Source organism: Streptomyces sp. NPDC059009 (assembly GCF_042740175.1).
In the GTDB taxonomy this organism is placed as follows: domain Bacteria; phylum Actinomycetota; class Actinomycetes; order Streptomycetales; family Streptomycetaceae; genus Streptomyces.
Window position 1 is genome coordinate 1 of sequence record NZ_JBHYJB010000016.1, and the last position, 56,675, is coordinate 56,675.

Annotated in this window: 47 protein-coding genes (1 of these 47 running past the window's edge); 33 read left to right on the top strand and 14 right to left on the bottom strand. The window is 71.7% G+C overall.

The window, feature by feature from the left end; all coding sequences use genetic code 11:
* Positions 1-144 precede the first annotated feature (144 nt).
* The 3 genes from ACFWYM_RS17665 to ACFWYM_RS17675 all read left to right on the top strand — a co-directional run bounded on the left by ACFWYM_RS17665 (position 145) and on the right by ACFWYM_RS17675 (position 3,124).
* Positions 145-1,068 (top strand): DUF6891 domain-containing protein, encoded by a 924-nt coding sequence (locus ACFWYM_RS17665; RefSeq protein ID WP_384837167.1) that lies wholly within the window; start codon positions 145-147, stop codon positions 1,066-1,068.
* Between the two features lie 359 nt (positions 1,069-1,427).
* Positions 1,428-2,015 (top strand): winged helix-turn-helix domain-containing protein, encoded by a 588-nt coding sequence (locus ACFWYM_RS17670; RefSeq protein ID WP_384837170.1) that lies wholly within the window; start codon positions 1,428-1,430, stop codon positions 2,013-2,015.
* 89 nt (positions 2,016-2,104) lie between these two features.
* Positions 2,105-3,124 (top strand): NAD-dependent epimerase/dehydratase family protein, encoded by a 1,020-nt coding sequence (locus ACFWYM_RS17675; protein ID WP_384837173.1) that lies wholly within the window; start codon positions 2,105-2,107, stop codon positions 3,122-3,124.
* Here the strand turns inward: ACFWYM_RS17675 and ACFWYM_RS17680 are convergent.
* A complete protein-coding gene (locus tag ACFWYM_RS17680) occupies positions 3,121-5,532 on the bottom strand; it encodes an MMPL family transporter (RefSeq protein ID WP_384837176.1) in 2,412 nt (803 codons plus the stop codon). The two genes, ACFWYM_RS17675 and ACFWYM_RS17680, sit on opposite strands and share 4 nt — an antisense overlap.
* A 226-nt stretch (positions 5,533-5,758) precedes the next feature.
* Between ACFWYM_RS17680 and ACFWYM_RS17685 the strand changes: the two genes are divergently transcribed.
* The 3 genes from ACFWYM_RS17685 to ACFWYM_RS17695 are packed head-to-tail and all read left to right on the top strand — an operon-like array spanning position 5,759 to position 9,072.
* A complete protein-coding gene (locus ACFWYM_RS17685) occupies positions 5,759-7,039 on the top strand; it encodes a sensor histidine kinase (RefSeq protein WP_384837179.1) in 1,281 nt (426 codons plus the stop codon).
* Complete coding sequence (locus tag ACFWYM_RS17690; protein WP_384837182.1) at positions 7,024-7,677, top strand: LuxR C-terminal-related transcriptional regulator; 654 nt, start codon at positions 7,024-7,026, stop codon at positions 7,675-7,677. Before ACFWYM_RS17685 ends, ACFWYM_RS17690 begins: the two co-directional genes overlap by 16 nt.
* A 39-nt stretch (positions 7,678-7,716) precedes the next feature.
* Entirely contained in the window at positions 7,717-9,072 is a 1,356-nt protein-coding gene (locus ACFWYM_RS17695; protein ID WP_384837185.1) for a DUF1996 domain-containing protein, read from the top strand.
* Between the two features lie 63 nt (positions 9,073-9,135).
* On the opposite strand, the gene ACFWYM_RS17700 is transcribed toward ACFWYM_RS17695, so the two are convergent.
* Positions 9,136-9,516 carry a hypothetical protein gene (locus tag ACFWYM_RS17700; protein WP_384837188.1) on the bottom strand — a complete coding sequence of 127 codons (381 nt, stop codon included), beginning with the start codon at positions 9,514-9,516 and terminating at the stop codon, positions 9,136-9,138.
* A gap of 157 nt (positions 9,517-9,673) precedes the next feature.
* Between ACFWYM_RS17700 and ACFWYM_RS17705 the strand changes: the two genes are divergently transcribed.
* The 5 genes from ACFWYM_RS17705 to ACFWYM_RS17725 all read left to right on the top strand — a co-directional run bounded on the left by ACFWYM_RS17705 (position 9,674) and on the right by ACFWYM_RS17725 (position 17,987).
* Positions 9,674-12,781, top strand: coding sequence for an alpha-N-acetylglucosaminidase (locus ACFWYM_RS17705; RefSeq protein WP_384837191.1), 3,108 nt, complete (start codon positions 9,674-9,676; stop codon positions 12,779-12,781).
* 211 nt (positions 12,782-12,992) lie between these two features.
* Positions 12,993-14,954, top strand: a complete 1,962-nt coding sequence (locus ACFWYM_RS17710; protein WP_384837195.1) for a hypothetical protein — start codon at positions 12,993-12,995, stop codon at positions 14,952-14,954.
* A gap of 201 nt (positions 14,955-15,155) precedes the next feature.
* Positions 15,156-16,073, top strand: a complete 918-nt coding sequence (locus ACFWYM_RS17715; protein WP_384837197.1) for a metal-dependent hydrolase — start codon at positions 15,156-15,158, stop codon at positions 16,071-16,073.
* Position 16,074: 1 nt separating this feature from the next.
* Positions 16,075-17,202, top strand: coding sequence for a PDR/VanB family oxidoreductase (locus tag ACFWYM_RS17720; protein WP_384837200.1), 1,128 nt, complete (start codon positions 16,075-16,077; stop codon positions 17,200-17,202).
* 77 nt (positions 17,203-17,279) lie between these two features.
* Positions 17,280-17,987, top strand: coding sequence for a TetR/AcrR family transcriptional regulator (locus ACFWYM_RS17725; RefSeq protein ID WP_384837203.1), 708 nt, complete (start codon positions 17,280-17,282; stop codon positions 17,985-17,987).
* 17 nt (positions 17,988-18,004) lie between these two features.
* Here ACFWYM_RS17725 and ACFWYM_RS17730 read toward each other — a convergent pair whose 3' ends face one another.
* Entirely contained in the window at positions 18,005-18,370 is a 366-nt protein-coding gene (locus tag ACFWYM_RS17730; RefSeq protein ID WP_384837205.1) for a 5-carboxymethyl-2-hydroxymuconate Delta-isomerase, read from the bottom strand.
* 58 nt (positions 18,371-18,428) lie between these two features.
* Here ACFWYM_RS17730 and ACFWYM_RS17735 point away from each other — a divergent pair, with 58 nt between their 5' ends.
* Positions 18,429-18,941 carry a GNAT family N-acetyltransferase gene (locus ACFWYM_RS17735; protein ID WP_384837208.1) on the top strand — a complete coding sequence of 171 codons (513 nt, stop codon included), beginning with the start codon at positions 18,429-18,431 and terminating at the stop codon, positions 18,939-18,941.
* On the opposite strand, the gene ACFWYM_RS17740 is transcribed toward ACFWYM_RS17735, so the two are convergent.
* Entirely contained in the window at positions 18,938-20,575 is a 1,638-nt protein-coding gene (locus ACFWYM_RS17740; protein WP_384837211.1) for a SpoIIE family protein phosphatase, read from the bottom strand. The two genes, ACFWYM_RS17735 and ACFWYM_RS17740, sit on opposite strands and share 4 nt — an antisense overlap.
* Positions 20,576-20,880: 305 nt before the next feature.
* Here ACFWYM_RS17740 and ACFWYM_RS17745 point away from each other — a divergent pair, with 305 nt between their 5' ends.
* The 3 genes from ACFWYM_RS17745 to ACFWYM_RS17755 are packed head-to-tail and all read left to right on the top strand — an operon-like array spanning position 20,881 to position 24,575.
* Entirely contained in the window at positions 20,881-22,575 is a 1,695-nt protein-coding gene (locus ACFWYM_RS17745; protein WP_384837214.1) for an alpha-amylase family glycosyl hydrolase, read from the top strand.
* 11 nt (positions 22,576-22,586) lie between these two features.
* The gene (locus ACFWYM_RS17750) at positions 22,587-23,642 is read left to right on the top strand and encodes a LacI family DNA-binding transcriptional regulator (RefSeq protein WP_384837217.1); all 1,056 of its coding nucleotides are present in this window, start codon (positions 22,587-22,589) and stop codon (positions 23,640-23,642) included.
* A gap of 54 nt (positions 23,643-23,696) precedes the next feature.
* Positions 23,697-24,575 carry a phosphatase PAP2 family protein gene (locus tag ACFWYM_RS17755; RefSeq protein WP_384837220.1) on the top strand — a complete coding sequence of 293 codons (879 nt, stop codon included), beginning with the start codon at positions 23,697-23,699 and terminating at the stop codon, positions 24,573-24,575.
* Here ACFWYM_RS17755 and ACFWYM_RS17760 read toward each other — a convergent pair.
* Positions 24,563-27,574, bottom strand: coding sequence for a bifunctional [glutamine synthetase] adenylyltransferase/[glutamine synthetase]-adenylyl-L-tyrosine phosphorylase (locus tag ACFWYM_RS17760; RefSeq protein ID WP_384837223.1), 3,012 nt, complete (start codon positions 27,572-27,574; stop codon positions 24,563-24,565). The genes ACFWYM_RS17755 and ACFWYM_RS17760 overlap by 13 nt on opposite strands.
* A gap of 373 nt (positions 27,575-27,947) precedes the next feature.
* Between ACFWYM_RS17760 and ACFWYM_RS17765 the strand changes: the two genes are divergently transcribed.
* The 4 genes from ACFWYM_RS17765 (at position 27,948) to ACFWYM_RS17780 (ending at position 30,300) form a co-directional block, all read left to right on the top strand.
* A complete protein-coding gene (locus tag ACFWYM_RS17765; protein ID WP_384837226.1) occupies positions 27,948-28,307 on the top strand; it encodes a hypothetical protein in 360 nt (119 codons plus the stop codon).
* Positions 28,308-28,707: 400 nt separating this feature from the next.
* The gene (locus ACFWYM_RS17770; protein WP_384837229.1) at positions 28,708-29,559 is read left to right on the top strand and encodes a helix-turn-helix transcriptional regulator; all 852 of its coding nucleotides are present in this window, start codon (positions 28,708-28,710) and stop codon (positions 29,557-29,559) included.
* Complete coding sequence (locus ACFWYM_RS17775; RefSeq protein ID WP_384837231.1) at positions 29,556-29,828, top strand: DUF397 domain-containing protein; 273 nt, start codon at positions 29,556-29,558, stop codon at positions 29,826-29,828. The genes ACFWYM_RS17770 and ACFWYM_RS17775 overlap by 4 nt, the downstream gene beginning before the upstream one ends.
* Positions 29,829-29,862: 34 nt before the next feature.
* Entirely contained in the window at positions 29,863-30,300 is a 438-nt protein-coding gene (locus tag ACFWYM_RS17780) for a VOC family protein (protein ID WP_384837234.1), read from the top strand.
* Positions 30,301-30,398: 98 nt separating this feature from the next.
* On the opposite strand, the gene ACFWYM_RS17785 is transcribed toward ACFWYM_RS17780, so the two are convergent.
* Positions 30,399-31,760, bottom strand: a complete 1,362-nt coding sequence (locus tag ACFWYM_RS17785; RefSeq protein WP_384837237.1) for a glutamine synthetase family protein — start codon at positions 31,758-31,760, stop codon at positions 30,399-30,401.
* A 335-nt stretch (positions 31,761-32,095) separates the two neighbouring features.
* Here ACFWYM_RS17785 and ACFWYM_RS17790 point away from each other — a divergent pair, with 335 nt between their 5' ends.
* Positions 32,096-33,325 carry a globin domain-containing protein gene (locus tag ACFWYM_RS17790; RefSeq protein WP_384837240.1) on the top strand — a complete coding sequence of 410 codons (1,230 nt, stop codon included), beginning with the start codon at positions 32,096-32,098 and terminating at the stop codon, positions 33,323-33,325.
* A gap of 15 nt (positions 33,326-33,340) precedes the next feature.
* On the opposite strand, the gene ACFWYM_RS17795 is transcribed toward ACFWYM_RS17790, so the two are convergent.
* On the bottom strand, positions 33,341-33,781 hold the full coding sequence (locus tag ACFWYM_RS17795) for an RrF2 family transcriptional regulator (RefSeq protein ID WP_384837243.1): 441 nt from the start codon (positions 33,779-33,781) through the stop codon (positions 33,341-33,343).
* 215 nt (positions 33,782-33,996) lie between these two features.
* Between ACFWYM_RS17795 and ACFWYM_RS17800 the strand changes: the two genes are divergently transcribed.
* Positions 33,997-34,662: a DUF3105 domain-containing protein gene (locus ACFWYM_RS17800; protein ID WP_384837246.1), complete on the top strand. Its 666-nt coding sequence runs from the start codon at positions 33,997-33,999 to the stop codon at positions 34,660-34,662.
* A complete protein-coding gene (locus ACFWYM_RS17805) occupies positions 34,659-35,285 on the top strand; it encodes a DUF305 domain-containing protein (RefSeq protein WP_384837249.1) in 627 nt (208 codons plus the stop codon). The genes ACFWYM_RS17800 and ACFWYM_RS17805 overlap by 4 nt, the downstream gene beginning before the upstream one ends.
* 79 nt (positions 35,286-35,364) lie before the next feature.
* Here the strand turns inward: ACFWYM_RS17805 and ACFWYM_RS17810 are convergent, their stop codons facing one another.
* Positions 35,365-36,837 carry a peptidoglycan D,D-transpeptidase FtsI family protein gene (locus ACFWYM_RS17810; RefSeq protein ID WP_384837252.1) on the bottom strand — a complete coding sequence of 491 codons (1,473 nt, stop codon included), beginning with the start codon at positions 36,835-36,837 and terminating at the stop codon, positions 35,365-35,367.
* 85 nt (positions 36,838-36,922) lie between these two features.
* Between ACFWYM_RS17810 and ACFWYM_RS17815 the strand changes: the two genes are divergently transcribed.
* The 3 genes from ACFWYM_RS17815 (at position 36,923) to ACFWYM_RS17825 (ending at position 40,937) form a co-directional block, all read left to right on the top strand.
* A complete protein-coding gene (locus ACFWYM_RS17815; protein ID WP_384837255.1) occupies positions 36,923-37,891 on the top strand; it encodes a LysR family transcriptional regulator in 969 nt (322 codons plus the stop codon).
* Positions 37,888-38,802, top strand: a complete 915-nt coding sequence (locus ACFWYM_RS17820; protein WP_384837257.1) for a serine hydrolase — start codon at positions 37,888-37,890, stop codon at positions 38,800-38,802. The genes ACFWYM_RS17815 and ACFWYM_RS17820 overlap by 4 nt, the downstream gene beginning before the upstream one ends.
* Before the next feature lie 203 nt (positions 38,803-39,005).
* Positions 39,006-40,937 carry a protease pro-enzyme activation domain-containing protein gene (locus tag ACFWYM_RS17825; RefSeq protein ID WP_384837260.1) on the top strand — a complete coding sequence of 644 codons (1,932 nt, stop codon included), beginning with the start codon at positions 39,006-39,008 and terminating at the stop codon, positions 40,935-40,937.
* 13 nt (positions 40,938-40,950) lie between these two features.
* On the opposite strand, the gene ACFWYM_RS17830 is transcribed toward ACFWYM_RS17825, so the two are convergent.
* A complete protein-coding gene (locus tag ACFWYM_RS17830) occupies positions 40,951-41,391 on the bottom strand; it encodes a DUF5990 family protein (protein WP_384837263.1) in 441 nt (146 codons plus the stop codon).
* A 218-nt stretch (positions 41,392-41,609) separates the two neighbouring features.
* The gene (locus ACFWYM_RS17835) at positions 41,610-42,581 is read right to left on the bottom strand and encodes a hydroxyacid dehydrogenase (RefSeq protein ID WP_384837586.1); all 972 of its coding nucleotides are present in this window, start codon (positions 42,579-42,581) and stop codon (positions 41,610-41,612) included.
* 348 nt (positions 42,582-42,929) lie between these two features.
* Here ACFWYM_RS17835 and ACFWYM_RS17840 point away from each other — a divergent pair, with 348 nt between their 5' ends.
* The 4 genes from ACFWYM_RS17840 to ACFWYM_RS17855 all read left to right on the top strand — a co-directional run bounded on the left by ACFWYM_RS17840 (position 42,930) and on the right by ACFWYM_RS17855 (position 47,604).
* Positions 42,930-43,784, top strand: a complete 855-nt coding sequence (locus tag ACFWYM_RS17840) for an ABC transporter permease (protein WP_384837266.1) — start codon at positions 42,930-42,932, stop codon at positions 43,782-43,784.
* 41 nt (positions 43,785-43,825) lie between these two features.
* On the top strand, positions 43,826-44,689 hold the full coding sequence (locus ACFWYM_RS17845) for a carbohydrate ABC transporter permease (RefSeq protein ID WP_384837589.1): 864 nt from the start codon (positions 43,826-43,828) through the stop codon (positions 44,687-44,689).
* Between the two features lie 35 nt (positions 44,690-44,724).
* Positions 44,725-46,401: an extracellular solute-binding protein gene (locus ACFWYM_RS17850; protein ID WP_384837269.1), complete on the top strand. Its 1,677-nt coding sequence runs from the start codon at positions 44,725-44,727 to the stop codon at positions 46,399-46,401.
* Between the two features lie 144 nt (positions 46,402-46,545).
* The gene (locus ACFWYM_RS17855; protein WP_384837272.1) at positions 46,546-47,604 is read left to right on the top strand and encodes a LacI family DNA-binding transcriptional regulator; all 1,059 of its coding nucleotides are present in this window, start codon (positions 46,546-46,548) and stop codon (positions 47,602-47,604) included.
* Between the two features lie 223 nt (positions 47,605-47,827).
* Here ACFWYM_RS17855 and ACFWYM_RS17860 read toward each other — a convergent pair whose 3' ends face one another.
* Genes ACFWYM_RS17860 through ACFWYM_RS17870 form a run of 3 tightly spaced genes read right to left on the bottom strand, consistent with a single transcriptional unit; the run spans position 47,828 to position 50,839 of the window.
* Positions 47,828-48,559 (bottom strand): alpha/beta fold hydrolase, encoded by a 732-nt coding sequence (locus ACFWYM_RS17860; protein WP_384837275.1) that lies wholly within the window; start codon positions 48,557-48,559, stop codon positions 47,828-47,830.
* Positions 48,556-49,293, bottom strand: a complete 738-nt coding sequence (locus tag ACFWYM_RS17865) for a DUF998 domain-containing protein (RefSeq protein WP_384837278.1) — start codon at positions 49,291-49,293, stop codon at positions 48,556-48,558. Before ACFWYM_RS17865 ends, ACFWYM_RS17860 begins: the two co-directional genes overlap by 4 nt.
* A 13-nt stretch (positions 49,294-49,306) precedes the next feature.
* Positions 49,307-50,839: an APC family permease gene (locus tag ACFWYM_RS17870; protein WP_384837281.1), complete on the bottom strand. Its 1,533-nt coding sequence runs from the start codon at positions 50,837-50,839 to the stop codon at positions 49,307-49,309.
* 70 nt (positions 50,840-50,909) lie between these two features.
* Between ACFWYM_RS17870 and ACFWYM_RS17875 the strand changes: the two genes are divergently transcribed.
* From ACFWYM_RS17875 to ACFWYM_RS17890, 4 genes are all read left to right on the top strand, one after another.
* On the top strand, positions 50,910-51,500 hold the full coding sequence (locus ACFWYM_RS17875; RefSeq protein WP_384837284.1) for a hypothetical protein: 591 nt from the start codon (positions 50,910-50,912) through the stop codon (positions 51,498-51,500).
* Between the two features lie 93 nt (positions 51,501-51,593).
* Positions 51,594-53,267: a multicopper oxidase family protein gene (locus tag ACFWYM_RS17880; protein WP_384837287.1), complete on the top strand. Its 1,674-nt coding sequence runs from the start codon at positions 51,594-51,596 to the stop codon at positions 53,265-53,267.
* A gap of 126 nt (positions 53,268-53,393) precedes the next feature.
* Positions 53,394-54,203 (top strand): DUF4190 domain-containing protein, encoded by an 810-nt coding sequence (locus ACFWYM_RS17885; RefSeq protein ID WP_384837290.1) that lies wholly within the window; start codon positions 53,394-53,396, stop codon positions 54,201-54,203.
* 53 nt (positions 54,204-54,256) lie between these two features.
* On the top strand, positions 54,257-56,020 hold the full coding sequence (locus ACFWYM_RS17890) for an NAD+ synthase (RefSeq protein ID WP_384837293.1): 1,764 nt from the start codon (positions 54,257-54,259) through the stop codon (positions 56,018-56,020).
* A 45-nt stretch (positions 56,021-56,065) separates the two neighbouring features.
* On the opposite strand, the gene ACFWYM_RS17895 is transcribed toward ACFWYM_RS17890, so the two are convergent.
* A protein-coding gene (locus ACFWYM_RS17895) for an MFS transporter (RefSeq protein ID WP_384837296.1) crosses the window boundary here: on the bottom strand, positions 56,066-56,675 show its 3' portion. It continues 620 nt past the right edge of the window; 610 of the gene's 1,230 nt are visible here — the last part of the coding sequence; the start codon falls outside the window, past its right edge — the gene reads right to left on this strand; its stop codon occupies positions 56,066-56,068.

Consider the following 56,675-nt stretch of genomic DNA (forward strand, 5'->3'; position numbering starts at 1 on the left):
GTGACGCGCCTCCTCGTCCACCCCTGCGGCGCCGCGGTGGTGAGGGCCGCAAAGGTCTCACCCCGCCAGGCGTACGACGCTGCGGGCGCCCCCCGGCCGGGGGGCGCCCTCAGCGTTGTCAGTGCCGCGTGCCATGGTTGCGCCATGCTCCCCATCAAGGTCGAGACGGAGAACTGGCAGTCGCACCGCCGCATTTCGGCGGTGCGACTGCGCGAGCTGGTGCACCGCATCGGCGGCGCGGGCGACCGTTTCCTGATCGTCGAAGGCATACCGGCCAGGCCGGGCGTCTTCGTCCAGGTCTGGCACGAGCAGGGCGGGGACTACGAGTTCCAGCACCGCACGGGCTCCGGCGTGCGCCACATGTTCAGCACCCGGCTCACGGACCCGGACCGGGTCGCCGACGCCATGGCCCGCTGGGCGGGGCGGGACGAGGCGTGGGACGCGGGCATCGACTGGGAGGTGGACGACCTCGGCCCCGCCGCCGAGGCGGAGCCGCTGGAGCCGCGCGTGCGGGAGCGGGCCGAGGAGCATGTGCGGCGGATGCTGCGCCACGGCTACCTCGGCCTGGCCAAGCTCGCCGACGAGACCGTCTACCTGATGGACGACCCGGGCGCCGAGCCTGGCCCGGTGTCGAAGCCGCAGGCCCAGGAGATCGTGGAGCGGCTGTGGCTGGAGCGGCTCGACGAGCAGGACGGCTGGGCCGGGGAGACCGACCCGGACCGGCTGGAGCGGGCGTTCGCGGAGCTCACCGCGAGCGGCATCACCGCGCGCGAGGACTTCACCTGCTGCCACGGCTGCGGAACGACAGAAATCGGGGCGGAACGGACGGACGGGGAGCGCGGGTTCGTCTTCTTCCACCACCAGGGCACCGAGAGCGCGGCCGAGGGGCACGGACTGGCGCTGTACTACGGCGAGTTCGAGGAGTCGGGCACCACCACGGCGACGGAGGTCGGCCACGAGGTCGTCGCGGCGCTCACCCGCGCGGGGCTGACCGCCGAGTGGGACGGATCACCGGAGCGGGCCATCGAGCTCAACGCCCTGGACTGGCGCAAGCGGCTCACGGGCTGAGAAGCGCCGGTCTCAAGGAATGAGAAGGGGGCGGTGGGCAGCGGGGGTTTCGCGCCAAGGGCCCGTATCGGAGCGGGAGGGGGACTCCCACGGCCTGTCCCGTCTGCTTCAATGGGGGCATGAGGAGCCACCAGAACACCGCGCCGGGTCGTCACGACCTCGAGCCGTTCTGGCCTTCCCGTCAGCACCATGACTTCGACCGGGTGTGTTGCCGCGCGATGAACGCGCGGGCCCTCTAAAGCCGTTACCCCGGTCCTCTCCACAGCTCCATCGCTGTACCGACCCCGGTCCCGGCCTTCGGCCTGACGCGCATGACGTACGTCCTCGACGACTCCTTCGCGCGAAAGAGCTGACCTGCCATGGCGAACTCCCGTTCCTTCACCGCCACTTCCACCGCTGCCGCCCCCGTCGGCCCCGTCCCGGCGCCGCCCTCCGCCCGGGGCCGACTGCGGGCCGTCGCGCCCGACGAGGTGGTGCAGATCACCGACTTCCTGCCGCCGGGCGCCACCTGGCTGCCCGCGCCGCAGCACACCCTGCCGACGCTGCCGGGCCAGCCGCCGATGATCGGCTACCTGGTCCTCGTACCGGCCGGGCAGGAGCACCCCGTGGCCGCCGAGCCGCCCGCCGCCGTCGGCGCGCCGCCCGAGGACGCGGAGCCCGTCGCCGACGGGCCCGTGCGGATCGACACCGCGCAGCGCTCCGCGCAGGTCGGCGGGCGGCCGCTCGACCTCACGTATCTGGAGTTCGAGCTGCTCGCCCACCTCGTCGCGCATCCGCACCGGGTGCACACCCGCGACCAGTTGGTGACCACGGTCTGGGGGTACGGGCACGTGGGCGACGGCCGGACCGTCGACGTCCACATCGCGCGGCTGCGGCGCAAGCTCGGTGCCGAGCACCGGCAGTCGATCCAGACGGTGCGGCGGGTCGGGTACAAGTACGCGCCGTAGGTCCGATCAGGGCCGTTGCGTGCCCCTGAGGTCTGCCGGCAGCAGAAAGCTGTTCCGCTCGGCGGGGTCCGGCAGGCAGAGTCGGCGGCATGAGACTTCTGATGCTGGGCGGTACGGAGTTCGTGGGGCGGGCCGTCACGGAGGCGGCGCTCGGGCGGGGCTGGGAGGTGACCGTCTTCCACCGGGGGCACCACCCGGCTCCCCCGGGCACCCGGGCGGTCCACGGCGACCGGCTCGCCCCGGACGGACTCGCCGCGCTCGCCGCGGACGAGGGCGAGTGGGACGTCGTCGTCGACACCTGGTCCGGGGCGCCGCGCGCGGTCCGGGACACCGCGCGGCTGCTCGCCGGGCGGGCGGACCGGTATGTGTATGTGTCGAGCGCGTCCGTGTATCCGCACCCGCTGCCGGCCGGGTCCGACGAGCGCCACCCCGTCGTGGACGGCGACCCGGACGCGGACTCCGTGGCGTACGCGGAGGACAAGCGGGGCGGCGAGCTGGCGGCGGCCGCCGAGTTCAGCGACGGGCGGACGCTGTTCGCGCGGGCCGGTCTGATCCTGGGTCCGTACGAGAACATCGGGCGGCTGCCGTGGTGGCTGAACCGGGTCGCACGCGGTGGGCCCGTACTCGCGCCCGGGCCACGGGAGTTGGACCTGCAGTACATCGATGTGCGGGATCTCGCGGAGTGGGTGCTTGACGCGGCGGGGGCGGGGCTGCACGGGGCGTACAACGTGATCTCCCCCATCGCGCATACGACGATGGGGGAGTTCTTGGAGGCGTGCGTGGACGTGACCGGGGCCGGTGCCGAGCTGCGGTGGGTGGAGCCCGGTGTGCTCGCGGCGGCGGGGGTCGAGCCGTGGATGGAGCTTCCCGTGTGGATTCCGCCGGGCGAGCTGCACGACACGATCCACCGGACGTCCACCGACAAGGCCGTGGCCGCGGGGCTGGTGGCCCGGCCGGTCCGGGAGACCGTCGCCGATACGTGGGAGTGGCTGGTCTCTCTGGGCGGGGTCGCCCCTCAGCGGGGTGACCGGCCTGTGGTGGGGCTTGCTCCTGAGAAGGAGGCGGCCTTGCTGAGGGGCACTCCGGGTTTCGGCGACTTGCCCTCTTAGTGGTCGGCGCTCTGCGTCGTGGGGCTGTGCCCACCCGTTCCGCCGTGCGGAACGCCTGCCCACAGCGGGGACGGCTGGCCCTGCGGGGACGGGTGGCCCTGCGGGGACGGGTGGCCCTGCGGGGACGGGTGGCCCTGCGGGGACGGGTGGCCCTGCGGGGACGGGTGGCCCTGCGGGGAGGGCTGACCCTGCGGAGACGGGTGGTTTTGCGGGGACCACTCGCCCTGTGGGGACGGCTGGCTCTGCTGCGCCGGGATGTGGTCCTCCTCGCCGTGCGAGACCTTCGGGAGCCAGCGCAGCCAGCGCGGTGTGTGCCAGTTGCGGTCGCCCAGGAGTGCCATCAGGGACGGGAGGAGGATCATGCGGACCACCGTCGCGTCGAGGAGGACCGCCACGCCGAGGCCCACGCCCATCTGCTGCATGTCCTGCATCGACAGGGTGCCGAAGACCGCGAAGACCGCGACCATGATGACCGCCGCGCCCGTCACCGCGCCCGCCGTCCGCGTGATGCCCTCGCGGATCGCCGAGCTGTTGTCGAGGCCGCGGTCGCGCATCTCGCGGATCCGGGAGACCACGAAGACGTGGTAGTCCATGGAGAGGCCGAAGAGGACGACCAGGACGAACAGCGGCATCCAGTTCTCGATGGCGCCGACCTTCTCCGAGCCGATCAGCTCCGCGCCCCAGCCGTGCTGGAAGACGGCCGTCATGACGCCGTAGGCCGCGCCCACGGAGAGGAGGTTGAGGGCGATGGACGTCACCGCGATCACCGGTGAGCGGAAGCTGAACAGCATCAGCAGGAACGTGACCGCCGCGATGAACGCGAAGACCGGCACGATGCCGCTGCTGAGCTGATCGCTGAAGTCCTCGGACTCGGCCAGGTCACCGCCCACGTACGCCTCGACGTCAGCCTGTCCCTCGAAGGCCGCGGGGACCGTCGTGTCGCGGAGGTCGTGCAGGGCCTTCTTCGCCGCCGCGTCCGTTCCGCTGCCGGGGAGCGGGACCGCGATCTCGGCGACGTCCGCCCCCTTGTGGACGGTCAGTTCGGCGTCTCGGCCCGCTTGCTTCGTGAGGGAGTCGAGTGCGTTCGTGACCTGCCGGTCGCCGATGTCAGGGGCCTTGACCACCACCCGCGCCGGGGCCGGGCCGCCCGGGAACTCGTCGGTGATCTTCTTGTACGCGACGGAGAGCGGGGCGTCGGAGCCGAACTGCTTCTCCAGGCCGAGCTGTTCGGTCTTCATGCCGACGGCGGGGGCCGCGAGGGCGAGGAGCAGGACCACGCCCGCCACCGTGAAGAACTTGGGGGCGGCCAGGACCGGCCGGAGGAACGTCTTGGCGAGGCCGCCGCCCGCGGGTGCGCCCCGCTTGGGGCGGCGGCGGTTCAGGAACGGGATGCGGCCCGCGTCGACCTTGTCACCGAGTCCGGCGAGCAGCGCCGGGAGGACCGTGACGGAGCCCAGCATCGCCACGCACACCACGAGGATCGTGGCGACCGCGAAGCCCTTGAAGAGGAGCAGCCCGGACAGGAACATGCCTGCCATCGCCACCATGACCGTCAGGCCCGACACCAGGACCGCGCGCCCGCTGGTGGCCGCGGCGATGCGCAGGGCCGTGTCCGCGTCGTGGCCCGCGGCCCGTTCGTCGCGCTCGCGGCGCAGGTAGAAGAGGCAGTAGTCGACGCCCACGGCCATGCCCATCAGGAACATCACCGAGTACGTCGTCTCGAAGATGTGCACGGCGTGGCTGGCGAGGCCGAGCAGACCGAAGGCCGCCACGCACGCCGTCAGCGCGAGTCCGACCGGCAGCAGCGCCGCCACCACGGCGCCGAACGCGACGAGGAGGATGCCGAGGGCCAGCGGGACGGCCGTGAACTCGGCGGACTTGAGGTCGTCGGAGAGCAGGTCGTTGAGGTGCTTCTCCGAGCTGGCGTCGCCGAACTGGTAGACGTGGATGCCGTTCCCCGCCCCGGCGTCCCGTGCCTTGTCCACCGCGTCGAGCACCGGCTGCACTGCGTCGGCCGCCTTGTCGGAGGCGCCCTTCAGCTGGAAGCGGAGCAGCGCGTCCTTGCCGTCCTCGGAGGCGAGCGGCGGCTGCAGCCCGGTGATCCTCCCCGTGTCGCGCAGGGCGCCGGACAGGTCGCCCGCCGCCTCCTTCCAGCCCCCCGCCGTCCGCGCCGAGACCATGACCAGCTCGCCGGCGGGCTCGTCGACGCCCGCGTCCTTGAGGATGGCGGCGGCCCGGCCCGAGTCGCCGGTGCCCATCTCGTCGTCGTCCGCGGTCACCATGCCGGTGCCGCCGCCGATGACCGTCGCGAGCACGACGAAGAGCAGCCAGCCGAGGATGGCCTTCTTGCGATGGTGCGCGCTCCACACACCGAGTCGTGCCGCGAGGTTCTGCCTCTTGGCGCCCATGGGATTCCCCCCGAGTGAGTAAACGTCGAATAAGCCGATGAAGACGCGGCCAACGCTAGAAATCGGGGGCTCCCCCACCCAGCCGCCGAGGCCCCCTCTCGGTGAAGCACAGGGCGAGGCCGGAGGGTGTCGTCAGGTACACCACGGGCCGGGTGCCGGGCCCAATGACCTGGGGCGGGCCGACCAGGGAGACTGTCTGTCGTATCAGGTCGAGGAGAGGGACATCATGGGGAAGTCACGGGTGGGGCGGGCAGTGGTCGCGGGGGTGCGCGGACTGCAGCTGTCGATCGTCTCGCTGGCGGGCGGGATCATCTACTTCGTGCTCTCGGTCCTGTCGATCTGCTTCATCCTGCTGGGCATCGGCATCTTCACCACGCCCGTGGTCCTCACGGGGCTGCGCAAGCACGCGAACCTGCGCCGGGTGCAGGCCGGCGAGTGGTCCGGCGTGCACATCCCGATCCCGTACCGGCCCTTCCCCCCGAACATGAAGACCGGCGTGCGCGGGCAGGCGCAGCGCTGCTCGCTGATGCTGAAGGACCCGGCGACCTGGCGGGATCTGCAGTGGCTCCTGGCCGACATGACGGCGGGCTATGTCATCGCGCTCCTCGCGGCCCTGCTGGCCCCCCTGTACCCGGTGTACGGCTGGGTGCTCGCCCTCGGCGTGTGGAAGCCGATCCACGAGGCGGGCGGCGGCGAGTGGTACGGCTTCATCCACGTCCAGTCGCAGACGGACGCCAACTACGCGGCGCTGCTCGGCACCGTGCTGCTCGTCGTCGGCCTCTTCACCGCGCCCGCCCTGGTCCGCGCCCACTTCCTGCTGGCCCGCGGCATGATCGCCCCCACCGCCGCGATGCGCGAGCGTGAACTGGCGCTGCGCGTCGACCACTTGACGGAGACCCGGCACGACGCCGTGGACACCTCCGCCGCCGAGCTGCGCCGCATCGAGCGCGATCTGCACGACGGGGCGCAGGCCCGCCTGGTCGCGATGGGCATGGACCTCGGCACCATCGAGGCGCTGATCGAGAAGAACCCGGCGAAGGCCAAGGAGATGATCGCCCGGGCCCGGCAGAACTCCGGCGAGGCCCTCACCGAGCTGCGCGACCTGGTCCGCGGCATCCACCCGCCGGTGCTCGCCGAGCGCGGTCTCGGCGACGCGGTGAAGGCGGTGGCGCTGCGGCTGCCCGTCGACATCGAGGTGGACGTGGAACTGCCGGGCCGGGCCGAGGCGCCGGTGGAGGCCGCGGCGTACTTCGCGGTGAGCGAGGTCCTGACGAACGTGGTCAAGCACGCGGCGGCGGACCGCGTCTGGGTGGACGTGCACCACGCGGAGGGCATGCTGCGGATCGCGGTCACGGACAACGGCAAGGGCGGTGCCCGGGTCGGTACGGGTTCGGGGCTGAGCGGGATCGAACGCCGACTCGGTACATTCGACGGCGTACTGGCCGTCAGCAGTCCCGTTGGCGGCCCGACCATGGTGACCATGGAGATCCCTTGCGAGTTGTCCTAGCCGAAGATCTCTTCCTGCTCCGCGACGGCCTGGTGCGGATGCTGGAGGCATTCGACTTCGAGATCGCGGCTGCCGTCGAGACGGGCCCCGAACTGACCAAGGCCCTCGCGGAGTTGGAGCCGGACGTCGCCGTCGTGGACGTACGGCTGCCGCCGTCCCACACGGACGAGGGCCTGCAGTGCGCGCTCGCCGCGCGCCGGGCCCGGCCGGGGCTGCCGGTGCTCGTGCTCTCCCAGCACGTGGAGCAGCTGTACGCGCGCGAGCTGCTCGCGGACGGGAACGGCGGGGTGGGATATCTGCTCAAGGACCGGGTCTTCGACGCGGACCAGTTCATCGACGCGGTGCGCCGGGTCGCGGCGGGCGGCACCGCGATGGACCCCACGGTGATCCAGCAGCTCCTGTCGCGGCGCTCGGCGGCCGACCACCCGCTGGGGAAGCTGACGCCGCGCGAGCGGGAGGTCCTCGAGCTGATGGCGCAGGGCAGGTCGAACGCGGCGATCGCGGCGCAGCTCGTGGTCACGGAGCGGGCGATCGCGAAGCACACGTCGAATATCTTCGGGAAACTCGATCTGCCGGTTTCGGACGACGACAATCGCCGGGTGCTCGCGGTTCTCGCATATCTGGACCAGGGCCGCTGATCGCTGAACGCGATGGGGCCGTGATGCGTATGTAGCCCCATGCGACGTACCCCACAACGCAGTTCACGGAAACGATCAAAACTGTCCCGGCGTCTCGTCACCGCCGCAGCCGCGCTCTTGCTGGGCGGTGGCGGCCTGGTCGCGGTGAATTTCTACGCGAATGCGGAGGACGGTCCGGACGCCGCGCCGCCCGACGTGGCGGCGCGGATGGCGACCATCGACTGCCCCGATGCGACCGACCGGCTGCCGCAGGTTCCGCAGGACCAGCGGGCCGAGCAGGACCGTCGACTCGCCGACCTGGACGGTCAGATCACCGAGGCGTACACCCGCTTCATGGCCGACCGGACCCAGGACGAGCAGTCCGTCCTCGACCCCCTTGAGCAGCGGCGCCGCACCACCCTCGACCAGCTGGGACCCGGCCTCGACGACCTGGCCCCCTGCACCATGCGCCCCGCCGAGGGGACCGGGCAGCCCGCCGACGGCGCACCGGCCGCTCCCCCGCAGGGCAACGGCCCCGACGCGAGCGACTTCGTCCCCATCACCTCCGTCCGCCCGGACGCGGCCCTCCCCCGCGAGCGGCGCGGCGCGTCCCGTGGCAGCTTCACCACGAAATGCGGGCGCAACGAGAACGGCAAATTCAACCCCGACAACGTCATCGTGGCGCCCGGTGTGAGCAATGGCGCGCACCATATGCACGACTACGTGGGAAATCAGGCGACGGACGCCTTCGCGAGCGACGACGATCTCGCGAACGGGGCGACGAGCTGCCGCAATCAGGGTGACAAATCCACGTACTACTGGCCGGTGCTCCGCCTCCAGAACGGAAAGGCCGAGAACGACGCCGGAGCCGACGGCGGCGGAAAGGACCAGAACGTCGGGGAGATCCAGACCCCGGCCGCGGTCACCCTGAAATTCGCCGGGAGCCCGGTGAGCAAGGTCGCCCCCATGCCGCGCTTCCTGCGCATCATCACGGGCGACGCGAAGGCGTTCACCAACGGCGACGCGAACGCCAACGCCTCGTGGAGCTGCACCGGCTTCGAGAACCGGCAGCTGAAGGACAAGTACCCGGTCTGCCCGCGCGGTTCGAAGGTCGTGCGCACCTTCCGCTTCCAGAGCTGCTGGGACGGCCGGAACACGGACAGCGCCAACCACCGCACGCATGTGGCGTTCGCGGACCGGCGCACGGGTGCCTGCCCGCAGGGGTTCCGCGCCATCCCCCAGCTGGTGCAGCGCATCGTGTACGACGTGCCGCCGGGGCCCGGCTTCGCCGTCGACTCGTTCCCCGAGCAGCTGCACAAGCCGGTCACCGACCACGGCGACTTCATCAACGTCTTCGACGAGCGCCTGATGCGCAGGGTCGCCGACTGTGTGAATTCCGGGCGCCGTTGCTCGTAGCCGGCCCCGGCCAGTTCTTTCACCGCGGGCCGGTGGGGGCTGGTCGCGCAGTTCCCCGCGCCCCTATGGGGCGCCGTGGTGGCCGCCGTCCCCGTGCTCATGCCCGGCGGCCACCACGGTCCCGCCCAGCCGCTCCCGCACCTCGGTGACCACCGTGCGCGAGCCCACCACGATCCACTTCCGCCCCACGAGATACGTGCCCCCGTACGCCCGCGCCTCCGCGAACCACTCTGACTGACCACGGTCAGTTGTAAAGGTTGCGAGGACAAAGCGACGGGAACCTTTCTTGCAGGTGGCCTGCCGTAGGTCGGCGGCATCCGTCGTGATGTCGGGCGCACAGCGCGCCCTGACCGCCAGCTGCTCCAGACTGCCGCCCGCCGTCCCGGGCGCGCCGTCTCCGTTCGAGCCGCAGCCCGCCACCAGCGCCAGCACTCCCACACCCATGCCCATAAGCGCGCCTCGCGCTGCCCGCATGACCCGCACGCTCTCACTCATCCCTTCAGGCGATCCCAACTCGCCATCTCCGTATGCACCGTTGAGCACCGACGTACGCCCGGATACCGTGCGCCGCAGCCAGCGGCCCGCGACACAGGGGGTACACATGACCGAACCGTCCCGACGTTCCGTGCTCGGCGCGGCCGGTGCCATCGGCATCGGCACGGCTCTCAGCGGGGTGGCGCTGCCCGCACAGGCCGCGGAGCGCCCCGCCTCACGTACGGATTCCGCGCGCGCAGCGCTCAAGAGAGTCCTGCCGCATCATGCGGACCAGTTCCACCTCAGACTCGTCCCCGCCCAGGGGAACCGCGATCGCTTCCGGGTCACGGGAGCCACCGGCCGCATCGAGGTGTCCGGCACCTCACCCGCCGTACTCCTGACGGGAGTTCACTGGTATCTGAAGTACGCGTGCGGGGCGCACATCGCGTGGAACGGCAGCCAGCTCGACCTGCCGCGCCGCCTGCCCGCCCCCGGCAAGGAGCTGACCCGTGAGACGGCGCTGCCGCACCGGTTCGCGCTCAACGACACCAACGACGGGTACACCGCCCCGTACGCCGACTGGGCGTACTGGGAGCGGATGATCGACGTCCTGGCGCTGCACGGCTGCAACGAGGTCTTCGTGATGGCGGGCGCCGAGGCCGTCTACCACCGTGTCCTGAAGGACTTCGGCTACTCCGACGCCGAGGCCCGCGCCTGGCTCCCGGCGCCCTCGCACCAGCCGTGGTGGCTGCTGCAGAACCTCTCCGGATACGGGGGCCCGCTCTCTCCCGAACTCATCGCGCAGCGCGGCGAGTTGGGCAAGCGCATCTGCGACCGGCTGCGCGCGCTCGGCATGGCCCCGGTCCTGCCCGGCTACTACGGCCACGTCCCGGACGGCTTCGTGTCCCGCAACGGCGGGGACGCGCGGGTCGTGCCGCAGGGCACCTGGCACGGCTTCAAGCGCCCCGACTGGCTGGACCCGCGCACGCAGTCCTTCGCCAAGGTGGCCGCGTCCTTCTACCGCCACCAGGACGACCTCTTCGGCGAGGCGGGCCACTTCAAGATGGACCTGCTGCACGAGGGCGGCACGGCGGGCGACGTGCCGGTGCCGGACGCCGCGAAGGGCGTGGAGCGGGCACTGCACGCGGCGAGACCCGGGGCGACCTGGGTGATCCTCGGCTGGGAGGCGAACCCCCTGCCTGAACTCCTGGACGCCATCGACAAGAAGAAGATGCTGATCGTCGACGGGGTCTCCGACCGCTTCACGAGCGTCACCGACCGCGAGAAGGACTGGGGCGGCACGCCGTACTGCTTCGGCACGATCCCCAACTTCGGCGGCCGCACGACGATCGGCGCCCGCGCCCACATCTGGATGGACAAGTTCTTCGCCTGGCGCGACAAGCAGGACAGCGCCCTGGCGGGCACGGCGTACCTGCCGGAGGCGACGGACCGCGATCCAGCGGCCTTCGAGCTCTTCTCCGAACTGGCGTGGACGGAGCGGAAGATCGACCGGGCCGCCTGGTTCTCGGACTACGCGGACCTCCGCTACGGCGACCGCGACCGGAACGCGCGGGCCGCGTGGCGGGCCCTGCACGACACGGCCTACCAGCAGACCGCCGTGGAACGCAGCGACCCGCACGACTCCCTCTTCGCGGCCCGCCCCGACCTGGCCGCGAACCGCGCCGCCGAGTACGCGCCGCGCGCGCTCACCTACGACCCGGCCCGCTTCGACGCGGCGCTCGCGGGCCTGCTGGCGGTGACGGGAACGCTCCGCGGCTCGGCCGCCTACAAGTACGACCTCGTCGACGTGGCCCGCCAGGCGGTGGCCCACCGCAGCCGCCAGCTCCTGCCGCAGCTGCGCTCGGCGTACACCCGCAAGGACCAGGAAACCTTCAAGGCCCTGTCGACCCTGTGGCTGAAACTGATGGCCCTCTCGGACGACATCACGGGCACCAACTCGGCTTTCCTGCTCGGCCCTTGGGTGGACCAGGCGCGCCGCCTCGCGACGAACGACACCGAGCGGGCCGAGTTCGAGCGGACCGCGAAGGTGCTCATCACGGTGTGGGGCGACCGGCCCACCTCCGACCCCGGCAAGCTGCACGAGTACGGCAACCGCGAGTGGCACGGCCTGATGGCCGACTTCTACACGCCGCGCTGGAAGAAGTGGCTGGACGAACTCGCGGACGCGCTCGCGGCGGGCCGGGAGCCGAAGCCGGTGGACTGGTTCGCGGTCGAGGAGCCGTGGACACGGGAGCGCAAGGACTACCCGCTGCGCCCGGTCGCCGACCCGTACCGGACGGCGACACGGGTCCGGGACACCCTCGCGGCGGCGCCCTACCAGGGCTCGCTGTCCGTGACGGCGGACCCGCCGGCGTTCCCGCCGGGCGGGAACGCGCGCGTGCAGGCGGAGTTCCGCAACGTCAACGGGCTGCGGGCGACGGGCGAGGTCGACTTCAAGCTCACCGGGATCGACGCGGAGCCACAGGGCCCGACGTCCCTGCCGAGCGTTCCGGCGGCGGGGAAGGGCAGCGTGAAGTGGCTGGCGAGCGCGCCGAGTTCACCGCTGGACCGCCCGTTGCGGCCCCTTCCCTACAAGATCGCCGTCCAGTACGGCCCGAAGGGCGAGCCCCGGGTGACCTCGGTGCACGCGGGCACGCTGTACGAGGCGGGGCCGCTGAGCGAGGGCTGGAAGACGTACACGAACAACGCGGCGGTCTTCGGCGAACTGGAGGGCGCGTACGCGATCAACGGGGCGGGCGCGGACCTCTGGAAGGGCACGACGGAGTTCGGCGCGCTCTACCGGGCGGGGGCGTTCAAGGACGGCGTCTCGGTGACGGTGAAGGTGACGTCGCAGGACGCGACGGGGCCGTGGGCGCGGGCCGGGATCATCGCCCGCGACAGCATGGCCACGGCCGGCTCGAAGGGGATCGTGGACCTGGCGGTCACCCCGGCGAACGGGGTCGTGCTGTCGTACGACACGAACGGCGACGGGACGCTGGACACGTACAAGAGGATCACGGGGGTGAAGGCGCCGGTGCTGCTGCGGCTTTCGTGGGCGGGGGGTTCGGTCACGGGGGCGTGCTCGACGGATGACGGGGCGTCTTGGCGGACCGTCGCCACGGTCCCGGTCTCCGGGGCGGGCGGGGCTCAGGATGTGGGGATGTTCATGAGTGCGACGAATGGGGGCGATGGGGGGCGCGGGACGGTGGAGTTCGCGGAGTGGGGGCTGGGGTAGCGCCTCCGGCGGTTTTTCCCCAATCCCGCCCCTACCCGAATCCGCCGACTCCGTCGGCCCTGGGGCACCCGATATCGCCTTGAGGGCTCGTCCTCAAACGCCGGACGGGCTGAGATCGCTCAGCCCGTCCGGCAAGGGCGCCCCAGGTACCGCTCAAGGCGCCCCCGCCCGTGAAAAGTGACCGTAGGACCATTCGCTCGTTTTGCTGAACGTGTCGTCCCAAGCGCAGTCCCCGGAAGCCGCCCCCAAGACCGCCGCCACCCCCGTCGTCGACGTAGACCAGGCCGAGGCCGCTCTCGTCGAGCACTACCCACGGCTGGTCCGGCTCGCCTACCTGGTGCTGCCGCCCAGCCTCGGCCGCAACCGCCGCGTGCTCACCGCCCACGCGCTCACCCAGCGCGCCCTCCCCCGCAACCGCGCCACGGGCGACGCCGCCGTCGTCCCGGGCCAAGGGGCACCTCCCACGCCTTCAGGGCAGTGGGGGAGGATCGCGGAGGGCGGGCGCAACGGAGACCCGGGGTACGTCTTCGTGCGCCTGCGGGTGCTGCGCACCGCGCTCGAAGCCGGGCTGCCGCTGCGCCGCAAGGCGTGGCCGAAGCGGGCCCAGCTGCCGCCGCTGCTGCCGCATGTGTGGGGGCTGCGGCTGTTTCCGCGCTCGGGGGGCGCCGATGAACTCGCCCTGGACCAGCGGCTCTCGGCCCTGTCCGGGCCCGCCCGCGCCGCGTACGTGCTGCGCGGCCTTGAGCAGCTGAGCGACACCGACGTACGGAAGGTGCTGGCCGCCGCGGGGCTCACGGAGGCGGCCGCGGCGGACGCCCTCGTGGAGGCCGAGTCCGTGGCGCCGCAGTACGCGCTGCTCGACTCCCCCGAGTTCGACCCCTGCTCGCTGCAGGCGCGGCCCACCGACCTGATGCGGCGCAGACAGCACATGAAGGCCGCGGGGGTCGCGGCCGCCGCGGCCCTGCTGTGCGGGGCGCTGCTCGGGCTTCCGGGCGACGGCTGGGGCCCGGACGGCGCCGCCGCGCCCCCGTACGCGCAGAACCCCGCGGGCCAAGCGGCCCTGGATCCCGGCCAGTTGACGAAGGTCGCGCCCGCCGCGTGGAAGCGCTCGGCGCGCACCGACTTCTCCGTGTGGCCCGCGCGCGGGTCGCTCACCGGCGACAAGGCGCTGCTGCGGCGCGCCCTCGCGGTGTGGGCGCGGCCCGGCGAGTCGGTGCAGGTCTCCGCGACCCCCGCCACCCCGGCGGGCGCCCCACCCGGACCCGCCCAACTGCTGTACGCGGGCGAGGTCGACGCGGCGCGCGTGGTGCTGTTCTACGACGGTCTGCGGCTCGTCCGGTACGCCGAGCCCACGTCGGGCACGGCGGGCGCGGCCCTCGACTTCGCGCGGGCCGACGGGGCGACGGGGGCGGAGGCGGAGGCCGTGGTGCTGAACCGCGCCGACGGCAACGTCCGCTATCTGACGGCGCCTTGGGTGAGTGCCGCGTCGGTGCGGGACCTGCTGAAGCCGGGGGCCGCGGCGTCGTCCCTGCACCGGTCGGCCGACGGTGTGACGAGCCCCTTCGCGAGCCCGGCGCTCGCCCGGACGTGCGCGTCCTGGAACACGCTGCAGCTCCGCGACAACAGCGGCACGTCGCGTCTCCTGACCGACCTCGGGGAGCTCGCCCCCGCCCACCTCACGTCGGGCGGCCCGGCCGCTCCGCACGAGGCGAGCCCCGCGGCGTGGTCGCGGCTCGCCTGCTCGCTGGCGTCCGTGCGGGCGCACGGGGTGCGGTCGGTGAACTCCTGGAACTACGCCCGGCAGACGCTGCCCGAGGGGAACGGGGCGGCGGAGTGGACGTGTACGCGGGCGGAGACGTGGCGGGGTGGCGGGAGCCGGGTGCTTGCGCAGTTCGCGGGGCCCGGTTCGGGGTCGGCCGCGGTGGCGGCCAAGGCGGAGGACTCCCCCGCCTGCGGTGGGCGCGATCCGCTGGTGCTGGCGGGGGTGCTGTGGAAGTCCCGGGCGGGGCAGTGGTACTTGCTGGGGGCGGGGAGCAAGGGGGTCACTTCGGTGACGGCCTCGGGGGGCAAGAAGGTGCCGGGCCATGTGCTCGCCGTGCCGACGAAGCGGTCGGCGAAGGCGAGCTTGAACGGACGTCTGGCGAACGGCACGAAGGTCTCGACGCTGCGCTGACCCTTTCCCCAGCCCCGCCCCTTCCCGAAACGGCGACTCCGTCGCCCTGGGGCGCCCGTCCTGGGGCTTTGCCCCTAGACCCCCTTTTCGGCCTGGACAGCCTCGTCCTCAAGGCGATATCGGGTGCCCCAAGGGGGAGGCCCCCACGAAATCCCCGCACACCCCTACCCCTCGCCACCTACCCATCAGTACATTGACGCCATGTCTAATACGACGAGCCGGAGCCGGTCCCCCCAACCGGAGCCCATAGCCGAGGAGCGCGTCCCGCTCAAAGCCCGCAAAGTCTCCTTCTCGTGGGAGGGCACCCCCCTCCACTGGGTCCCGGACGACCCCTTCACGACGCACACCATCAACGTCCTGCACCTCCTGCTCCCGGCGGGCGAACGCTGGTTCGTGCACGTCTACAAGCAAGTTCTGCCGTACATCACCGACGACCGCCTCCGCGAGGACGTCATCGGGTTCATCGGCCAGGAGGCCATGCACTCGCAGGCCCACGACGAGGTCCTGCCCCACCTGAGGGAGCAGGGCCTCGACCCCACCCCGTACACCGCCCAGGTCGACTGGCTCTTCGAGAAGCTGCTCGGCGACCGGACGCTCCCGCCGGGCAAGCCCCGCACATGGTGGCTGATGGAGCGCGTCGCGATGATCGCGGCCATCGAGCACTACACCGCCTTCCTCGGCAACTGGGTACTGAACGCCGAGGAGTTGGACCGGCGCGGGGCCGACCCCACCATGCTGGACCTGCTGCGCTGGCACGGGGCCGAGGAGGTCGAGCACCGGTCGGTCGCCTTCGAGCTCTTCATGCACGTCGACGGGGGCTACCGGCGCCGCGCCAGGACCTGGGCCACCGCCTTCACCGCCCTCGTCTTCCTCTGGCAGCGCGGCGCCCGCTTCTTCATGGAGAACGACCCGACGCTCGTCGACGGCAAGGCGAGCTTCAAGGACTTCTACCGGCGGGGGCGCGCGGGGACGCTGCCCACCACCGGGGCCATGATCCGCTCCATCCCCCGCTATCTGAGCCGGAGTTACCACCCCTCCCACGAAGGCAGCACCGAGCAGGCCGTCGCCTACCTCGCCTCCTCCCCCGCCGCCCGAGCCGCCGAGAAGGGTGCCGCCTGACATGCCCCGCCCCCGCATCCGCACCGTCCTCCTCGTCGCCACAGCCGCCCTCACCGCCCAACGCGTCAAACGGGCCATGCGGCGCCGCATCGACGGGTCCCCGCTGTGGCCGCTGCCCGCCCTGGAGGAGCCCGTCTCCGGGCGGCCCCGCTCGCGCGCGCTCACCCTCACCGTCGCGCGGCACGAGACGGTCGCCGAGGGAGTCGTCCAACTGCGCCTGGAAGGGGCGGACTTGCCGCCCTGGGAGCCGGGGGCCCACCTCGACCTCGTGCTGCCCTCGGGGCTCGTGCGGCAGTACTCCCTCTGCGGGGATCCGGAGGACCGGTCCTCCTACACCGTCGCCACCCGGCTCATCGGGACGGCCGAGGGCGGCCGTGGCGGCTCGCGCGAGGTGCATGAGGAGCTGCGGGCGGGCGCCGAGGTCGAGGTGCGCGGGCCGCGCAACCGGTTCCCGCTGGCCGACGCGCCCGCGTACGTCTTCGTGGCGGGCGGCATCGGGATCACCCCGGTCCTGGCCATGGTGCGGGCCGTCGAGGCCGCCGGGAAGGACTGGCGGCTGCTGTACTGCGGGCGCACCCGGGCCTCCATGCCCTTCCTCGAAGACGTGCGGAAGCTCGGCGGGGCGGCGGAGAGCCGCGTCACCGTCGTCACCGAGGACGAGAGCGGGCGGCCCGACCTCGACGACTACTTCGCCGTCACCCATGCCGTCGGTGCCGGCGTTTACGTGTGCGGGCCCGAAGGGCTCATGGACGCCGTCGCCGACGCCCTGCCCGACGGGTGCGCGCTGCACCTGGAGCGGTTCGCGCCGCACGCCTCGTCCCCCAAGTTCTCGACTTCGCTCGAACAGGGAGGTACCCCCTTCGGCAACACCGCCTTCGAGGTCGAACTGCGGCGCAGCAAGCGCACGGTGGCCGTCGCCGCGGACACCACGGTGCTCGCCGCGGTGCGCAAGGAGCTGCCCAACACCGCGTACTCCTGTGAGCAGGGCTTCTGCGGGACCTGCCAACAGCGCGTCCTGGAAGGTGAGATCGACCACCGTGACGAGCTCCTCACGGACGCGGAGCGTGGCGACGCGATGCTGATCTGTGTCTCCCGGGCCCGTGGCGAGCGGATCGTGCTCGACATGTGAGACGCGCGATCCGGAAAGCGAACGGGCCGAAGGACCTGGGCCGTTGGGCACCCGGCCGCTCTCGGTAAGGTGTTCGCATGACAACCGGGGTGCGCCGCAGGATGGGAGTCGAGGAGCGGCGGCAGCAGTTGATCGGGGTCGCGCTCGATCTGTTCAGCCACCGCTCTCCCGACGACGTCTCCATCGACGAGATAGCAGCGGCCGCGGGCATCTCGCGCCCGCTGGTCTACCACTACTTCCCCGGGAAGCTCAGCCTGTACGAGGCGGCGCTGCAGCGGGCGGCCGACGATCTCGCGGAGCGGTTCGTGGAGGCCCACGAAGGGCCGCTCGGCGCCCGGCTGCTGCGGGTCATGGAGCGGTTCCTGTCGTTCGTCGACGAGCACGGGCCCGGGTTCTCCGCGCTGATGCGGGGCGGACCGGCGGTGGGGTCCTCCACGACCAACGCGCTCATCGACTCCGTACGCCAGGCCGCCTACGTCCAGATCCTCGCCCACCTGGGCGTCGAGGATCCGCCGGCCCGGCTTGAGCTGGTCATCCGCTCCTGGATCTCGCTCGCCGAGTCGACGGCCCTGATCTGGCTGGACGGCCGCCGCATCCCGCGCGCCGAGCTGGAGCTCCAGCTGGTGCACGACTTCGCGGCGCTCACCGCGGTCAGCGCCGCGTACGACGAGGAGATGGCGGCCGTGCTGCGCCGCGTCCTGGCGGCGGAGCCCGCGGACGGGCCGTTCGCCGACCTGATCTCCCGCCTCTTCACGCTCGCCCCGCAGTCGGCCGCCACCCCCTGAGTCCCGGGGGGCTCGCGTCAGGCTTCCTGCGCGAACTTCCGGTAGGTGACGTCGAGTTCACGTACCTCGGCGGAGGCGTGCAGGGTGCGCCCCGGGGTCGGCTTCACATGATCCCGTACGAGTTCCAGGGCCGCCTCCGAGAGCCGCGCCCTGACCTCGGCGGGGCGGCCGGGCAGCAGCCCGATCACGAGGTGCACGACGTCGTGGCCGTCGGCCGCGGCACCCACGACGGTCGTGTCGGTGCGCACGAAGCGGGCCTTGCAGGCGTCGAGTGGGACGTTGTCGACCGTCTCGTTGAGCAGGGTGTGCAGGGCGAGCGCGAGGCCGCCGCGGTCGAAGGAGTCGGTGAGCTGCTCGGAGTAGTCGACGGTTATCTGCGGCATGGAGACCTCCCGCGTACGCGTGTGCGTGCCCGTGCGGGCACGCCTTACCGTGATCGTCATGACAGTACAGCTGGTGGTCCGCCGGGCGGACGAGAGAGATGTCACCACCCTCGTGGACCTCTTCGACGGGGCCGCGCGCTGGATGCTCGACCACGGCATCGAGCAGTGGCGCCCCGGTGAGCGGGACGCCGCGCACTTCCGCAAGCGGATCACCGCGGGTGAGGACGAGGTCTGGCTCGCCCACCACGGCGGGGCCGTCGCCGGTGCCTACGAGTTGTGGTGGTCCGACGAGGAGGCGTGGGGGCCGCAGCCGCCGGTCGCCGGGTATGTGCACCGGCTGATGACACACCGCGAGGCCCCGTCCGGGACCGGCCGACTGCTGCTCGCCGACGCCGAGCGGCGGATCCGGGACGCGGGGCGCGCCCTGTCCCGCCTGGACTGCGAGTCGACCAACCCGCGGCTGCGGGCGTACTACGAAGGAGCCGGGTACGCGGCCGTCGGCGAGCCGCAGAAGAAGGAGAACGGGGACCGGAAGTACAGCGTGATCCGCCTCGAAAAGCCGCTCGGCTAGCTCGACTTGTGCAGGCGCAGCGCCAACAGGGCGATGTCGTCGTCCCGTTCGTGCCCGAAGCAGTTCAGGAGCGTGTCGCACAGGTCGGTGACGCCGAGGGGGGCGTCGGCCGCCGCGGTGCGCAGGTGCTCCATGGAGACCGCGAGGTCGGTGCCGCGGTTCTCGATCAGCCCGTCGGTGACCATCAGGAGCCGGTCGGCGGCGGTGAGGGCCGTATCGGTGGGCGGCGGGCGGTCCAGGCCGAGGCCGAGCAGCGGTCCGCTCGCCTCGACGTAGCGGGCGTCGCCGGTGTCCTGGACCAGGAGCGGCGGGATGTGGCCCGCGTTCGCGACGCGGGCCCGGCCCGTGTCCGGGTCGATGAGGGCGAGGCAGAGCGTGGCCGTGGTGTCCGGGTGGTAGCGCTGCAGCATCCGGTCCAGGCGCCGGGCCAGGGCGCCCGGGTCGGAGTCGTCCAGGCAGTACGCGCGCAGCGCGTGGCGCAGCTCCACCATCACGGTCGCGGCGTCGAGGGAGTGGCCGACGACGTCGCCGATCGCGGTGAGCAGCCCGGCGTCGGTGGGCAGCACGGCGTAGAAGTCGCCGCCGATCTCCGTGTGCCGGGAGGCGGGGACGTAGCGGACGACGACCTCGGTGCCCGGCATCGGCGGCAACCTCGCGGGCAGGAAGCTGTGTTGGAGGGTCAGGGCGATGTGGCGTTCCTTCTCGTACATGAGCAGCGGCTCCGCGGCGAGAGCGGTGGCGTGGGCGAGCCGGTCGACGAGGGCGGCGGTGCCGGGGGCGGGTTCGGTGCCGTTCGCGGGGGTGGCGATGCAGACGGGGAAGCAGCCTTCGGCGGTGCGGGCGAGGGCGAGGCGGGCGTCGTCGGGGTCGGCGTGGTGGCCCGCGAGGTCCTCGGGGCGGAAGAAGCCGGGCGGCCACAGCGGGGCGGGCACGACGGTGGAGCGGATCCGGCCGCGCCCGGAGATGAAGCGGCGGACGAGGCGGGCGACGGCCTGGTGGGCCTCGTCGCCCGGCAGGGACGCCTCGGTGCGGCGCCGGGACAGGCCGTGGTGCAGGGCGCCGTCCGCGCCGGGCACGAAGACGACGGCGGGCCCGCCGGTGAGCCGCTCCGCGCCGACCGCGGCGACCTCGGCGAGCTCCCGCAGGCAGCGCGCGGTCTGCACCTCGATGACCGCCTCGGCGAGCAGCGTGAGCCGGCCCGCGTGGTCCTGGGCGGCGGTGCGGTCCCGGGCGCCGCGCGCCGCCGCCCGCACGACCGCCTGGATCTCTTCCGGTTCGGCGGGCACCGTCAGATATGCCTCGCCGCCCGAGTCGAGGCCCCGGCAGCGGTCGGCGGGCGCGAGGGACGCCGCCGAGAAGTGCACGACGGGCAGCGCGGCGGTGGCGGGCGACGCCTTCAGCCGGCGGCACAGCTCGTAGCCGTTCATGTCGGGCAGGCCGACGTCGACCAGGGCCACGTCCGGCAGTGCGCCGGTGCGCAGCCGCAGATCGAGCTGGATGAGCGCCTCGCCCGCGCTGGCGGCGAGCAGGACGCGGTGCCCGTCCCGCCGCAGGACGGCGCCCAGGGCGTATCGGCTGGCGGCGACGTCGTCGACCACCAGGACGGTCGTATCAGCCGTTGTGTCGACACTCACGCGTGCTGCCCCTCGGGCTGAGGGCGGGTCAGGCCCCCCTCGGGCCTGCTCGACCACGCTAAACCCTCCGCCCGCGCCCGGCGAGCGGTCCGGCGCGGCATCCCCCTTGTGGTGGGACAGCGGCGAACTCCCGTCACGCATGGCCCCCTTGACGGTAAGATCTGCTCTTTCCCCGGAACCCTCGTGACCTGCGCCGGGTGCGCGACGTTGACCGAACTGACCGGAATGTCTGCCTCCGCGCCGACAGATGCCTGTCTCCGTATCGACAGATACCTGTCTCCGCACCGACAGCAGTAAGGGACGTCATGACGCAGCACGCCACCGACGCACGCCCCACCTCGCACCCCGACCCGGCGGACACGCACCGGGAATGGTGGCGCGGCGCGGTCATCTACCAGGTGTACCCGCGCAGTTTCGCCGACGGGAACGGCGACGGCATGGGCGATCTGCCGGGCGTCACGGCCCGCCTGCCCCATCTGCGCGACCTGGGTGTGGACGCCGTGTGGCTCTCCCCTTTCTATGCCTCGCCGCAGGCCGACGCGGGCTATGACGTGGCCGACTACCGGGCCGTCGACCCGATGTTCGGCACCCTCACGGACGCCGACGACCTGATCCGCCGGGCCCACTCCCTGGGTCTGCGCGTCATCGTGGACCTGGTGCCCAACCACTGTTCGGACCAGCACGAGTGGTTCAAGGAGGCGCTGCGCGAGGGCCCCGGCTCGCCGCTGCGCGACCGCTTCCACTTCCGCCCCGGGCGCGGCCCCGACGGCGAACTCCCGCCCAACGACTGGGAGTCGGTCTTCACCGGCTCCGCCTGGACGAGGGTCACCGACGGCGCCTGGTACCTCCACCTCTTCGCCCCCGAGCAGCCCGACTTCAACTGGGAACACCCCGCCGTCCGCGAGGAGTTCCGCTCCGTCCTGCGCTTCTGGCTCGACCTCGGGGTGGACGGCTTCCGCGTCGACGTGGCGCACGGCCTGGTCAAGGCGGCCGGCCTGCCGGACGTCGGCCACGGCGAGCAGGTCAAGCTCCTCGGCAGCGAGGCCGTGCCCTACTTCGACCAGGACGGCGTGCACGAGATCTACCGCGACTGGCGCACGATCCTCGACGCGTACGCCGAAGGGGAGGACGGCGCGCGCATCGCCGTCGCCGAGGCATGGACGCCGACCGTGGAGCGCAGCGCCCGCTATCTGCGCCCCGGCGAGCTGCACCAGGCGTTCAACTTCGCCTATCTGACGACACGTTGGGACGCGGCGGAGCTGCGCGCCGTCATCGACCGCTCCCTGGACGCGATGGCCGCCGTGGCCGCGCCCGCCACCTGGGTGCTCTCCAACCACGACGTGGTCCGGCACACCACGCGCCTCGCGGACGACGGGGCGTGCGGCCTGCGCCGGGCCCGCGCCGCGACCCTCCTCATGCTGGCGCTGCCCGGCTCCGCCTACCTCTACCAGGGCGAGGAGCTGGGCCTGCCCGAGGTGACGGACCTGCCGGACGAGGTGCGCCAGGACCCGGCGTTCTTCCGCGGCTCGGGCCAGGACGGCACCCGCGACGGCTGCCGGGTCCCGCTGCCCTGGTCCGGGCAGCACCCGCCCTTCGGCTTCGGCCCCGTTCCCGGGGGCCCGTCCTGGCTCCCGCAGCCCGCGTCCTGGAAGACCCTGACCGTCGAGGCCCAGGAGGGCGACCCGGACTCCACGCTGGAGCTGTACCGCGCGGCCCTCGCCCTGCGCCGCGCCGACGGGGCCCTGGGCGCGGGCACGGGCGTGGAGTGGCTGGACAGCCCCGAGGGCGTCCTGTCCTTCCGCCGTACGGGTTCCGGGGACGGCGACGGGGACGCCGGTACGGGTTCCGGGGGCGCCGTCGTCTGCACGGTGAACCTGACCGGCGCCGACGTCACGCTGCCCACCCCGGGCCGCCTCCTGCTCGCCAGCGCACGGCTGCAGCCCGGCGACCGCGAGACGGTCCTGCCCGCCGATACGACGGCGTGGTGGGCCGACCTGTAGGGTCCGGTCCCGTGACCGCACGGCTGGCCGACATCGCTGCGCAGGCGGGGGTCAGCGAAGCGACGGTCAGCCGCGTGCTCAACGGCAAGCCGGGCGTCTCCGCGGCCACCCGCCAGTCCGTGCTTGCCGCGCTCGACCTGCTCGGCTACGAGCGTCCGGTGCGGCTCCGGCAGCGCAGCGCGGGCCTGGTCGGGCTGATCACGCCCGAGCTGGAGAACCCGATATTCCCGGCGCTCGCCCAGGTCATCGGGCAAGCCCTCACCCGGCAGGGGTATACGCCGGTGCTCGCCACCCAGACCCCGGGCGGGTCCACGGAGGACGAGCTGACCGAGATGCTGGTCGACCGGGGCGTCGCCGGGATCATCTTCGTCTCGGGGCTGCACGCGGACACCACCGCCGACATGGAGCGCTACGAGCGGTTGCGCGCTCAAGGGGTGCCGTTCGTCCTCGTCGACGGCTTCTCGCCCGAGGTGCGCGCGCCGTTCATCTCCCCCGACGACCGGGCGGCGATGCGGCTCGCGGTCACCCATCTCGTCTCCCTCGGTCATACGCGCATCGGGCTCGCCCTCGGCCCGAAGCGGTTCGTGCCCGTACAGCGGAAGATCGAGGGCTTCGTACGCACGGTGCGGGACCAGCTGGGCCTGGCAGCCGCTGACATCGAGGTACGTCTCGTACAGCATTCGCTGTACACGCTGGAGGGCGGTCAGGCGGCGGCCTCGGCGCTCCTGGACCGCGGCTGCACGGCCGTCGTGTGCGCCAGCGACATGATGGCGCTGGGGGCGGTGCGGGCGGCGCGGCAGCGGGGTCTGGAGGTTCCGGACGACGTCTCGGTGGTGGGATTCGACGACTCTGTGCTGATCGCCTTCACGGATCCGCCCCTGACGACGGTGCGCAAGCCGGTGCCCGCGATGGGCCAGGCGGCGGTGCGCACCTTGCTGGAGGAAATCGCGGGAACGCCCGCGCCGCAGAGCGAATTCGTCTTCATGCCGGAGCTGGTCGTCCGGGGTTCAACTGCCTCGGCCCCCACGGGACCGAATCGTCCGCAGGACGTAGAGAATGCGCAGTGAACCCAACCAAGGGATGATCGGTCGAAGGGTGGGGATCTGGCAGACTCTGTCCACATGGGTGAGATGACTGTGACGACACTGGAAGGCCAGGAGCGGCCCCCCAACTCACCCGTAGCGGGCGAGGAGCCACGGGGCCGTGACGGCCGCGCGCTGCTGCGCAGACTGCGCACTCCACGCCGTCCGCGCCTCTGGTTCGAGATCCTGCTGATCGCGGTGAGTTACTGGACGTACTCGCTGATCCGCAACGCGGTCCCGGAGCAGAAGGCCCAGGCCCTGAAGAACGCGGACTGGATCTGGCAGGCCGAGCAGCACCTCGGCATCGCGGTGGAGCAGTCCGTCAACCACGCGGTGAATTCGGTGACATGGCTGATCACCGGCATGAACTACTACTACGCGACACTGCACTTCGTCGTCACGCTCGGCGTCCTCGTCTGGCTGTTCCGCTCCCACCCGGGGCGGTACGCGGCGACGCGCCTGGTGCTCTTCGCGACCACGGCGGTCGCGCTCCTCGGCTACTACCTGTATCCGCTGGCGCCGCCCCGCCTGATGAACGGGCAGGACTTCATCGACACGGTCGTCGTCCACCACACCTGGGGCTCCATGGCCTCCGGCGACCTGAAGAACATGTCGAACCAGTACGCGGCGATGCCGTCCATGCACATCGGCTGGTCCCTGTGGTGCGGGCTCACGATCTTCGCGCTCGCGTCGGTGCCGTGGGCGCGGGTGCTCGGGCTGCTCTACCCGGCCGCGACGCTGATCGTCATCGTCGCGACCGCGAACCACTTCTGGCTGGACGCGGTGGGCGGGGTGCTCTGCCTGACCTTCGGCTTCCTGGTGGCGCGGCTCTGGTACGGGCATCTGCCGTACGCGCTCCCGAAGCACGTCGAGCCCGTCCGGCAGGCGAAGCCCCGTAAGCCCGCCTACGCTCCGTAGAAGCGCTCCTCCACCACGGCCCGCGCCCTGCGCGTGATGCGCCGGTAGTCGTCGAGCATGTCCCCGATGTGCCCCGCGTCGTACCCGAGGTAGCGGCCGACGGCGCCCAACTCCCGTACGTCCGAGGGGAACGTGTCGCCCGCGCGGCCGCGCACCAGCATCACCGCGTTGCGCACCCGGGTGGCCAGGACCCATGCCTCGTCCAGGGTCGCGGCGTCCTCGGTGGGGATGAGCCCGGCCGCGCAGGCCGCCGCGAGGGCCTCGCGGGTGCGGGTGGTGCGCAGGCCCGGCTCGGCCCAGGCGTGCTGGAGCTGGAGCAGCTGCACCGTCCACTCGACGTCGGAGAGGCCGCCCCGGCCCAGCTTGGTGTGCAGGGTGGGGTCGGCGCCGCGCGGCATCCGCTCGGACTCCATGCGGGCCTTGAGGCGGCGGATCTCGCGGACCGCGTCCTCGCCGAGGCCCTCCGCCGGGTAGCGCAGCGGGTCGATCAGCTCGGTGAAGCGGCGGCCGAGGTCCTGGTCGCCCGCGACGGGTTCGGCGCGCAGCAGCGCCTGGGACTCCCATACGAGGGACCAGCGGCGGTAGTACGCCTCGTACGACTTGAGGGTGCGCACCAGCGGGCCCGACTTGCCCTCGGGGCGCAGGTCGGCGTCGATGAGGAGCGGCGGGTCGGCGCTGGGCAGGGCGAGCAGGCGGCGCATCTCGGCGACGACGGTGGCGGCGGCGCGCGCGGCCTCCTGTTCGTCGGCGCCCTCGCGGGGCTCGTGGACGAACAGGACGTCGGCGTCGGAGCCGTAGCCCAGTTCGTGGCCGCCGAAGCGGCCCATGCCGATGACGGTGAAGCGGGTGGGCAGGGTGTCGCCCCAGCCGTCCCGTACGACCGCGCGCAGCGTGCCCGCGATGGTGGCCGCCGTCAGGTCGGAGACGGCGCCGCCGACCCGGTCGACCAGGGCTCCCTGGTCCCCCTCGGCGGGGCTGTCCTCGGTGCCGTACGAGCCGATGATGTCGGCGGCGGCGGTGCGGAACAGCTCGCGGCGGCGGACGCCACGGGCGGCCGTGACGGCCTGTTCGGCGCCGTCGGCCCGGCCCACCGCGGCCAGGACCTCCTGGGTGAGCGGGGCGGCGTCGCGGGCCTCCAGGCCACGGGGGTCGCCGAGCAGGGCGACGGCTTCGGGGGCGCGCAGGAGCAGGTCGGGGGCGAGGCGGCCGGCGGACAGGACGCGGGCGAGGTTCTCGGCGGCGGCGCCCTCGTCGCGCAACAGGCGCAGGTACCAGGGGGTCTTGCCGAGCGCGTCGGACACCTTGCGGAAGCCGAGGAGGCCCGCGTCCGGGTCGGCGGAGTCGGCGAACCAGCCGAGCAGGACGGGCAGCAGGGTGCGCTGGATGGCGGCCTTGCGGGTCACTCCGGAGGCGAGGGCCTCCAGGTGGCGCAGGGCGGCGGCGGGGTCCGCGTAGCCGAGCGCGACCAGGCGTTCGCGGGCGGCGTCGGTGCTCAACCGGGTCTCGCCGGGGGCAAGTTGGGCGACGGCGTCGAGCAGCGGCCGGTAGAAGAGCTTCTCGTGCAGCCGGCGCACGACGGAGGTGTGCCGCTTCCACTCGCGGCCCAGGTCCGTGATGGGCTCGGTGCGCATGCCCAGGGAGCGGCCGAGGCGGCGCAGGTCGGCGTCGTCCTCCGGCACCAGGTGGGTGCGGCGCAGCCGGTAGAGCTGGATGCGGTGTTCGAGGGAGCGCAGGAAGCGGTAGGCGTCGTCGAGCTGGGAGGCGTCGACGCGGCCCACGTACCCGCCCGCGGCGAGCGCGTCGAGGGCCACGAGGGTGGAGCCGCTGCGCAGGCTCTGGTCGCTGCGGCCGTGCACCAACTGCAGCATCTGGACGGCGAATTCGACGTCGCGCAGCCCGCCGGGCCCGAGCTTGAGCTCCCTGTCGACCTCGCCCGCGGGGATGTTCTCGACGACTCTGCGGCGCATCTTCTGCACGTCGGCGACGAAGTTCTCGCGCTCGGCGGCCTGCCAGACGAGCGGGCCGATCGTGTCGACGTACTCCTGTCCGAGCTCCGCGTCCCCGGCGACCGGGCGGGCCTTGAGGAGGGCCTGGAACTCCCAGGTCTTGGCCCAGCGCTGGTAGTACGCGAGGTGACTGCTCAGGGTCCGCACCAGGGGGCCGTTGCGGCCCTCGGGGCGGAGGTTGGCGTCGACGGGCCAGATGGTGCCCTCGATGTTCGTCTCGGAGCAGATCCGCATCATGTGCGAGGCGAGCCGGGTGGCGGCCTGGATCGCCTTGCCCTCGTCGGCGCCGGCCGCCCCCTCGGCGGGCTCCGCGACGAAGATGACGTCGACGTCCGAGACGTAATTCAGCTCGTGGCCCCCGCACTTGCCCATCGCGATGACGGCGAGGCGGCACTGTGCGGCGTCGGCGGGCGCCGCCTTCTCGGCCTGTGCGAGCGCGGCCCGCAGCGTCGCCGTCGCCAGGTCCGCGAGCTCGGCGGCGGCCTCGGCGACGTCGGTGGTGCCGCACACGTCGCGGGCCGCTATGGCGAGCAGACAGCGGCGGTAGGCGACGCGCAGCGAGACCGGGTCGGTGGCCTCGGCGAGCCCGGCCTCGAACTCCTCGACGCCGGGGTGCAGATCGGCCGACTCGTACGTGACCAGGGCCCGCCAGTCCCGGGGGTGCCGGGCGAGGTGGTCGGCGAGGGCCTCGGAGGCGCCGAGCACGCCGAGCAGCCGGTCGCGCAGGGGCTTGGCGGTGACGAGGGTGTCGAGCAGCTCGCGGCGGCCGGTGTCACCGCCGGTCTCCTGCTCCGCCTCGACGAGGCGGACCAGGCCGAGCAGCGCCAGGTCCGGGTCGGCGGTGGCGCCGAGCGCGTCGAGGAGCAGCGGGTCGGAGCGGACTTGGGCGAGCGCGGGCACGTCGAGGAGCCGCTCCGCCGCCGAGGGGTCGGTGAAGCCATGCCGGAGGAGCCTCGTGAACGTGCTGCTTCTCCGGCCCTGCGGCACCGTCATTCCGCGCCTCCGTTCGATCATTCCTGGGCCTGAGCCTACCGAGAGCGGCACCAAAGGGCTCCGCATGTATCACCGCTCGGGACGGTGCGCCCTCCCTCCCGTCTCCCCTGGGGTTCACCCGATCTTCGTGGCTGGTTACGTTGGGAGAGTTCGCGCGCCCCCTCGGCAGTGCTGACGTGCGCCCCCGCTACGGGCTTGCCTCATACCCGCTTTGGTCTGGTTGCCCATTTGCCATGTGAATTGCGAGGATCGTGCGTGCACAGCTCGTACCACCTGGGGGAACCACTCGATGACGACGAATCCACACACCGTCGCCGACCAAGCCGACCAAGCCGACCAAGCCGGAGAGTCTGTTCTCGACTCGTGTGGGCCTTTGCCCTATCGGTCGTCATCCCTCCTCGAACGCGTCCTGGGGCTCCTCTCCCCCCTCGCCGTCTTCGCCGCCCTGTGGTGGGCCGCCGAGCAGCGCGTGCCGCTCGTGGTCGCGATCCCCGTCTCCCTGGCCGCCCTGGCCCTCATCGCCGGGTGGATCTGCTTCCACCGCCTGCAGGAGTCGCGGGCTCCCCACACCCGCCTCGAGAACCTCATGGGAAGCGCGGCCGCCATCACGCTCGGGCTTCCCGCCGGAAACACCCTGTGGGACACCCCTGACAACACCGTCGGCATCGTCGTTCCGGCCGCCGTCCCCGCCCTCGCCCTGCTCGTCCACCTCGTCTCCCGCTGGCGGGCCTGAGGAGCCAGGGAAGCTGGGGGAAGTCAGGGAAAGTCCAGTTCCGTCCGGGCACGCGGCCGTGCAGCGCCGCGTTGTTCGCCAGCTCGGCCACGATGTGCTCCGCCGTCTCGAACGGCCGCTCCCACTCGATGAGTTGCTGCACCGCCAGGCGTCGGGCCAGGCGGGCGCCTCTTGGCGTTGCCGAGAGCAGGATCGTGAAGTGGCGGAAGATGGTGGGGGGTTGGGCGGTCTCTGAGTTCACGTCACTCAGCGTGGTCGGGCACGACTGCCCTGAACAGCAGTGACACCTGTGCGTACAGGGGTTGTCCGGTCGTTGTCCTGGCTTGTCCCGGCTGTCCTGCGTGTCGCGGGGGTACGGGTGCGCGTTGGGCACGTACGGGACTTCGGGAGGGTGGCGCGCATGGGCCAGGGCCAGGGCGAGAGTGAGCTGGGTTGGGACGTCGAGCCGGGAGATGAGCTCGACCCGGCCGTGGAGGCGCTGGGTCATCAGCAGAAGCGGTGGCGGGAGGCGGCGGGTCTGAGCGTCGTCGAATTCGCCGAGTTGATGGGGTACGGCGAGGATCAGATCCGCAAGGTAGAGCGGGGGGCGCGGATTCCCCGGCCCGAGTACCTGGACAAGGCGGAGGAGGTGCTGGGCGCGGGCGGGTTCATCACCGCGATGAAGGGGGACCTGGCCAAGGCCCGGTACCCCAAGAAGGTACGGGAGTTGGCCAAGCTGGAGGAGCGGGCGGTCGAGCTCTCGCTGTACAGCAAGAACAGCATCCACGGGTTGCTGCAGACGCGAGAGTACGCGACTGCACTGTTTGGCATGCGGCGCCCCTCGTACCCGCAGGACGAAGTCGAGCGCGGGGCGGCCGCACGTATGGACCGACAGAGCATCTTCGAGCGCTCACCGGCCCCCGAACTCAGCTTTATCCAGGAAGAGATGACGCTCCGAAGCCCGCTCGGAGGGAGAATGGTGCTGCGCCGACAGCTCGAACGACTGCTAGAGGTAGGGCAGTTGCGGAACGTCGAGATTCAAGTGATGCCCATCAGCCTCGAAGAGCACGCCGGTGTGGACGGAGGGATCGAGCTCCTGAAGTTCGAAGACGGCACAGCGGTAGGGCGCTCGGATGGGGCGTTCAACGGCCTACCCGTCCATGACCCGAAGCGACTCCGAATCCTCGAACTGCGGTATGGCATCATCCGGGCACAGGCTCTCGCGCCACGAGAGTCGCTGGCCTTCATCGAGCAAGTGCTGGGAGAACTATGACCCGCAAGCCCACTGCCGAGGACGCTACCGAACTGGCGTGGTTCAAGAGCAGTTACAGCAGCGGCAGCGAAAGCGACAGCTGCGTAGAGGTCGCGCTTGAGTGGCGTAAGAGCTCCTACAGCAGCAGCAGCGACGGCAACGACTGCGTCGAGGTGGCCGTCGCCCCCGGCACCATCCACATCCGCGACTCCAAAGACACAACCCGCCCCCACCTCGCCATCGACCCCAACTCCTGGCTCGACTTCGTAAGGTACGCATCCAACAGCTGAACCCTCCCGCCTGCGGACGAAGGGAACCCGCTCCATGGACATGACCCTCGAAGTGATTCTGCTGCCCGTCTCGGACGTAGATCGGGCCAAGGACTTCTACGTGAACAAGGTCGGCTTCCACGCCGACATCGACGGGGAGGTCATGCCGGGCCTGCGCATCGTGCAGCTGACCCCGCCCGGTTCGGGGTGTTCCGTCGCGCTGGTGGAGGGCGCCCTGCCCGGGCAGGAGAATCCGCCGGCGCCCGGGTCCTACCAGGGGCTCCAGCTCTGCGTCGCCGACGCGAAGGCCGCGCACGCGGAGCTGACCGCGCGGGGGCTCGAGGTCAGTGAGCCCGTGGCCTTCACGCCGGACGACGGGGCGACCTTCATGTACTTCAAGGACCCGGACGGCAACGGCTGGTCCGTCCAGGAGTACCGCGTCCGCGCGACGAAGCCGCTGCACCAACTGCTGGCCGAGCAGGCGCGCTCCTAAGGGGCGCGGGGAACTGCGCGGCCGGACAGAGACAAAGCCGCAGACGCGTCCGCACCGAACCGGGCGGACGCGTCTGCGGCTTCTGCTTTCACACGCCGTTACAGCACCGGCAGGTTCTTGCGGAGCTCGAAGGCCGTGACCTCGGAGCGGTACTCTTCCCACTCCTGCTTCTTGTTGCGCAGGAAGAAGTCGTAGACGTGCTCGCCGAGCGTCTCCGCGACCAGTTCGCTGCGCTCCATCAGGGAGATCGCCTCGCCCAGGTTCTGCGGGAGGGGCTCGATGCCCATCGCGCGGCGCTCGGCGTCCGAGAGAGCCCAGACGTCGTCGTCCGCGCCCGGTGGGAGCTCGTAACCCTCTTCGATGCCCTTGAGGCCCGCCGCCAGCAGCACCGCGTACGTCAGGTACGGGTTCGCGCCCGAGTCGATGGAGCGGACCTCGACGCGGGCCGAGCCCGTCTTGCCGGGCTTGTACATGGGGACGCGGATCAGGGCGCTGCGGTTGTTGTGGCCCCAGCAGATGTAGGAGGGGGCCTCGCCGCCTGCGCCTGCCGTGCGCTCGGAGCCGCCCCAGATGCGCTTGTAGGAGTTGACCCACTGGTTGGTGACGGCGGAGATCTCCGCCGCGTGCTTCAGCAGACCGGCGATGAAGGAGCGGCCGACCTTGGAGAGCTGGTACTCCGCGCCCGACTCGTAGAAGGCGTTCCTGTCGCCCTCGAAGAGGGAGAGGTGCGTGTGCATGCCTGAGCCCGGGTACTCCGAGAACGGCTTCGGCATGAACGTCGCCTGGACGCCCTGCTCCAGGGCCACCTGCTTCATGACCAGGCGGAACGTCATGATGTTGTCCGCCGTCGAGAGGGCGTCGGCGTAGCGGAGGTCGATCTCCTGCTGGCCGGGGGCGCCCTCGTGGTGGCTGAACTCGACCGAGATGCCCATCGATTCCAGCATGGTGATCGCCTGGCGGCGGAAGTCCATGCCGACGTGCTGCGGGGTGTGGTCGAAGTAGCCGGAGGTGTCGGCGGGGACCGGGGTGCTGCCGTCGAGGGGCTTGTCCTTGAGCAGGAAGAACTCGATCTCGGGGTGGGTGTAGAAGGTGAAGCCGAGGTCGGAGGTCTTGGCCAGGGCCCGCTTGAGGACGTAGCGGGGGTCGGCGAAGGACGGGGAGCCGTCCGGCATGAGGATGTCGCAGAACATGCGGGCGGTGCCGGGGGCCTCCGCGCGCCAGGGCAGGACCTGGAAGGTGCCGGGGTCCGGCTTGGCGATCATGTCGGACTCGTAGACCCGGGCGAAGCCCTCGATCGCCGAGCCGTCGAAGCCGATGCCCTCGTCAAAAGCCTGTTCCAGCTCGGCGGGGGCCACGGCCACGGACTTCAGGAAGCCCAGGACGTCCGTGAACCACAGACGCACGAACCGGATGTCGCGCTCCTCCAACGTCCTGAGCACGAACTCCTGCTGCTTGTCCATCTTCCGCTTCCACCCATCCTTGCTGGTCAGGCCGCTTGCCTCCACGCGCGACAGAGACACCGTCCGGGACACCCGAAGCATCCCATCCCGCCGTTTCACGCACGTTGCGGAGGCCGGCGGACCTCGATCGGCTCCCCCAGTGCACATACTGCCTGCCGACCTGCGCCCCTGACGACCCGACCCGTCCCCTTACCCGCGCTCACCTCTTAAATTTGCATCTCAGATGCCAGTTTCATACGGTACGGATCAGACATGGGGTGCCATATGGCGTCGATCGGCCCATCGGCGGGTGGTCGGTGAACTGGCCCCTTCCGCACCGGCCTTGAGGAGTCCCGTTGCTGTCCCAGCAGTCCGCCGCCACCGTGCGCGCCACCCTCCCTGTCGTCGGCGCCGCCATCGGCGAGATCACCGAGCGTTTCTACGGTGGAATGTTCGCCGCCCGGCCCGAGCTCCTGCGTGATCTGTTCAACCGGGGGAACCAGGCCGCGGGCACCCAGAGCCGGGCCCTCGCGGGCTCCATCGCCGCCTTCGCCACGTATCTCGTCGACCACCCCGACGAGCGGCCGGACGTGATGCTGGGCCGCATCGCCCACAAGCACGCCTCCCTGGGCATCGCCCCGGAGCAGTACGAGATCGTGCACGAGCACCTCTTCGCGGCGATCGTCGAGGTCCTCGGCGCCGACGTCGTGACGGCCGAGGTCGCGGCCGCCTGGGACGAGGTGTACTGGCTGATGGCACACGCCCTCGTCGCCATCGAGGCCCGCCTGTACGCGGAGCACGGGGTCACCCCGGCGGGGACCTTCCGCCAGTGGCGCGTGGTGGGCCGCGTCGAGGAGACCCCCGACGTGGTCACCTTCCAGCTGCGGCCCGAGGACGAGACCGTCCCCGTTCCCGCCTTCCGGCCCGGGCAGTACGTGTCCGTCCAGGTGGAGCTGGCCGACGGGGCCCGTCAGATACGCCAGTACAGCCTCTCCAGGGCACCCGGCTCCCCGGTCCGCCAGATCAGCGTGAAGCGGGTGCGGGGCGCGGCCGGCGCGGACGGCACGGCCACCCCGGACGGCGAGGTCTCCCGGCACCTGCACGCCTACGTCCGCGAGGGCGATCTGCTGCGGGTCTCCGCGCCCCACGGCGACCTGGTGCTCGGCGACGACCTGGACGACGACACCCCTGTCCTGCTCGCCTCGGCCGGCATCGGTGTGACGCCGATGATGGCGATGCTGGAGCACCTGGCCGCGGCCGGACACCGCGCCCCGGTCACCGTCGTGCACGCCGACCACTCCCCCGCCCGGCACGCCCTGCGCGCCGACCACGAGGCGTACACGGACAAGCTCCGGGACGCCGCCGCGTACTTCTTCTACGAGCACCCCGAGGCGGGCCACCCGGCCGAACTCACCGGCCGCGCCGACCTGTCCCGCATCACGATCCCGGCGGGCACGCGCGCGTACCTGTGCGGGCCGCTGCCGTTCATGCGGGCCGTGCACGGCCAGCTCATCGAGGGCGGGGTGGCGCCGCGCGACATCCACTACGAGGTCTTCGGGCCCGACCTGTGGCTGGCCGCGGCCTGATCCGCCGGACAGGTCCTAGTCGCGGCTGGAGATGCCCAGGAGCAGCGGGCCGGTCGGCGCCGCGACGACGTCCGCGACGGTCAGCGGGTCGAGCGAGGCGTAGAACGCCTCCTGGGCCTGGCGCAGCGCGGAGCGCAGGCGGCAGGCGGACCGGAGGGGGCAGGGCGCGGAGCCCTCGCAGTCGACGACGTCGCCCGCGCCGCCCTCGAAGGACCGCACCACCGCACCGACGGAGGCGCCGCGCCCCTGCTCGGTGAGGGCAAGCCCGCCGCCCCGGCCGCGGCGGGCCACCAGGAGCTCCATGCGCTGGAGTTCGGCGACGACCTTGGCCGCGTGGGTGTACGGAACCTCCATGTCGGCGGCGACCTCACGGGTCGTGGGACAGGCGTCGCCGTCCGCCACGGCGAGACGCATGAGGACGCGCAGGGCGAGGTCGGTGGAGCGCAGGAGCCGCATACGGGCAGCGTAGATAATGCGCATCTGGGGTTCAAATTAGGCATTCTCTCCCGCCATTCCTCCTGGCTCCCCTGCCGGGGCGGGGCCCATGCCCACTACGATCAGCGCACCGCACGACTTCGTACCTCGTACCTCGTACCTCGTACCTCGTACCTCGTACTTCGTATTGCTTGCTCGCTCGTCACCGCTCGTCCCTTTCCGCAGAAGGACACAGCATGGGTTCCGCCAAGAACAGCAGCACGGCCGCGCGCAAGGCGCGAATAGAGGAGATGCGCCGCGCCGAGCGCGCCCGCGACCGCCGGGGCCGCATCCTCACGATCACGCTGAGCGCGGTCGTCGTCGCGGGCCTCGTCGTGGGCGGTGTCGTCCTCTTCAAGAAGGCCGACGACGGCTCCTCGGACGACTCCGCGGGCGGCAAGTGGCCCAAGTCCACGGTGTCGAAGGACGGCGAGCGGGTCTGGGACGCCAAGAAGCTCGGCCGTACGCACGTCGCCGAGAAGGTCGACTACCCCATGACCCCGCCGGTGGGCGGCAACCACAACCAGGTCTGGATGAACTGCAACGGCGACGTCTACAACAAGGAGCTCCCGGAGGTGAACGCCGTGCACTCCCTGGAGCACGGCGCCGTCTGGGTCACCTACAACGAGAAGGCGAAGTCCGCCGACCTGAAGAAGCTCGAGGCGAAGGTGAAGTCGACGCCGTACTCGCTGATGAGCCCCGTGAAGGAGCAGAAGGACCCGATCATGCTGACCGCGTGGGGGCACCAGCGCACGGTGACGGGTGCGGGTGACCAGAACGTCGCGAAGTTCTTCGCCAAGTACGTGCAGGGCAAGCAGACCCCGGAACCGGGCGCTGCTTGCACCAACGGTCTCGCCAAGTGAACGGGCGCACGGGCTGGTTGATCGGGGGCGCCGCCGCGGTGGTCGTGGCGGCGGGCGGCATCACGGCGGCGGTGGCCGCGACGGACTCGGACGGCTCGTCCTCCTCCGTCCCCGCCGACTCCTCGGCGGACGCCGGGTTCGCGCGCGACATGGCGGTCCATCACCAGCAGGCCGTCGAGATGTCGTACATCGTCCGCGACCGCTCCAAGAACGAGGAGGTGCGGCGCCTCGCGTACGACATCGCACAGACGCAGGCCAACCAGCGGGGCATGCTGCTCGGCTGGCTGGACATGTGGGACCTGCCGAAGGTGTCGGAGGACGCGCCCATGACGTGGATGGGCATGGGGGACATGCCGCCCGGCAAGGACGGGGCACTGATGCCGGGCATGGCGACGAACGCGGAGCTGACGAAGCTGGGCAAGCTGAGCGGGAAGGACGCGGAGGTCCGCTACCTCCAGCTGATGACCCGCCACCACCAGGGCGGGGTGCACATGGCCAAGGGGTGCGTGAAGCGCTGCAAGGTGGGCGTGGAACACCGGCTGGCCGAGGGCATGGTCAACTCCCAGCAGTCGGAGATCGAGCTGATGGCGGACATGCTGAAGGCGCGCGGCGCCAAGCCGTAGCCGTGGAGCCGTAGACGTAGCCGTAGAGCCGTGGCCCTGGCGTCCGGTGGCGCCACCAGCCCTCCCGCCGGCCCGTCCGCTAGCGCTTGAGGACCGCCTCCATCACCGCCTTGGCGATCGGCGCCCCGAGCCTGCCGCCCGCGATCTCCGACCGCGAGATGTCCATGTCCTCGGGGTCGACGAACACCGCGACCGCCACCGGTGAACTGCCGTCCGCCTGCTTGGCGTAGGAGACGAACCAGGCGTACGGCCGCTCGTCGCGCACGTCGGCGCCGTGCTGGGCCGTGCCCGGCTTGCCGCCGACCGTGACGCCGGGGATCTTGACCTTGTCGCCGGTGCCGTCGGTGACGGTGTGCTCCATCATCTGCTGCACCTTCTTCGCGGTGCTCTCGGAGACGGCCCGGTCCAGGACCTCGGGCTCGTTCTTCTCGATCACCGCGAGGTCGGGGCCGCGCAGCTCGTCCACCATGTACGGCTTCATCACCTCGCCGTCGTTGGCGAGCCCGGCGGCGACCATCGCCATCTGCAGCGGGGTGGTGGTGACGCTGCCCTGGCCCATGCCGGTCAGGGCGGTCTGGGGTCGGTCGAGCTCGGCCGGATAGCCGCTGGCGGCGGACCGTACGGGCGTGAACTGCTCCTTGTTGAAGCCGAACTTCTCGGCCGTCTCGCGCATCTTGTCCTTGCCGGTCCGCAGCGCCGCGTCGAGGAAGACGTTGTTGCAGGACCACTGCATCGCGGTCTTCATCGAGACCTTGTCGCACTGGGAGTTGGGGACGACGTTCCCGATCTCGGTGTTGCTCTGCGGCAGCCGGTAGGGGGCCCGGGCGCCCGAGGCCGCGTCGATGTCCGAGACGGTGCCGTGCTCCAGGGCGGCGGCCGCGGTAAGGATCTTGAAGGTCGAGCCGGGCGGGTAACTCTCGCGCAGTGCGCGGTTGTTGAGGGGCTTCTGCTTGTCCCGCTCCAGCTTCTTGAACGCCTCGCCCTCCTTGGCGGAGATCCCGGCGAAGACCGAGGGGTCGTACGAGGGGGTGCTGGCCATCGCGAGGATCTTGCCGGTACGGGGGTCGAGGGCGACCACCGCGCCCTTGGCGTCGATGTCCTTCAGGCCCTTGTACGCGGCCTTCTGCGCGGCCGGGTCGATGGTGGTGATGACGTCGCCGGGGCGCGGCTTCTTGCCGGTGAGCAGGTCGACGGGGCCGCCCAGGAGCCTGCTGTCCTTGGCCCCGAGCACGTCCTTGTGAACGCCTTCGAGGAAGGTGGCGCCCTGCGCCTGCGAGAAGTAGCCGGTGACGGGTGCGTACATCGGGCCGTCCTTGTACGTCCGCTTGTACTTGAGGTCCGAGCCGGGCGTCGCCCGGGAGCCGGTGATCGGCTCGCCGCCGACGACGATGTTGCCGCGGGGCTGGGAGAACGCGTCGATGGTGACGCGGCGGTTCTTGGCGTCGTCCGCGAGGTCGTCGGCCTGCACGAACTGCAGCCAGGTGATGCGGACCAGGAGGGCCAACACCAGCGCTCCGCAGGCGACGGATATGTGGCGCACGGTCTTGTTCATGACGTGAGGGGAACAGTCCGGTGCGGTCCATGTCCAAGATGGATATGGGCGAGTAATTCATACAAATGCGATATCGTCGCTGCTTGTGGACCTGATACGGCACCTGGAGTGCTTTGTGGCTGTTGCCGAAGAGTCACATTTCGGTCGTGCCGCCGAGCGCCTGGGCATGGCCCAGCCACCGCTGTCGCAGCGCATCCAGCGCCTGGAGCGCGAGCTCGGCGTGCGGCTCTTCGAGCGGACCAGCCGGCAGGTGACGATCACCAAGGGCGGCTCGCTGCTCCTGTCCGAGGCCCGCGAGCTGCTCGCCCGGTCCGAGGCGCTGCGCGCCACCGCCCGGCGCGTCCGGGACGGTGAGAGCGGGCTGCTGCGGGCCGGGCTGCCGCCGGACGTCGCGGGCGAGGCCGTGGCGGCGATCCTCGCGGAGTTCCGGCGCGAGCACCCCGGGGTCGAGGTGGAGCTGCACGAGCTGTCCACCGCCCAGCAGCTCGCCCAGCTCGCCGCGCACGACCTGGACGTCGGCCTCATCCACCACCCGTGCGACGTCACCGGGCTCGAACTGGGCCCGGTGCTGCGCCGGGAGCTCGGGGTGCTGCTGCCCCGGGACGCGACGGCGGCCGCGCTGTCCGAGGTGCCGCTGGCCTCGCTCAGCGGGTACGAGCTGATCCTCTTCCCGCGCGCGGCGGCGCCCGCGCTCCACGACGACGTGCTGACCACGTGCGCCCGCAACGGCTTCACGCCCGCCGCGGTGCGGCACGGCCAGGGCGCCAGCTTCGTACGGGGCCTGATCCTCTCCTCGCAGGCCGTCGCCCTCAGCCCGCGCGACGCACAGGGCCCCGCCGTCGCGGCCGGGGACGCGGAGGTCGTCTGGCGGCCGCTCGCCGGGGCGCCGCTGGCCTGGCGGCAGTCGGTGGCGTGGCCGCAGGGGCGCAGCGACACAGCGGTCGGCGCGTTCGCGGAGGCGGCCACGCGGGCGCTGCTCGACACGGCGGCGGTCAGCCCGGACGTGCCCGCGCGGGCCGTCCACCTTCGACCGGCCGCGGAGTTCTGGGTATGAGCGATCCAGTACGGCAGCCGGCCGGGCACGCGGCGGGGAGTCCCGTCGCCCGGGTGCAGGCGGCCTTCGCCGGGGCGGGCGTCACCGGGTGGCTGCACGCCCTCGACATCGACTCGGGCGCGGAGACCAGCGTCGGCGCGGACCACCCCGTGGTCACCGCCAGCGTGCACAAGCTCTGTCTGCTCGTGGCCCTCCATCAGGCCGCGGCCGAGGGCCGGTTGGACCTCACCGAGCAGGTGGAGTGCGCACCGGACCGGCGCGCTTCCGGGCCCACCGGGACGGCCGCGATGCTCGACCCCGTACGGATGTCGCTGCGCGACGCGGCGTATCTGATGATGGCCGTCAGCGACAACGCGGCGGCCGAGGTGCTCGTGCAGCGCGTCGGCCTGACGGCGGTCAACGCCTCGATGGTCCGCCTCGGCCTGACCCATACGCACGCCACGCACACCTTCCGCGAGCTGCTCGACACGATTCGGGAGGACGCGGGGCCCGGCGGCGCGGCGATGCTGACGGAGCCTCATGTCATCAGCCATCTGCGGGCGTTGGACCCGGCCCGCACCAATCGGAGCACGCCGCGCGACATGACCCGGCTGCTGGCCGCCGTGTGGCGCGACGAGGCGGGGCCGCCCGAGCACGGGGCGGCGATGCGGCGGATCCTCGGGCTGCAGGTGTGGCCGCACCGGCTGGCCTCCGGGTTCCCCTTCGACGACGTGCACGTGGCCGGGAAGACCGGGAGCCTGCCCACGGTGCGCAACGAGGTGGGGGTGGTGGAGTACCCCGACGGCGGGCGGTACGCGGTGGCGGTGTTCACCCGGGCCGCCAGCGGGGCGGCGACGCTGCCGGCCGCCGACGCGGTGATCGGGACGGCGGCGCGGGTGGCGGTGGACGCGCTGCGGCGCGGCCGGGGCTGAGCCGCCCGGTCCGGCGCCCCGGTCACCCGGCGCCCCCATCACCCGACGTCGGGCCACCCGGCGCCCGGCCGCCCGCCAACCCACCCCCGGTCAACCCCACTTGACGGCCTCTTGATCTCCGCATTCCCCCCACGTGAACCGTTCCCCACCAGAGTGGCTCTGGCATGTGCCCAACATGTCCACCCAACTCTCAGGGGGGTTCCATGAGAAGACACACCCGCATCGCAGCCCTCCCGCTGCTCGCCGGCGCCCTGGCCCTCGCCCTGCCCGCGGCCGCCCACGCCGATCCGCACCGGCCGTCCGGTGCCCGCGACACCTTCCACGGCACCAAGCCCTCGTGGGCCACCGCCGAGACCGACCGGGGCGCCACCCCGGACAGCGGCAAGGTCTCCGCCCGCGTCTACCTCGCGGGGCGCGACGCGCAGGGCCTCGCCGCCTACGCGAAGGCGGTCTCGGACCCGGCCTCACCCTCGTACGGGAAGTACCTCAGCGCCCGTCAGGCCCGGGCCCGCTTCGGCGCGACGGCCGAGCAGATATCCGCCGTGAAGGCGTGGCTCAAGGACTCCGGCCTCACCGTCACCGGCGCCACCCGCCACTACCTCACGGTCACCGGCGACGTCGCCGCCGCCGAGAAGGCGTTCGGCACCCAGCTGCGCCAGTACGCCAAGGGCGGCAGGACCTACCGCGCGCCCGCCGCCACCGCCTCCGCGCCCGCCTCCCTCCAGGGCGCCGTCCTGACCGTCACCGGCCTGGACACCGCCCCGCACAAGGCGAGCCACCAGGACGAACTGCCGCCGCCGGACGCGGTGTTCAGGAACTCGGGCCCCTTCTCCTCCTTCTACGGCTCGAAGACCGCGAAGACGCTGCCGAGCGCGTACGGGGCGAAGATCCCGTACGCCGTGAAGGGGTACACCGGCCAGCAGCTGCGCGCCGCGTACGGGGCGGGCAGGCGGACCGGGAAGCACGTCCGCGTCGCCATCACCGACGCGTACGCCTCGCCGACGATCGCCAGGGACGCCGCGACGTACGCGAAGCGCAACGGCGATCCGGCCTACCGCAACGGGCAGTTGAGCCAGGTCCTGCCCGGCGAGTACACGAAGACCAAGGAGTGCGGGGCCGCCGGGTGGTACGGCGAGGAGACCCTCGACGTCGAGGCCGTGCACGCCGTCGCGCCCGCCGCGGACATCGTGTACGTGGGCGCCGCGTCCTGCTACGACGACGACTTCCTCGACTCGCTCGGCAAGATCGTGGACGGCCACCTCGCGGACATCGTGTCGAACTCATGGGGCGACATCGAGGCGAACCAGACGCCCGAACTGCTCGCCGCCTACGACCAGTTGTTCCAGCTGGGCGCCGTCCAGGGCATCGGCTTCTACTTCTCCTCCGGCGACAACGGCGACGAGGTCGCCAACACCGGCACCAAGCAGGTCGACGTGCCCGCCAATTCGGCGTGGGTGACGGCGGTCGGCGGCACGTCGCTGGCCGTGGGCAAGCACGACACGTACGGCTTCGAGACCGGATGGGGAACGCTGAAGGCCACGCTCGCGCCCGACGGCAAGAGCTGGAAGGACTTCCCCGGCGCGTTCAGCGGCGGCGCGGGCGGTGGCACCAGCAAGACGGTGCCGCAGCCGTTCTACCAGCGCGGTGTGGTGCCGGGCGGCCTCGCGAAGGCGAACGGCGGCAGCAAGCCGATGCGCACCGTCCCGGACATCTCGGCCGTCGCCGACCCCAACACCGGGTTCCTGGTCGGCCAGACCCAGACGATGCCGGACGGCTCCCTCGGCTACGACGAGTACCGCATCGGCGGTACGTCGCTGGCGGCGCCGGTCATCGCGGGCGTGCAGGCCCTCGCGCAGGAGGAGCGGGGCGGGCGGCCGGTCGGGTTCGCGAACCCCGCGATCTACGACCGGTACGGGTCGGGGCGCGTGTACCACGACGTGACCGACCGCCCGAAGGGGCGTGAACTCGCCGTCGCCCGGGTCGACTTCGTCAACGGGTACGACGCGTCGGGCGGGCTCACCACGTCGGTGCGGAGCCTGGGCAAGGACAGCTCGCTCAAGGCGGTGCGGGGGTACGACCCGGTGACGGGGGTGGGCTCGCCGGGGGCGGGCTACATCCGCTCCTACCGTCGCTGACGCCGTCCCTTTCCTACTGCGGCTCTCGGTGCGCCCGCCATGTGATGTGTGGCGGGCGCACTGCTGCGCAGAGGGGCATGCCGTGGGGGTCGGTGAGGCCCAACTCGCCGTGCGCCTCGCCCTGTTCGAGGGCTTCGCCCGGGAGGTCGGCCAGGTACAGCTTGGCCCTGCGGAACATGGTGAAGGTGCCGCCCGGGGGGAGTTCGCCCCAGGTGAGGTAGAGGAAGCGGGCGCCTCGGGGGCCGTGGACGTAGGGGCCGCGGAAGTCGGGGGTGCCGTCGGGGGTGGTGACGGTGGTGATGGTGAGGTCCCAGGTCGCCTGGGGGGCGTTGCCGGGGACGGGGGCTTCTGGGTCGCGGCCGTGCTGGATCGCCACGCGGACGTGACGGTACTCGCCGCAGTCTGTGCCGGGGAGGTTGTGGCCGGTGAGGCGTAGTCGCAGGGTGTCGGGCATGCGTTCATTTTCCCCGATCCCGCCCCTTCCCGAATCCGGCGACTCCGTCGCCCCTGGGGCGCCCTTCCTGGGGCTTCGCCCCTAGACCCCCGTATCGGCCTGGACGGCCTCGTCCTCAATCGCCGGACGGGCTAGACCACTCAGCCCGTCCGGATTGGGGAAAGAACCGCCGGAGGCACCCCCGGCACCCCCGGCACCCCCGGCAGCCCCGGCACCCCCTACGCCAACCGCCCCAGCTCCTCCCTCCTCAGCCTCCCCACCAGCTCCTCCCCCCGCACAAACCTCTCCACCTCCGCCACCGCGAACTCCCCCAGCCTCCGCACCTCACTCCCCTGCGCCCCCGCAACATGCGGGGTCACCAACACGTTGGGAAGCCCCAGCAGGGGATGCCCCGCAGGCAGCGGTTCCGGGTCCGTCACGTCCAGGAACGCGTCCAGACGCCCCGCCCCGCACTCCCGCGCCAACGCATCCGTGTCCACCAGCGAACCCCGCGCCGTATTGATCACGACGCCCCCGTCAGGGATCAGCTTCAGCAGGTCCGCGCTCAACATGCCGCGGGTCTCCGGGAGTTGCGGCGCGTGCACCGTCACGATGCTGCTGGCGCGGCACAGCTCCGACAGGTCGACCAGTTCGACGCCGAGTGCCGCCGCCTCCTCCCGGGTCACATACGGATCCGTGAGCAGCACCCGGTACCCCGCGTCCGAAGCGGTCAGCGCCGCGATGACCCCCCGGCCGATCCGGGACGCGCCGATCACGCCCACCGTCCGCGCGTCCGCCCCCGTCCGCTCCGTGAACGAGGGCCACCCCGCCGCGTACCCGGCCGCCGTGGGCAGCGCCCCCTTCGCCGCGAAGGTGATCGCGGCGAGGGTGTAGGACACGACGGGGGCCGCGTTCGCGTCGGCCGCCGAGGAGACCACCACGCCTCTGTCCCAGACCGCGTCCGTGACCACCGGTTTCACCGAACCGGCCGCGTGCACCACCGCCTTGAGGCGGGTCGCGGGGGCCAGGATCTCGGCGGTCAGGGGCGGGCAGTTCCAGCCCGTGACCAGGATCTCCGTCTCGGCCAGGACCGTGCGGGCCTCGGCGCCCCGGAGGGTGCCGGTGAGCAGGGCGGGGGCCAACTCCACGCTGCGGGCGAGCCGTTCGCGGATGTCGGGCGCGAACACCCGGGCCGCCACGTCGGCGCTCATGGCGAGCGCCGTGATCGGAGTCTCTACCTGGTCTGCCACGCGTGGCCGCCCCTCGTAGTAACCGGTTACCTCTCAGCGGCAGGAGGCTAGGACGAGGACGGGAGCCTGGTCAAGAGACAGGCAGGCGAGGGGGGTTGACCGGGCGCAGTAACCGCTTTAGATTCCCGGCACCTTGTTCGGACGGCCGTACTCAAGTCAGGGGCTGCTGTGTCAACGGTGACGAAGGACCGGACGGAATCCGGGGCGGTGAAGCCGCCCGGCGGGAGCGAGAAACGGGCAAAAGCCAGCAAAGGTGGCTTCGGTGGGGCGTGGAAACGGTTTCAGTCGTCCCGGGTTCTCCTGCTGCTCATGGCTCCCGGGCTCGCGTACTTCCTGGTGTTCCACTACGGCGCGTTCTTCGGCAACGTGGTGGCCTTCAAGGAGTACGTGCCCTTCGACGGGCTCTGGGCCAGCCCCTGGGTCGGGGTCGACAACTTCAGCCGGATGTTCGAGGATCCGGACTTCTGGCACGCGACGGGGAACACCCTGTTCCTCGCCACGCTGCAGCTCGTCTTCTTCTTCCCGGTCCCGCTCGGCCTCGCCCTGCTGCTGCACAGCCTGACCCACGATCTGACCCGGCGGTTCGTGCAGTCGATCGTCTATCTGCCGCACTTCCTGTCGTGGGTCATCGTCGTCGCGCTCTTCCAGCAGGTGCTCTCCGACACCGGACTGCTCAATTCCGTGCTCGGGGACGCCGGGCTGCACTCCATCGACATCATCGGCAACCCGGACGCGTATCCCGCGCTCGTCGTCGCCCAGGTGGTCTGGAAGGACGCGGGCTGGGGCACGATCATCTTCCTCGCCGCGCTGATGCAGGTGGACGAGCAGCAGTACGAGGCCGCCGCGATCGACGGGGCCGGGCCCTGGCGGCGGTTCTGGCACGTCACGCTGCCCGGCATCCGGCCCGTGATCATCCTGCTGCTGATCCTGCGGCTCGGCGACTTCCTCAACACCGGCCTCGAACAGATGCTGCTGCAGCGTCAGTCGGTCGGGCCGGAGACCGGGGAGGTCCTCGACACCTTCGTGTTCTGGCAGGGCATCGTCGGCGGCGACACCGGCTACGCGGCCGCGGCGGGCCTCTTCAAGGGAGTCGTCGGCGCGATCCTCGTCTTCACGGCCAACAAGATCGCCCACCGTCTCGGCGAGCAGGGAGTCTACAAGTGAGCACAGACGCAACGCGGTTGGCGCCCGTGCGGCCCTCCTGGATGGAGAAGCCGAAGCCCGCCACGAAGGTCGCGAAGATCCTCGCCGTCGTCGCCGTCCTCGCCCTCGTCCTGGTGCCGTTCCTCGTCATCGTCTCGACGTCCTTCGCCTCCAACCGCGAGGTCGTCGAGAACGGCGGCTGGGTGATCTGGCCGAGCGACCCGACGCTGCGCGCCTACGAGCAGATATTCGAGGGCGGCGTCGTCACCAAGGCGCTGTGGGTGAGCGTCGGGGTCACCGTCATCGGCACGGCCTTCTCGCTCGCGTGCACCACGCTCCTCGCGTACGCGCTGAGCCGCCCCAAGGTCTTCGGCGGCCGGCCGATCCTCCTGTTCGTCCTGTTCACCTTCCTCTTCCCGCCCGGCATGATCCCCGCCTTCCTGCTGGTCAAGGGCATGGGAATGCTGGAGAGCTACAGCGCGATCATCGCCCCCGTCCTCATCAACGTCTTCAATCTCGTCGTGCTGCGCGGCTTCTTCCAGGGCATCCCGGAGGAGCTGTACGAGGCGGCGCGGATCGACGGCGCGGGCGACTGGGCCGTGCTGTGGCGGATCGTCCTGCCGCTGTCCAAGGCCGCGCTCGCCGTGGTCGGGCTCTTCTACGTGGTCAGCTACTGGAACGCCTGGTTCCATGCCTCGATCTATCTGAACTCCGGCCAGTGGCCGCTCCAGCAGGTCCTGCGGACGTATGTGATGGGCGGCTCGCAGATCGCCGACACCGGGCTCAGCGACGCCGCGAACGTCTCGGCCCCGCAGACCATGCAGATGGCCATCCTCGTCGTGGCCACCGTGCCCGTCCTGCTCGTCTACCCCTTCCTGCAGAAGTACTTCACCAAGGGCGTGCTCACCGGCGCCATCAAGAGCTGAGCCAACTCCCCCTCCCCACCGAGAGGTTGACACTCATGTCTGCTTCGGACTCCTCGTCCTCCTCGATCTCCTCGATGTCGCGCCGGACGCTGCTGCGCTCCATCGCCGTCGGGGGCGCCGCGATCGCCGCGCCCTCGGTGCTCACCGCGTGTTCCACCGGCTCCAGCGGGGGCGGGGACGTCTCCAACGCGGGCAAGAAGGCGGCGCCCTGGCCGACGTACACCGCCGTCAAGGGCCCGGCGCCCGACCTCGCCCCGGACATCAAGGGCGTGCAGGCGGGCTACACCAAGTACCCGGAGAAGCTCGTCCAGGCGATGAGCGAGAAGCCCGGCACCGGCAAGGAGAAGATCAAGGTCCTCTCCATCACATACGGCACCCCGCCGAAGCCGCTGGGCTCCAACAAGTACTGGCAGGCGGTCAACGAGGCCCTCGGCGTCGACATCGAGTTCACCGTCGTGCCCGACGCGGACTACCGGGCCAAGATGTCCACGCTGATGTCGGGCGACGACCTGCCGGACGTCATCAACTTCGGCGGCGGCTACTTCCTGCCCCGCGAGCAGCAGTTCGTGAAGAGCCGCTGCGCCGACCTCTCCGACCATCTGTCGGGGGACCACGTCAAGGACTACCCGAACCTCGCCAACATCCCCACGTACGCCTGGGAGGGCATGGGCCGCATCGCGGGCCGCATCTACGGGCTGCCGATCGAGCGGGCCAAGGTGCAGGGCGCGATGTTCATCAACCGCGAGGCGTTCGACGAGGCCGGCTACAAGCCGGGCATGGCGGCCGAGGACTTCGCGGCGATGGCGAAGGACGCCTCGAAGGGCAAGAAGTTCGCGCTCGGCGCGTCGACGGTCGGGATCTTCGGCTACCTGTACCACGCGATGTGGCACGGGGCGCCCAACGAGTGGCAGATCAAGAACGGCAAGGTCACTCCCATGTACGGGACGGACGAGTTCAAGGCCGCCCTGGAGTTCATGTCGAACATGCGCAAGGACGGGTCGTACACCCCGGACGCCACCTCCATCTCGCAGGTGGACCTCAAGACGCAGTTCTACAACGGCACCGTGCGGTCCATGACGGACGGCTGGGGCGCCGTGCTCTCCAACGCCCAGGGAATCAAGGACGAGTTCACGCTCGACTGCGCCGTGCCGTACACGGTCGGCGGGGCGACCACCGTCTACCAGCAGAACCGCGGCTGCTTCGGCTACACCGTCCTCAAGAAGGCGTCCAAGGAGCGCATCAAGCTGATCCTGCGCGTCCTGGACTGGCTGGCCTCGCCGTTCGGCTCCAAGGAGTACCAGCTGATGCACTACGGCCTGGAGGGCCGCCACTTCACGTTCGACAAGAACGGCGACCCGGTGCCGACCTCCACCGGCCTCGTCGAGTCCAAGACGAACCTGCCCTTCGCGTACCTCATGGACGCCCCGCAGGTCCTGTACAACCCCGGCTACCCGGACCTCACCAAGCGGCTGCACGCCTGGCAGCGGAAGGTCGCCCCGCAGCTGGTGCCGAACGACCACTGGGGGCTGCAGTCGTCGACGTACAACCGGCAGCAGGCCACCATGCAGCAGATCATCGAGGACGGTGTGACGGCGGTCGTCGCGGGCCGCAAGAAGGTCTCCGACTGGGACGCCGTCCACGACAAGTGGCTGGCGCAGGGCGGCAGCAAGACGATCCAGGAGTTCGAGAAGGAGTGGGAGGCCGCGCACTGACCCCTGCGAACCGCCCCGCGGGGCGGTTCGCGATGATGGAGGCCGACGCGGGATGCCGGGGCGACGCGGGATGCCGTGGCGAGGTGACGGGGCGTGGTGGTCCACAACCACGCCCCGGACAGGGTGAGTTGAGGAGAGACAACTGTGGGTGAGCGGGTCACCATCCGCGATGTGGCCGCGCGCGCGGGCGTCTCGGTAGCCACCGTCTCGCGGGTGCTCGCGGGCAACTATCCGACGTCGACGGCGTCGCGCGCCAAGGTCCTGCGGGCCGCCAAGGACCTGGACTACGTCGCCAACGCGCACGCGCGGGCGCTCGCGGGCGCGGGGCGCAAGATGATCGCGGTCCTCATGTACGACGTGGTGGGGTCCTTCTACGGGGAGGTCGCCCAGGGCGTGGAGATGGAGGCCGCCCGGCACGGCAGGCTCACCCTCGTCGCGTCGACGGGCAGCGACCCGGAGCGGGAGCTGGCCCTCGTGCAGATGATGCGCGAACAGGCCGCCGAGGCCGTGGTCCTGGTCGGCGGCGTCACCCAGGACGAGGAGTACCGCTCACGGATGGCGCGGTACGCGGAGGCGCTCGCGGCGGCGGGCTCCCGGCTCGTGCTGTGCGGCCGCCCGGCCCCGGCCCCGGACGTGCCCGCGCTCGTCGTCGAGTACGACAACGAGTCGGGCGCGCACGCGATCACCAGCCATCTACTGAGCGCGGGCCACCGCAGGATCGCCCTCATCGGCTACTCCCCCGGCAACACCACCGGCGACGACCGCGTCACCGGGTATCTGCGCGCGCTCGACGACCACGGGGTGCCGCGACAGGAGGCGATCCTGCACGGCGTGGGCTTCGGCCGGCACAACGGCTACCAGGCGATGCGGGAACTCCTCGAAAAGGCGGACGGGAAGCCGGAGTTCACGGCGGTGTTCGGCGGCGACGACCGGGCCGCGGCGGCGGCCTGCACGGCGCTGCGGGAGTTCGGGCTCCGGGTCCCCGAGGACGTCTCGGTGGTGGGCTACAACGACGACCCCGTCGCGGGCGACGTCGTGCCCGGCCTGACGACCGTGCACATCCCCGGGGAGGAGCTGGGCCGGATGGCCGTGCGGAGGGCCCTGGCGGGCGGGCCTCGGGGGGCGCAGGAGCGGCATGTCCTGGGGACGCACATTGTCGTACGGGAGAGTGTGGCGCCCTTCTCCGGCGCTCCGCGCCGGTAGCCCTTGCCGCTCCGCGGCTCCGCCATGCGGCGCTCCGCGCCCCGCCCCCGTGTCTCCGGCGCTCCGCGCCGGGCTTTCGCCGCTCCGCGGCCTGGCTCTGCGGCGCTCCGCGCCGTGAACCCGCCGCTCCGCGGCGGTCTCCCACCCAGCCCACCCGTTTCCCTGCGACCAGCCGAGACCTACTGCGGTCACCCCCGTCCGCTCTATCACCCCGTCCGCCCTATCACCTCGTCCGCTCTATCACCTCGGCCACCTGCCCCGGCGCGTCCCGCGCCACCAAGTGCCCTGACCCATAAGCCACTTCGTAGCTCGCCCCGAGCCTCTCCGCCAGCCCCCGCTGCTGCTCCAGCCACCCCCGCGAACCCCCCGCGTACGCCGCGAGCACCGAGACCGGCACCCCGGCGGGGAGGGGCAACTGGTCCCGGAGAGCGGTCAGTTGCTGCGCCACCTCCCCGTACGTCGCGTACTCCATGAGCCCGCCCCCCGCACCCCGGACCACCTGCCCGGCCGCACGGGCCACCCCGAGGCGGGCCGCTCGCGCGGGCAGCGGCCGCACCTGGCGGCCACCCCGGTGGAACGGCACGCTGGAGTCGACCAGGACCAGGCCCGCCGTCCGGCCGGGGTGGCGGCGGGCGAACGCCTCTACGTGGAACCCGGCCAGCGAGTGGCCGACGGCCGTGACCCGGCGGGCGCCCAGGCCGAGCGCGTCCAGGACGTGGGCGATCCGGTCGGCCTCCGCCCCGAGGGCGGGTGCCGTGCGGGCGGGGGCGCTGCGGCCGACGCCGGGGCGGTCGAAGGTGACCGTCGTCCAGCCCGCGCCGGTGAGCAGCGGCACCACCGAGTCCCAGTGGGAGCAGGGCAGTCCGAGTCCGGCGCTGAGGACGCAGACGGGCCCCGCACCGTCGCCGGTCACCTGTGCGTGGTGGGGCACTCCCCCGATCCGTACGAATGTCATGGCGTGCGCCGTCGCCGTCCGGTCACCGTTCCCGCCAGCAGGCCCAGCCAGACCGCGATCAGCAGCACTTGGAGGCGCTGGCCGAGACCGAGGGCCCAGGAGCCACGGCCCGCGTCGAGGGCCGCGATGCCCGCCAAGGTCCATACGGTGGCGGCCAGTTCGAGGGCGACGAAGGCGGGGCCGCGGCGGGCCAGCGGGGGCAGGGCGCCGTAGCGGCGGGCGGCGAGGGTGAGCAGGACCATGGCGACGAGGGCGGCCGTGACCGCGACGCTGCTGCTGACCGAGTGCGCGGTGTGCGTCGCGGGCACGAGCCCCTCGCGTTCCCGTGCCGCGCACGCGGAGTCGGAGGTCGGGGCGCAGCTCAGCGGGAGCCGGGAGTCGGCTGCGGTGGCCGCCCCGAAGAGGGCGAGGGCCGCCCAGCCCGCGACGGCGAGCGGGCGCCGGGGCAGGGGACGGGAGAGCAGCCCGCAGCAGGCGCCCGCGAGGACGAGGAGCCCGGCGACGAGGTCCGTGGTGCGGAACAGGACGCCGTAGGGCTGGTCCTGGGCGGCGAGTTCGCTGACGTAGGCGAGGACGGGGTCGAGCCCGGTGGTGAGCAGGGCCTCCAGGACCCAGGCGCTGTAGGCGACGGCGCCGAGCGCGAGGAGCGCGGCGCAGGCGGCGACGAGGGGGGACTTGGGGGGCGCCTTGAGGGGGGACCTGGCGGGTGGCTTACGGAAGCGAGGGCTGGACATATCTGTACAAATGCTATTCGGCGAGCCGGGTGTCCTGGTGGTCGGGGTGGATCCACTCCGGTTTGCGGAACTTGAGGAAGGCGAAGGGCGCGAGGACGCCGATGAGCAGGAGGCCGCCGCCGACGATCAGCAGATAGCGCCAGAGGGGTCCGCTGCCGAACTGGTCGGGCGGCACGAAGCCGATGCCGAGGGCGAGGAGCGAGGCGACGAAGCCGGTGCCCGCCACCAGCTTCACGGCGGGCACGACGAAGCCGCGCTCGACCTGCGGCCGGGTCACGCGCAGCCGCACCACGGCCACGAACATCAGCAGATACGCGATGAGATAGATCTGGATCGTGATGACGGAGAACATCCAGTACGCGCTGGAGACGTCGCTGCTGAACGCGTAGAGGATCCCGATCAGGGTGGTGAGCACGCCCTGCGCGACCATGATGTTCTGCGGGGCGCCGTGCTTGTTGAACCGCTGGAGGAAGGGCGGCAGATAGCCCTCCTGGCGGGCGATGAGCAGCAGCCCCTTGGCCGGTCCGCCGAGCCAGGTGAGCATGCCGCCGAGCGCGGCGCAGACCAGCATGATGCCGACGACCTTCGTCATCCAGCCGATGCCGAAGTGCCCGAAGAAGGCGTCGAACGCCTGCATGAGGCCCGCGGTGAGGCTGAGCTGCTTGGACGGCATGACCCAGCTGATGGCCAGGGCCGGAAGGATGAAGATCAGCAGGACCAGACCGGTGGCGAGGAACATCGCGCGCGGATACTCGGCGCGGGGCTTGCGCAGGGACGTCACGTGGACGCCGTTCATCTCCATGCCCGCGTAGGAGAGGAAGTTGTTGACGATCAGGACGAGGCTGGACAGGCCCGTCCACGGCGGCAGCCAGTGATCGGCGGTCATGGGCGCGGCCGAGGCGTTGCCCTGCCCCAGGAAGACGAGGCCGAGGACGACGAGCAGGACGCCGGGGATCAGGGTGCCGATGATGAGGCCGAACGAGGAGAGCCCGGCGATCGCCTTGGTCCCGCGCGAGCTGATCCACACGCCGGTCCAGTAGACGACGATGATGACGCAGGCGACGTACGGGCCGTTCTCGGCGAGGCTCGGGTGGATGACGTACGCGAAGGTCGAGGCGACGTACGCGAGCAGGCTCGGGTAGTACGCGATGGTCAGCGCGAACTGGCACCACACGGCGACGAAGCCGAGCGGCTTGCCGAGCGCCTCGCTGACCCAGCGGTAGATGCCGCCGGACCAGCCGGAGGCGAGCTCGGCGCCGACGAGGGCGGTGGGCAGCAGGAAGACGATCGCGGGCAGCAGATAGAGGAAGACCGCGGCGAGCCCGTAGATGGCCATCGAGGGCGAGGGGCGCAGGCTCGCCACGGAGGCGGTGGTCATCAGGGCGAGGGTGACCCATGAGATGAACTGCCGCTGGGTGCCGGTGTCCCCGGCGAGCTCGTCGGCGCCACCGCCCGCCGTGGCCGCTCCCGCCATCGCCTCTCCCGCCATCTCCTCTCCCCCCATGGCCGCTCTTCCCGCTTCGCCCGCATTGTCCGCAGTCGTCATGCGCCCATGATCATGGGAGTGCCGGGGGCCCGCACGTCGCGGGATACCGGGCGGGGGTAGGGTGCGGTCCATGGCGACGACCACGAAGAGGCGGACGGGGGCGCGGCAGCTGCTGCTGCTCGCCGCGCTGCTCTTCGGGATCGTGACGATGCATACGCTGGGGCATCCGACGGGGCACGGGTCCGGCTCCGGGGGTTCCGAAGCCCCCGCCATGACGCACGCGCAGGGCATGGCTGGGGAGAACGTGGCCGGGCAGGCCATGACCGGGCAGGGCATGACCGGCCAGGCCATGACCGGCCAGGCCATGACCGGGCAGGCCATGACCGCTCGCGAAGAGCTGCCGCCGCACGCGACGAGCGGCGCGAAAGCGAAGCCCCGCGCCGAAGCGAAACCTCGCGTCGAAACGAAGCCCCTCGCCGAAGCGGTGCCCCGCACCGTGGCCAACCCCGTCCCTGCCCAGCACGACGGCATGGACCCGCTCTCCGTCTGTCTCGCCGTCCTCGGCGGCCTCACCCTCGTCCTGCTGCTCGCGGCGGCGGTGTCCCGGCCGTGGAGCGGAGCGGGGCTCGTGCGCCCGCGCGGCTGGCTCCCCGCCGCGCTGCGGCCCCGCCCTCCACCGCCCCGCATACTCCTCGCCCACCTGTCGGTGCTGCGCATCTAGGCCGCGTACCGGCTGCTCCGTGCTGCCCAGAACCGGGCCGGAGCAGCGTACGTGTCCCTTCATACGCACCATCGAGACGAGGTGTACTCAGACATGCGCACTCCCACTCCGCGCACGCACACTCCTTCGCGCCGCACGCTGCTCGGCGCTTCGATCGCCGTCGCCGGCACGGGACTTCTGTCGGCCTGTTCCGGCTCCGGCTCCAGCTCCGGGCACGGCGGCCACGGCGGCACCGACGCCGCACCCGAGGGCTATGTCTCCCCCTCCGGCAAGGAGGTCGCCGCGGCCGAGAAGAAGCGCGGCAAGGGCCCGGTCCGCGAGGTCAAGCTCATGGCCATGGCGGGCAAGGTGGAGCTCGGCGACGGCGCGGCGGTCCGGACCTGGGCGTACGACGGGCGCCTTCCCGGCAAGGAGGTCCGGGTGACCGCGGGCGACACCCTCGCCCTCACCCTCGCCAACCACCTGCCCCAGTCCACGTCCCTGCACTGGCACGGCCTCGCGCTCCGCAACGACATGGACGGCGTGCCCGGCGTCACGCAGAAGGACATCAAGCCCGGCGCGGACTTCACGTACCGCTTCACGGCGGCCCACCCCGGCACGTACTGGTTCCACCCGCACTCGGGCGTGCAGCAGGACCGCGGCCTGTACGCGCCGCTGATCGTGGAGGACCCGAAGGAGCCCCTGAAGTACGACAAGGAGTGGGTCGTCGTCCTGGACGACTGGGTCGACGGGGTGCAGGGCTCGACCCCGGACGCGGTCCTCGCGGAGCTCCGCAAGGGCATGGGCGGCCACGACATGGGCGGCGGCTCAGGCGACTCCGGCGACTCCGGCGACATGGGAGGCATGGACCACGGCGGCGGTAGCGGCCACGACATGTCCAACATGTCGATGACGACGGAGAGTTCGCCGAAGCCGTCGGCCTCGGCCTCCGGCCCCTCCCGCATGATGATGGGCGCCAAGAGCGAGCTGCTCGGCGGCGACGCGGGCGACGTGAAGTACCCGCACTACCTCATCAACGGCCGTACGCCCGGGGCCCCTTCGTCCTTCGAGGCCCGCCCCGGCGACCGCATCCGGATCCGCTTCATCAACGCGGGCGGCGACACCGCCTTCCGGGTCGCACTCGGCGGCCACGAGATGACGGTGACGCACACGGACGGCTACCCGGTACGGCACGCCAGGACGGACGCGCTGCTGCTCGGCATGGGCGAGCGCTACGACGTCCTGGTGACCGCGGGCGACGGCGTCTTCCCGCTGACCGCGCTCGCCGAGGGCAAGAAGGCGTCGGCGCTCGCGCTGCTGCGGACGGGGGGCGGCGCGGCGCCGACCGCCAAGACCCGCCCCAAGGAGCTGACGGGCCGCCTCCTGACCGCCGACAAGCTGAAGGCCGACGCGTCCGTGGCCCTGAAGTCCCGCAAGCCCGACCGCACGGTGAGGCTCCAGCTGACGGGCGGCATGGCCAAGTACGACTGGGCCTTCGACAAGAAGCCCTACTCCCCCTCGCAGCGCCACCCGGTCCGCGCGGGCGAACGCGTCCGCCTGGTCTTCGCCAACTCCACGTCGATGTGGCACCCGGTCCATCTGCACGGCCACACCTTCGCCCTGGCGGGCGTCGCGGGCGGCCCCCGCAAGGACACCGCGATCGTGCTGCCGAACGGCACCCTGACGGTCGACTTCGACGCGGACAACCCGGGCCTGTGGATGGTGCACTGCCACAACGTGTACCACTCCGAGTCGGGGATGATGACGGTCCTGGGGTACCGGGCCTGACCTGCCGCCCCCGGGTTCGGCGGTTGCGGGCGGGGTGCCCGTAACCGTCGGCCCGAGAGCGGCTCCTTTTCCCAAGAAAGCTGGACAATAGGGGCAGAACACTCCCCCTCTCGAAGGGGGGCGCGCATGACCACGCCCCGCGGCTCCCCGCCACCTCCACCCCAGTGGGGTCCGCCGCCGCAGCCCCCGCCGGGCCCGGAGCTCAACGGCCTCGGCACCGCTTCGCTGGTCCTCGGCATCATCGGCGTGCTCTGCGGCCTGACCCCCCTGCTGTTCTGGGCGGCGGGCGTCCTGGCCGTGCTCGCGCTGGTCTTCGGCTGCGTGGGCATCCGACGAGCGAACAGGGGGCAGGCCACCAACAGGAAGACGGCGATCTGGGGTACGTCCCTCGGCGCGGTTGCCGCCGTCCTCGCGGTCGTCGGCCTCGTCATCACGGTCACGGTCGTCAACGACACGGTGGACAAACTGAACGGGACGGGCGGCAAGAAGGAGTCGTCCACCGCGCCCATCGAGCCTCCCGGGCGTCGGCCCCAGGACTCCGACGGGCTCGGCTTCGGCGACACCTTCGCCTACGACGACGGCGTGAAGGTCACCGTCGCCAGGCCCACCGCATACCGCCCGAGCGAGTTCGCGCTCGGCCACAGCACGGGCGACAAGCCCATCGAGGTAAAGATCACGATCGTCAACGGGTCGGACAAGGCCGTTGATCTCAACCTGTCCACGGTGACCTTCAAGGACGCCGACGGCGCAGAGGCCGACAAGATCTTCGACGGCGACGTGCCGAGAGAGTTCGCCGGCACCCTTGCACCTGGCAAGCAGGCCGTCGCGACGTATGCCGTCTCGCTCCCCGCGGACGCCGCCTCCGCCCTGGAGGTCGAGGTCGAGCCCGGCTTCCTCGACTACGAGGACGCCGGCTGGACCGGCACGGTCAAGTAGCACTACCCGCTCCCGCAGGACATCGCGTCGCTCTGACGATTAAACTGGGCCGCGTGCCTCAACTACGTCTCGCACTGAACCAGATCGACTCCACCGTCGGCGATCTCGCCGGGAACGCCGAGGCGATCCTCCACTGGACCCGGCACTCCGCCGAGCAGGGGGCGCACCTCGTGGCGTTCCCCGAGATGGCGCTGACCGGGTACCCCGTGGAGGACCTCGCGCTGCGGTCCTCCTTCGTGCGGGCCTCGCGGGACGCGCTGCGCGCGCTGGCCGTGCGGCTGCGGGACGAGGGGCTGGGGGAACTGCCCGTCGTCGTCGGCTATCTCGACCGGTGCGAGGAGGCCAAGCCCAAGTACGGGCAGCCCGCGGGGGCGCCGCGCAACGCGGGCGCCGTGCTGCACCGGGGCGAGGCCGTCCTCACGTACTCCAAGCACCACCTGCCGAACTACGGCGTCTTCGACGAGTTCCGGTACTTCGTGCCGGGCGAGACCCTGCCCGTCGTCCGGGTGCACGGCGTCGATGTCGCGCTCGCCATCTGCGAGGACCTCTGGCAGGACGGCGGGCGCGTGCCGGCGGCCCGGTCGGCGGGGGCGGGGCTGCTGCTGTCCATCAACGCCTCGCCGTACGAGCAGCACAAGGACGACCAGCGGCTCGACCTGGTGCGCAAGCGGGCGCAGGAGGCGGGCTGCACCACCGCCTATCTCGCCATGATCGGCGGGCAGGACGAGCTCGTCTTCGACGGGGACTCGATCGTCGTCGACAAGGACGGTGAAGTCATCGCGCGCGCACCGCAGTTCGCGGAGGGGTGCGTGGTGCTCGACCTGGAGCTGCCCGCCGCCGCCCCCGAAGTCCCCTCCGGAGTCGTCGACGACGGGCTGCGCATCGAGCACGTCACCGTCTCCGCGGAGCCCCTCGCCCCCTACGCGCCCGAGCTCACCGGCGGGTACGCCGAGCGGCTCGACGACGACGAAGAGGTGTACTCGGCCCTTGTGGTCGGGCTGCGCGCGTACGTCGCCAAGAACGGGTTCCGGTCCGTGCTCATCGGGCTCTCCGGCGGCATCGACTCCGCACTCACCGCCGCCATCGCCTGCGACGCCCTGGGCGCGCAGAACGTGTACGGGGTCGCCATGCCGTCCCGGTATTCGTCGGACCACTCGATCAGTGACGCGGAGGAGCTGGCGCGGCGCACCGGCCTCAACCTCCGCACGGTGTCCATCGCCCCGATGTTCGACGCCTACATGGGCTCGCTGGGCCTGACCGGGCTCGCGGAGGAGAACCTGCAGTCGCGGCTGCGCGGCACGATGCTGATGGCGCTCTCCAACCAGGAGGGTCACATCGTGCTCGCGCCGGGCAACAAGTCCGAGCTGGCGGTGGGGTATTCGACCCTGTACGGCGACTCGGTGGGCGCGTACGGGCCTATCAAGGACGTGTACAAGAGCTCCATCTTCCGGCTCGCCAAGTGGCGCAACCGGTCCGCCGCCGAGCAGGGCCACACCCCGCCGATCCCGGAGAACTCCATCTCCAAGCCGCCGAGCGCGGAGCTCCGCCCCGACCAGGTCGACACGGACTCGCTGCCGGACTATCCCGTGCTCGACGGGATGCTGGAGCTGTATGTGGACCGGGACCAGGGCGCGGAGGCGGTCGTCGCCGCCGGGTACGACCGGGAGCTGGTGACCAGGACCCTGCGGATGGTGGACGCCGCCGAGTACAAGCGGCGCCAGTACCCGCCGGGCACGAAGATCTCCCCGAAGGGCTTCGGCAAGGACCGGCGCCTGCCCATCACCAACCAGTGGCGCGAGGGCCCTCCTTGCGCCTAAACCGGCGCCGCTCTCGCGGAGGTGGTTTCTCGCCGTCGGGGTTCCTCAATTGATGGTTGCGGTGCTCGTGGGGGTGTCCTGGGAAGGACGCTGGGATGCCACCAGGCGCCCCTTGCCGAGGTCCACGCCCCGCCGCCGGTCCACCCCGTACGCCACCCCCGCCACCGCCACGCCGAGCACCGCGAGCCCCGCGCCCGCGACCGCCGGGGAGACCACGCCGAAGCCCGCCGCGAGGGCGAGGCCGCCGATCCAGGCGCCGCCCGCGTTGGCGAGGTTGAAGGCGGCCTGGTTCGCGGAGGAGGCGAGGGAGGGGGCCGCCGACGCCTTCTCCATGACCATGAGCTGGAGCGGGGAGCCGGTGGTGAACGCGGCCGTGCCGAGCAGGACCACCGCGAGGGCGGCCGTGGCCTCCGTACGCATGAGGAGCGGGAAGAGCGCGAGCACGGCGGCGAGCGCGGTGAGGCCGCCGAAGAGGGTGCCGCGCAGGGAGTGGTCGGCGAGGCGGCCGCCGAGGAGGTTGCCCGCGGTCGCGCCGACGCCGAAGAGGGCGAGGAGCAGCGTGACCGTGCCCTCCGCGTAGCCTGCCGCGTCCGTGAGCATGGGCGTGATGTAGCTGTAGGCGGCGAAGAGCGCGCCGAATCCCGCGACCGTCGTG

Excerpts from the sequence above, each read along its gene's own strand:
- ACFWYM_RS17845 (WP_384837589.1), top strand. The coding sequence starts at position 43,826 with ATGGAGAAGCCGAAGCCCGCCACGAAGGTCGCGAAGATCCTCGCCGTC.
- ACFWYM_RS17760 (WP_384837223.1), bottom strand. The coding sequence starts at position 27,574 with ATGACGGTGCCGCAGGGCCGGAGAAGCAGCACGTTCACGAGGCTCCTC.
- ACFWYM_RS17820 (WP_384837257.1), top strand. The coding sequence starts at position 37,888 with ATGAGCGATCCAGTACGGCAGCCGGCCGGGCACGCGGCGGGGAGTCCC.
- ACFWYM_RS17685 (WP_384837179.1), top strand. The coding sequence starts at position 5,759 with ATGGGGAAGTCACGGGTGGGGCGGGCAGTGGTCGCGGGGGTGCGCGGA.
- ACFWYM_RS17725 (WP_384837203.1), top strand. The coding sequence starts at position 17,280 with ATGACAACCGGGGTGCGCCGCAGGATGGGAGTCGAGGAGCGGCGGCAG.
- ACFWYM_RS17795 (WP_384837243.1), bottom strand. The coding sequence starts at position 33,781 with ATGCGGCTCCTGCGCTCCACCGACCTCGCCCTGCGCGTCCTCATGCGT.
- ACFWYM_RS17700 (WP_384837188.1), bottom strand. The coding sequence starts at position 9,516 with ATGGGTGTGGGAGTGCTGGCGCTGGTGGCGGGCTGCGGCTCGAACGGA.
- ACFWYM_RS17850 (WP_384837269.1), top strand. The coding sequence starts at position 44,725 with ATGTCTGCTTCGGACTCCTCGTCCTCCTCGATCTCCTCGATGTCGCGC.
- ACFWYM_RS17810 (WP_384837252.1), bottom strand. The coding sequence starts at position 36,837 with ATGAACAAGACCGTGCGCCACATATCCGTCGCCTGCGGAGCGCTGGTG.
- ACFWYM_RS17840 (WP_384837266.1), top strand. The coding sequence starts at position 42,930 with ATGGCTCCCGGGCTCGCGTACTTCCTGGTGTTCCACTACGGCGCGTTC.
- ACFWYM_RS17745 (WP_384837214.1), top strand. The coding sequence starts at position 20,881 with ATGACGCAGCACGCCACCGACGCACGCCCCACCTCGCACCCCGACCCG.
- ACFWYM_RS17785 (WP_384837237.1), bottom strand. The coding sequence starts at position 31,760 with ATGGACAAGCAGCAGGAGTTCGTGCTCAGGACGTTGGAGGAGCGCGAC.
- ACFWYM_RS17705 (WP_384837191.1), top strand. The coding sequence starts at position 9,674 with ATGACCGAACCGTCCCGACGTTCCGTGCTCGGCGCGGCCGGTGCCATC.
- ACFWYM_RS17870 (WP_384837281.1), bottom strand. The coding sequence starts at position 50,839 with ATGACGACTGCGGACAATGCGGGCGAAGCGGGAAGAGCGGCCATGGGG.
- ACFWYM_RS17800 (WP_384837246.1), top strand. The coding sequence starts at position 33,997 with ATGGGTTCCGCCAAGAACAGCAGCACGGCCGCGCGCAAGGCGCGAATA.
- ACFWYM_RS17860 (WP_384837275.1), bottom strand. The coding sequence starts at position 48,559 with ATGACATTCGTACGGATCGGGGGAGTGCCCCACCACGCACAGGTGACC.
- ACFWYM_RS17735 (WP_384837208.1), top strand. The coding sequence starts at position 18,429 with ATGACAGTACAGCTGGTGGTCCGCCGGGCGGACGAGAGAGATGTCACC.
- ACFWYM_RS17670 (WP_384837170.1), top strand. The coding sequence starts at position 1,428 with ATGGCGAACTCCCGTTCCTTCACCGCCACTTCCACCGCTGCCGCCCCC.
- ACFWYM_RS17675 (WP_384837173.1), top strand. The coding sequence starts at position 2,105 with ATGAGACTTCTGATGCTGGGCGGTACGGAGTTCGTGGGGCGGGCCGTC.
- ACFWYM_RS17875 (WP_384837284.1), top strand. The coding sequence starts at position 50,910 with ATGGCGACGACCACGAAGAGGCGGACGGGGGCGCGGCAGCTGCTGCTG.
- ACFWYM_RS17885 (WP_384837290.1), top strand. The coding sequence starts at position 53,394 with ATGACCACGCCCCGCGGCTCCCCGCCACCTCCACCCCAGTGGGGTCCG.
- ACFWYM_RS17720 (WP_384837200.1), top strand. The coding sequence starts at position 16,075 with ATGCCCCGCCCCCGCATCCGCACCGTCCTCCTCGTCGCCACAGCCGCC.
- ACFWYM_RS17830 (WP_384837263.1), bottom strand. The coding sequence starts at position 41,391 with ATGCCCGACACCCTGCGACTACGCCTCACCGGCCACAACCTCCCCGGC.
- ACFWYM_RS17880 (WP_384837287.1), top strand. The coding sequence starts at position 51,594 with ATGCGCACTCCCACTCCGCGCACGCACACTCCTTCGCGCCGCACGCTG.
- ACFWYM_RS17755 (WP_384837220.1), top strand. The coding sequence starts at position 23,697 with ATGGGTGAGATGACTGTGACGACACTGGAAGGCCAGGAGCGGCCCCCC.
- ACFWYM_RS17715 (WP_384837197.1), top strand. The coding sequence starts at position 15,156 with ATGTCTAATACGACGAGCCGGAGCCGGTCCCCCCAACCGGAGCCCATA.
- ACFWYM_RS17825 (WP_384837260.1), top strand. The coding sequence starts at position 39,006 with ATGAGAAGACACACCCGCATCGCAGCCCTCCCGCTGCTCGCCGGCGCC.
- ACFWYM_RS17865 (WP_384837278.1), bottom strand. The coding sequence starts at position 49,293 with ATGTCCAGCCCTCGCTTCCGTAAGCCACCCGCCAGGTCCCCCCTCAAG.
- ACFWYM_RS17835 (WP_384837586.1), bottom strand. The coding sequence starts at position 42,581 with ATGAGCGCCGACGTGGCGGCCCGGGTGTTCGCGCCCGACATCCGCGAA.
- ACFWYM_RS17665 (WP_384837167.1), top strand. The coding sequence starts at position 145 with ATGCTCCCCATCAAGGTCGAGACGGAGAACTGGCAGTCGCACCGCCGC.
- ACFWYM_RS17730 (WP_384837205.1), bottom strand. The coding sequence starts at position 18,370 with ATGCCGCAGATAACCGTCGACTACTCCGAGCAGCTCACCGACTCCTTC.
- ACFWYM_RS17680 (WP_384837176.1), bottom strand. The coding sequence starts at position 5,532 with ATGGGCGCCAAGAGGCAGAACCTCGCGGCACGACTCGGTGTGTGGAGC.
- ACFWYM_RS17695 (WP_384837185.1), top strand. The coding sequence starts at position 7,717 with ATGCGACGTACCCCACAACGCAGTTCACGGAAACGATCAAAACTGTCC.
- ACFWYM_RS17775 (WP_384837231.1), top strand. The coding sequence starts at position 29,556 with ATGACCCGCAAGCCCACTGCCGAGGACGCTACCGAACTGGCGTGGTTC.
- ACFWYM_RS17770 (WP_384837229.1), top strand. The coding sequence starts at position 28,708 with ATGGGCCAGGGCCAGGGCGAGAGTGAGCTGGGTTGGGACGTCGAGCCG.
- ACFWYM_RS17780 (WP_384837234.1), top strand. The coding sequence starts at position 29,863 with ATGGACATGACCCTCGAAGTGATTCTGCTGCCCGTCTCGGACGTAGAT.